Origin of the sequence: Rhodanobacter lycopersici, from assembly GCF_040812335.1 — a bacterium.
GTDB classification, from domain to species: Bacteria; Pseudomonadota; Gammaproteobacteria; order Xanthomonadales; family Rhodanobacteraceae; genus Rhodanobacter_A; species Rhodanobacter_A lycopersici.
The window spans coordinates 515948-572450 of the sequence record NZ_JBFOHK010000003.1; the positions used below are offsets into that span (position 1 = coordinate 515948).

The following is a 56503-nucleotide window of genomic DNA, read 5'->3' on the forward strand; positions in this document are numbered from 1 at the left end:
TTCTCCAGCGACTTGATCACCGCCTGCTGCTGGCCCACCAGCTCGTCGACCAGCAGGCCCACGCGCTGTCCCTCGTCCTCGACCACCACCACGATGCCGCGCTCGATCGCGGTGACCGCGTCGGCGCAGCCGAAGGCGCGATGCAGGCGGATGACTGGCAGGTATTCGTCGCGGAAGCGGAACACCTCGCCGCCGCCGGCGGTCCGCCGCACCGCGTCGGCCGGCAGGCGCAGCGATTCGACGATGGAGATCAGCGGCACGATGTAGCGCTCGGCGCCCACCGTGGTGACCAGGCCGTCGATGATCGCCAGCGTCAGCGGCAGCGCGATGGTGAACACGCTGCCCTGGCCGGGCACGCTCTTCACGCCCACGCTGCCGCCGAGGTCGCGCACGTTGCGGCGAACCACGTCCATGCCCACGCCGCGGCCGGAAAGGTCGGTGGCCTGGGCAGCAGTGGAGAAGCCGGGCTGGAAGATCAGTTCGGCCACCTCGTCGTCGCCGAGCTGCTGGCCGGGGCCGACCAGGCCGCGCTCGACCGCCTTGGCCAGGATCCGCTCGCGGTTGAGCCCGGCGCCGTCGTCGCTGATCCGCACCACGATGTTGCCGCCTTCGTGATGCGCGTCCAGGGCGAGCGTACCGGTCTCGGGCTTGCCCGCGGCACGGCGCTGCGCAGGCATTTCCAGGCCATGGTCGATCGCGTTGCGCACCAGGTGCACCAGCGGATCGCCGATCTTCTCCAGCACGGTCTTGTCCAGCTCGGTGTGCTCGCCGTGCAGTTCCAGCCGCACCTGCTTGCCGAGCTTGCGCTCGAGATCGCGCACCAGCCGCGGGAAACGGTTGAACACGCTGCCGATCGGCAGCATGCGGATGCGCATCACGCTGTCCTGCAGTTCGCGCGTGTTGCGCTCGAGCTGCGCCAGCCCCTCGCGCAGCCGTTCCAGCTGCGCAAGGGTGAAGTTGGCGCCGATATCGCTGAGCATGGACTGGGTGATCACCAGCTCGCCCATCATGTCGATCAGCGCATCGACCTTGTCGATGCCCACGCGGATCGAGCCGCCCTCGCTGTTGCCGCCACCGCCGGCAGCGGGCGCAGCCATCGGAGCGGCTGCGGTTGCGGCAGGTGCGGGTGCCGGCACGGCCGGCTCTGCCGGCGCCCCGGCCAGCGCTGCGATGGCCAGTTCGCAATCGCCGTCCAGCCACTCGAACACGGCATCGAGGTCGGCACGCGCCACCGCGCCATGCAGGCGCAGTTCCCAGCCCAGATAGCACTGGCTGGGGTCGAGCACGGCGAAATCCGTGGGCGCCGCCTCGCTCACGAAGGCACGCACCACTTCCAGCCGGCCGAGCTGCTGCAGTTCGCGGAACAGGCGCAGCGGCTCGTTGCCGGTCTGCAGCAGGTGCGGCAACGCGACGAAGCGGATGTCCCAACCGGCGACCGGCGCGTCGCCGGCCTTCGCGGCCGCGGGCGCCGCCACCGCCACGCCTTCGACCAGGCGCGTCAGCTCGGTGCGCAGCGCTTCGCTGGTCGCATCGGCCGCGGGCCGGCCCTTGGCGGTGCGTTCGAGCATGGCGCGCATGCAGTCGACTGAACGCAGCAGCAGGTCGATCAGTCCGGCGTCCACCGCACGGCGCTCGCTGCGCACCTCCTCCAGCAGCGACTCGGCCACGTGGGTGAACGCAGCCACGTCGGCAAAGCCGAACGTCGCCGCACCGCCCTTGATGGAGTGCGCCGCGCGGAAGATGGTGTGCACCAGCTCGTGGTCGGTCGAACCCGAGTCCAGCGCCAGCAGTGCCGCCTCCATCGCGTCGAGGCCTTCCAGGCTTTCCTCGAAGAAGGTCTTGTGGAACTGGGTCAGGTCGACCGCGCTCATGCGTCGTTCCTCAGCCCAGCACGCGCTTGACGGTCGCCAGCAACTGGTCGGGATCGAACGGCTTGACCAGCCAGCCGGTGGCGCCGGCGGCCTTGCCTTCCATCTTCTTCTCGGTGTGCGACTCGGTGGTGAGCATCAGGATCGGCACGCCCTTGTATTCGGGCCTCGCACGCAGCTCGCGCACCATCGTGATGCCGTCCATCACCGGCATGTTGACGTCGGCCAGCACCAGGTCGAACGCGCTCGCGCCGGCCGCATCCAGCGCCAGCTGGCCGTTCTCGGCCTCGGTCACCTCGTGTCCCGCGCCGCGCAGGGTGAACGCCACCATGCCGCGCATCGAAGCCGAGTCGTCTACTGCAAGAATCTTCGCCATGCTGCCACCTCGTTCAGGCCGGCCCGGCGGCCGGCAGTTCCAGAATCCGTGCCAGGCCAAGCAGGCCGGCCGCGTCGTTCAATGCTTCGCTCGTACCGCGCCAGGCCAGCGTGCCGCCGCGCCTGTCCAGCTCGCGGCGCAACAGCACCAGTAGCTGCAGCGCGGCGGTATCCACGCGCTCCACCCCGCTGCCGTCGAGCGTGACGCCGCCGCCCTGCAGCGCCTCCAGCAACTCGGCCTGCAGCGCCGCCTGGGCGGCCATGCGGCAGTCCGCCGGCAACACCACCGGTGCCGGCGCGGCTGCTTGTCGTTCGCCATCCCGCTTCGCCGCCTGCTTGCCGGCCATGCCCAATGCTCCGTTCGCGCCCGGGTGGCGCTGACTGCTGGGCTTATCGGCCGCCGTGGTGCACGCTTTAGCCTCCCGGCACCCGCAGCTGACGCCACCTCAAGTTTCTGCGGGAACGGCCGATGTCCTCCGGAACGAGCCACTCACGCCACCCGCCCACTCACGCGCAGGAACCGACTTGATCATCCAGCCGACCAGCCTTGCCGCCCTCACCTGGGCCGGTGCCGCCGCCGGCAGCGCGGCGCCGAGCTGGCGCATCGGCAGCGTGCTGTCGGCGCGGCCGCTGGGTGTGAGTCCGCAAGGGCTGCAGGTGCTGCAGATCGGCGCGTTGGCGGTGGAAGCGGACGTGGCCGGCGGGCAATTGCCCGCGCAGTTCCAGGTGCGCGTGCTGAGCCTGGGCACGCAGCCGCTGCTGGAAATGCTGTCGCCCCAGGTCGACCCTGCCCTGCAGCGCGCCCTGCGCGAACGCCTGCCGCAGCAGAACGGCTATGCGCCGCTGCTGGCCACGCTCGATGCGGTGGCCCAGTGGCCGATGCTGCGCCAGCTGCCGCCGGATCTGCGCACCGCGCTCGCCCTGCTCGAACAGGCGCTCCGCAGCCCGGCGGACATCACCAGCGGCGAGGGCTTGCGCGTGGCGATCGAGCGCAGCGGCCTGTTCCTCGAATCCCTGCTCGCCAATCCGTACGGCAGCCCGGTGCTGCCGCAGGACGACTGGAAGAGCGCACTGCTGCGCCTGGCCGCCCTGCTCGACCGCCGCACGCAGGCGCCACCGGCACAGAACGGCGACGAGACCGCACCACCCCTGCTGCAACGCGGCCCGCAGGCGCAACCGCGCGCGCTGCCGCTGCCGACCACCGACGACGACGTGGCACCGCTGCTGGACCGCCTGCACGGCGACGTGCGCGCCGCGCTGGCGCGGATCGAGGTGGCCCAGCTGGAGTCCGGCACCGGCCCGTTGCCGGCGTGGATGATCGAGATCCCGCTGCAGGGCGAGGGCGGTCGCGACGTGCTGCAACTGCAGCTGGAATACGTCATCGACGCCGGCGACGGCGGCCGCGGCTGGAACCTCGGCTTCGCGCTCGACCTGCCCGCACTGGGTGCGGTGCAGGGCGAGCTGCAACTGCGCGAACCGCGCCTGTCGGTGCGCCTGTGGGCCGCCCGTGCCGACACCGTGCAGCGGCTGGAACGCCAGTTCACCGCGTTGCGCCAGCGATTGGCCGCCTGCGGTCTGCTGCTCGACCAGCTGAGCTGCCAGCTCGGCCTGCCGCAACCGACCGGCCGCTACAGCGCCGTGCTGCTGCAGGCCACCGCATGAACACGCCACCCTCTCCATCCATGCGCCGGGTCAGCCTGCGCCTGTCCGGCCCCGGCACCGCCGAAACCAGGGCGCTGCCACCCGAATCGCTGGAAAGCCTGCGCGCTCGTGCGCAGGCGCTGGGCCTGCCGTTGCATCCCGATCCGCAGATCGCCGCCCTGCTGGCCGGCCTGCGCCTGCGCGACGACGTGCCGGCGCTGCTCTATGCCGCGGCGGCGTCGGTGCTGGCCGCAGTCTATGACGCGGCAGAGGAGCAGGGCTGAGCCACTATCGAGCGTTTTCGCGTCTGAGTGTGTGCCGAACCTCGGCTGGCCGCGTTCGCTCTGGGCGCAGACGCGAAGCGTCAACGCGGGTATACCGCTGCTTCCAGCGCGATAAGACATATCCGGCCGCTCCCGGCCATTCCCATGCAGTCTCGTTAGCGCGGAAGGCTCTGCGCAGTCGGCCAAGCCACTGATCGTTCGCAGAAGTATGACTTGACGGGGTGCCGCCCGATGCGGAACGATGAGGCGCCCTCCCGGATCGGGGATCCACTACGAGTTTGGGCAATAAGCACTACGTCGATTGGGGGCCATTTTGATTGAGCTCGGGACGACTAGCTTCTACATACAGGTACCGAGTCTTCCATCAAGGGAGCTTGAATCATTTTCCACTTCGCTCTTCGACACGTGGGAAAGAGATGTCGAGATTGCTCTAACTCTCAACGACTACGCGCTTTCATTGCGTATCGAAGAGGGTTCGGTTAAGGGCCTCGGAAAGATTGCGACAGCATTGGGCGCACTCTATATAGGCATCGGGCAATATGGCTCGTTCGTGGACGGCTTAAAGATAATACGCTCGCAAGTACAAACGGCTACTACTGCGCTAACCGACAGCGCGTCGTCGAGATTGCCAAGACCCAGTGAAGCACCAAAGATTCGAAGGTCTGGCGCCACGCTTGCAAAGCTACAAACCCTATTCGATAAGGTACAAAGCGGTGAGCTGAGCGCAGATGATGCAATGCATAAAGCGAGCATCTTGCTAGGTGATGACGGCGCCGGGTCACCAGAGTTCGTGAGTGCACTGCACTCCGCTCTGCAAGATGCACCGCTGTTCCCTCAGCAGATATCCTTGCCGTACACGCTACCAAACGACCAAGAGTTGGAGCTGGACCGACGTCAGCGACTACCAACTCCGCCTCGACCAGCTCCATTACCACCAGTCGATCACTTTCGCGTCGAAATATGGCGCGACTCAAAGAAGTCGCAACGTCATGTAAGTTTGGTCAAAATCTAGTACCGCAATCTTGCGGGTATGGGTTCTAAGCACATGCAATGGCACCCTAACCGCTCGTTTGAGGCGGACGGCTTCGCCGCTGCTCAACTCCAGCGTTATGCGCCAAAGCTCGACTCAGCCGTCTCAAACAGGAAAACAACATGGAGAATTTCGAAAGGGTCGCCAATGAGATCATTGCTTACATTAATAGCAATGACTGCCGCTTGATGGAAGCCATCACGACGCACGGGTCTAGGTTCATTTTGTTTGGCGCATCAGGAAGTGGAAAAACTAGAGCAATAGAATTTGCAAATAAGCAACTGCCTCCAAATCAACAAATAACAGAGTCGAATGACATGCTCTTTTGCAAGAGAGTTTCTGATGCCAAGACAATCTTCGACGATAAAAACCTAAAATATCAAGGTGCACGACACATTGGCTTCAGCATTGTCAAGAGAGAAATGGCCGCAAAAATACATAATGAGCGTATAAAGGTATTTTGGCTAACACGCTAGCATCCCAAGCCACACAACAGTTCATCGCAGCCAACGTAATAGCTTCCACGGTTTAGTGGACACCCTGACCTAACGTTTCAGGAGTACCCATGCCCAAGCCAGATCCAGGAATGGTCACTCGCCGCGGTCCACGACGCAACGGAAAAACACGGCTGCGGCTGTTCAAGCCCATCAACGCCGCCTCTTCTGCCGCCGCTTTTGTTTTGTTGTCCTTGCCCCTGCTTCTGCGCGCAGGAGCGCGCTGAATTTCGGGGCCCCTATGCGGCGGTGAGGCGTGGACGATCAGGCAGCGCAGCGGGCGTTGCCATGGAGGGCAACGCCTTTTCGCGCGGACAGGAGTCCGGCCGAAAAGCCCGGCCACGTCTCACGGACTCGGAGGGCAGGATGCCCGGAGAACGCCGCATCGGGGCGGCCTTCTCTTTGAGTTACTTTTCTCTTGGCCACGCAAGAGAAAAGTAACTCGGGCGCCGGCAGGCGCACGAAACCGCTTTGAAACTTGCGATAACGCGAAGAGCAAAAGCCCCTCTCCCCTACCCCTCTCCCACAAGTGGGAGAGGGGAGGAAGTGCATCGCGAGCGCCGCCCAGGATCGAAGGCAGCGCTAGACACCGAGAGACTCTGCACCGGCTCCTACATGACCGGCGCGCGCATCGCGAGGATCAGCGCCGCCTCATCGCGCGACAGCCCGCAGCACGCCACCAACTGCTCGACATCCGCGCCTTCGCGCGCGAGCTGCTTGGCCAGTTCCCACGAACGTCCGGGCGACGCCGGCCGTTCCACCTGGCCGAGCTGACGTTCGAGGCGCCCCAGCGCGGTCACCAGCATCGAGGTGGGCACGTCGGTGCTGGTGCCGGCGGCGTTCTGCCACAGCGCGTCGACGCGTTGCCGCAGGCGGCCGGACTGCCGCCACAGGTGCAGCAGCAGGACGGTCTGGCCCGTGGCCAGCAGCAGCAACGCGAGCACACCCAGTTCAAGCCACATCGCCGTCGTCTCCGTCCAGGCGGTAGAGCCGGCGCGCGTCGAGCAGGGCCACGAAGCCGTCCTGCCACGGCAGCACGCCGCTGACCGGATCGCCGGCGCGGCGGGCCCGTCCCGGCGGTGGCGGCGCGATCTCCAGCCCGTCGCTGCACAGCAGTTCGCCGACCGCGTCGACCTTGAGGCCGAGTGGCTGGCCGGCGTGCGCCAGCATCACGATGCGCACCGCGAGCGGATCGGCCGCGGGCTGTGCCGGCAGTCCGAGTCGCCGACGGCCATCCATCACCGGCACGATGCGCCCGCGCAGGTGGCGCACGCCGAGCAGGTCGGCGGCGGCGCCGGGCACCGGCGTCAGTTCGTCGTCGCGGATCACCTCGCTGACATCGGCCAGCCGCGCGGCGTACAACTGCTCGCCGATGCGGAACGACAGCCAGTGGCGATCCTCCGGCATGTTGCCGGCGGGCGTGGCGTTCATGCGCAGTCTCCCGGGTCGACGCGCGGGGTCATGGCATGGCCCTGGTCTGGCTTGCGGCGGCGGGCGTGGCGCTCGCCCGGGCCTCGGCAACTGGCGTCCGCGCGTCCTCCGCACCGGCAGCAGCCGCGGCGGGCGCGCTCTTCGCCGCCTTGGACGGCGCCGGCCGCAAGGACTCGACCACCTGCACGGTGGGCAGCATGCCCGGCACCGGCGCCTCGGCGATACCGGGCTGCCGGTCAAGCTCGCCGATGTCGCTGTGCGCGCGCGCGGGTGCCGAACCGTCGCCCATCACCACCACCAGCACGCGGCGGTTCTCGTTGCGGCCGGCCGCGGTGTCGTTGTCGGCCACCGGATGCATCTCGCCCCAGCCGACGATGCCGAGCCGGTCCGGCGCGATGCCGCTGCCGACGAACAGGCGCGCCACGCTGCCCGCGCGCGCCGCCGAGAGTTCCCAGTTCGAGGGATACAGCGCGGTGCTGATCGGCACGTCGTCGGTGAAGCCCTCGACCCGCAGCGGATTGGCGAAACCCGCCAGTACCGTGGCCAGGTTGTGCAGCACGCCCTGCGCCGGCGTGGACAGCTGCGCCACGCCGCTGGGGAACAGGATGTCGGTGCGGATCTCGATCTCCAGCCAGTGGCCGTTGTTGCGCACGGTTACCTGCTTGCGGTCGATCAGCACCTGCAGCGCCTTGCGCACCTGGGCCTCGATGCGCTTGAGGTTGGCCTGCGGTGCGGCCTGTTGCGCGATGTCGCGGCCGTCGCCGCCCTGCATCGCCACCGGGTGCGGCGGGATCGGCACGGCGATCGGCACCACCGAGGAGCCGGCCTGCCCGGCCGGCGCGGCGATCGACGGATTGATGTTGTGCGGGCGCACCCGGGTGGGCGGCAGCGGCGCGATCGCGTGGCTGGAGCCGTTGAATGCCTCGATCAGCGATTCCGACATCACCCGGAACTTGCCCTCGTTGACCACCGAGACGGCGTACATCACCACGAAGAAGGCCAGCAGCAGGGTCATCAGATCGGCATAGGGAATCGCCCACGCCTCGTGGTTCGTGTGCTCCTCGTGCTTGCGCCGCCTCATGCCACGTAGCCCTGCAGGCGCGCCTCGATCTGGCGCGGGTTGTCGCCCTGGGCGATCGACACCAGGCCCTCGATCAGGATCTCGCGCATCCGGGTCTGCTTGTTGATCAGGCTCTTCAGGCGCGCCGCCATCGGCAGCATGAACAGGTTGGCCAGCGCCACGCCATAGATGGTCGCCACGAAGGCGGCCGCGATGCCGTGGCCGAGCTTGGACGGATCGGCCAGGTTCTGCATCACCGCCATCAGGCCCATCACCGCGCCGATGATGCCCAGCGTGGGCGAGTAGATGCCGGCCATCTCGAACACCTTGGCGCCGGCCAGGTCGATCGCCTCGCGGGTTTCCAGGTCCACCTCCAGCACGCCGCGGATCGCCTCCGGCTCGCCGCCGTCGACCAGCAGCTGCAGGCCCTTGCTGACGAACGGATCGGGTTCGGCCTCGATCTGCGGCTCCAGCCCGAGCAGGCCCTGCCGGCGCGAGATCTCGCTCCAGCCCACGATGCGGCTGATCAGGTCGGACGGCCGGTGCTGCGGCGGCCGGTAGACCATCGACAGCATCCGCAGCGCATGCTTGAGCACCTTGCCGTGGTTCTGCACCAGCAGCGCGGCCAGCGTGCCGAGGAACACGATCACGAACGCCGCGGGATTCCACAGCGCGTCGACGGTGGAGCCCTTGAGGATGGTGCCGACGATGATGACCAGGAAGGCCAGGATCGTGCCGATGATGCTGATCAGATCCATGACGTTAGAGCCTGTTTACGATCCCCAAGCGCCCCGCGCCGGGAACTGTTTGCGCGCAGGCCAAGGAAGAACGAAGGCACGCGGGGAGAGTCCATGGATGGACTCGGCCTTGAGGAGCGAGGAGTGGACGTCCGTCCACGACTGAGTGATGACGCAGGCATGCGGGCAAACAGGCCCGGCCCTGCGGGTTGCCATCGAGTGGCCGCCATGCGGCAGCGCGCGGCTTGGCCTGCCAGCCAGGCAGGCCGGCGCCACGCCCTACCACCTGACGGCCACTCGATGACAACGCGGGGTGCTTGGGGATCATAAACAGGCTCTTAGCCGGTCTGTGCCAGGGGAATGGGGGATTGCCCGGTACCGTCGGCCAGGGCGGCCAGGTCCAGCACCAGCGCCAGCCGTCCGTCGCCGGTGACGGTGGCGCCGGCGACGCCCGGCACGCCGTCGAACAGGTGGCCGAGCGGCTTGACGATGACGTCCTCGCGGCCGAGCACCTCGTGCACCAGGCAGCCCAGCCGCTGGTGGCCGATGTGCAGCACCGCCACGTGGCGTACCGCCTCGGCCGCCACGCCGGTCCAGCCGACCATGTCGACCAGCGGCAGCGCGCGGCCGCGATGGCGCGCGACCAGGCGGCCGTCGAGCAGGCAGTCCTGGCCTGCGGCCAGTTCGAACACTTCTTCCACGTTGCCCAGCGGCAGCGCGAGCAGGCGGCTGCCCACGCGCACCATCAGCACGCGCAGCACGGCCAGGGTGAGCGGCACCGCCAGTTCCAGTTCGCTGCCATGGCCGAGGTGCGAATGCACCTGCAAGGTGCCGCCGAGTTCGGCCACGCGGGTCTTCACCACGTCCATGCCGACGCCGCGGCCGGAGACATCCGATACCGTGGCGGCAGTGCTGAAGCCGGGACGGAAGATCAGCTCGTAGCACTCGGCCTCGCTGAGCCGCGCGGCCTGTGCCGCATCGATCACGCCCTTCTCCACCGCCTTGCGGCGCAGGATCTCCGGGTCCATGCCGCGGCCGTCGTCGCGCACCGCGATCACGATGCGCTCGCCGCGCTGGCTGGCCGACAGGCACACCCGGCCCTTGCGCGGCTTGCCCGCGCGCTCGCGCGCGTCGGGCAGCTCCACGCCGTGGTCGAGCGCATTGCGCAGCAGGTGGATCAGCGGGTCGGCCAGCGCCTCGACCAGGCTGCGGTCGAGATCGGTGCCCTCGCCTTCCAGCACCAGCTCCACTTCCTTGCCGAGCTGGCGCGCGAGGTCGCGCACGATGCGCGGGAAGCGCTGGAACAGACGGCCCACCGGCTGCATGCGCATGCCCATCACCGCGCCCTGCAGCTCGTCGGTGATACGGTCCAGCTCGCCGGCCGCCTCCGCCAGCGCCTCGCCGCCGTGGCGCGCGGCGAGGCTGAGCAGGCGGTTGCGCGCCAGCACCAGTTCGCCGGCGTGGTTGACCAGCAGGTCCAGCCGCGTGGTGTCCACGCGCACGGTGTTCTCGGCGGCCGGCGCCGCGTGGCGTGCGGCCGGGGCGGGAGCGGCGGCGGGAGCTGGAGCAGGCATGGGCGGCGCGACCGCGATGCCTGGCTGGCCGCCCTTGCCGTGCAAGGTATCCAGCAACGCCTCGAATTCGTCGTCGCCGATCGTTTCCGGCGTGGCCGGTGCCGCCGGCAGCGCGGCCGGTTCGATCGTGCCCGGCGCGGCGCTGCCGTACAGGCTGTCCAGCAACGCTTCGAACTCGCTGTCATCGATGGTGCTGCCGGCCGGCTCGGGCAATGACTCCGGTGCGGGGGGCGGCGCGGGCGCCACGACGACAGCCGCGGCGCCACGCGGCAGCAGCGCCTGCAGCAGCGCCGGCGGCGGCATCGCCAGCGGCGTGCCGGCGCCAAGCGCGGCCATCATGTCGCTGAGCAGGTCCAGTGTCTGCAGCAGCGCATCCATGTAACCGGCGTCGAGCAGCACGCCGCCGTTGCGGGCCTCGTTGAGCAGGTCCTCGGCGTGATGGCACAGCAGCACCATCGGCTCCAGCGCGAGGAAGCCGGCGCCGCCCTTGACCGTGTGGAAGGTGCGGAACACGGCATTCAGCAGTTCGCCGTCGCCCGGCGACTGCTCCAGCCCGACCAGCTGCTCGCCGAGGCGCTCGACGAGTTCGCCGGCCTCGACCAGGAAATCCTGGCGCAGCTCGTTGTCGAAATCCGCGTTCACTGCGCCAGAGCCCCTTAAAACCCGAATTCGCTGAGCAGCCGGTCGGCATCCTCCTGGCTGGTCACCTTGGCCACGTCGACCGGCGCCTCGACGCCGGCCAGCGCGCCGGTGAGGCGCACCAGTTCCAGCAGCGAGGATTCGACCGTGCCGATAAAGCTGGCGACCTTCTTGATGCGCTGGCCGGTGAGGTCCTGCCAGGACTGCGCCACCACCATGTCGGCCAGGCCGTCGCGACAGCTGCCGGCGAAGCCGGCGGCTTCGCGCGCCAGCGCGGCGGCGGGATCGCTGCCGTCGGCGCGCTGCAGGATCGCGTCGGCGTGCTGCGCCAGCGATGCGGCCTGCGGGCGCAGGCGCTCGGCGAAGTCGATGCTGCGGTTGGCGGCGTTCGCGCTCATCTCCAGCACGTCCTGCAGGTGCTGGCGCGCGTCGGCCACGATGCCGGGCACGCCTTCCTGCGCCAGCTCGCCGCCGAGGCGGCGCACGGCGTCGTGCAGTTCGCGGGCCAGCTGGCCCAGCGCGCGGAACAGGTGCTGCTCGCGCTGGCGCACCATCGTGTCCAGCGCCTGCTCGAAGGCGGGGCCTTCCGGGCTGTTCAGCAGATCGCGCAACTCGGGCGGCAGGCTGTCGTCGACGGCGAGGGGAAGTACGGCATTCATGCGCTGGCTCCGGCTGCGGCGATCCGTTCGAAGATCTTGGTGAGCTTTTCCTTGAGGGTGACCGCGGTGAACGGCTTGACGATGTAGCCGTTCACGCCGGCCTGGGCGGCGGCGATGATCTGGTCGCGGTTGTTCTCGGCCGTCACCATCAGCACCGGCATGCCCTTCAGCGCAGCCTCGGCGCGGATCGCGCGCAGCAGGTCGATGCCGGTCATGTTCGGCATGTTCCAGTCGGTCACCACCAGGTCGAACGGCTGGCTGCGCAGCATGGTCAGCGCGCTCTCGCCGTCGTCGGCCTCCTGGATCAGGGTGTTGGTGAAACCCAGTTCGACCAGCAGGTTCCTGACGATGCGCCGCATGGTGGAGAAATCGTCCACCACCAGGATTTTCATGTTCTTGTCCAAACGTCTGCTCCGCGTGCAGTGGGCCGCCGCGCGGCCCCGGGGATGGTGGGGTGGGCTCCGCTCAGTCGCGCCAGTCGGCCAGCCGCGCGCGCAGCCGGATCACGGCCTGGCCGTGGATCTGGCACACCCGCGACTCGCTCACGCCGAGCACGGCACCGATTTCCTTGAGGTTCAATTCCTGCTCGTAGTACAGCGACATCACCAGTTGCTCGCGTTCGGGCAGCCCGCCGATCGCCTCGACCAGCGCTTCGCGCATGCCGTTGTGCTCGATGCCTTCGTCCGGTCCCAGACTGTTCTCGTCGGCCACGTCGAGCACGCCGGTTTCCTCGCCGTCGTCCGAGGCGGTGAGGCTGAGCAGGCGCGAACAGGCCGCGTCGGTGAGCACCTGGTGGTATTCCTCCGCGCTGATGCCGAGCCGGCGCATCACCTCGGCATCGTCCGCCTCGGCCCCGGTCTCGGCCTCGATCTGGCGGATCGTCTCGGCCACCTCGCGGGTCTTGCGATGCACCGAACGCGGTGTCCAGTCGGCCTTGCGCAGCTCGTCCAGCATCGCGCCACGGATGCGGATGCCCGCAAACGTCTCGAAGCTGGCGCCCTTGTCGTGGGCAAAATGGCGTGCCGCCTCCAGCAAACCGATCATTCCCGCCTGGATCAGGTCGCCCACGTCGACGCTGGCCGGCAGCCGCCCCATCAGGTGATAGGCGATCCGCCGGACCAGCGGCGCGTGCCGACGTACCAGTTCGTCGGCACTCTCGCGGGAGAGTTGCAGATATTCCGAAGCCGCGCTCATCCCGGCACACCCCCGGCCGGAGCCGTCCGGCCACCGAAGAAGGAGATGCGATCGAGACCCGCGCGTCCGGGCTCGTTCCACTTATCGACCGCACCGGCCAGTTTCTTGAATGCCCGACCCGACGGGCTGGACGGCCACAGCTCGACCACCGCGGCCTGGCGCCGGATCGCCTGGCGCAGGCGCTCGTCGTGCGGCACCCAGCCGCAGAATTCGATCGCCACGTCGAGGAAGCGGTCGCTGACCCGCGCCAGCTTCTGGTGCAGCTGCCGCGCGTCGCCCTCGTTGCGCGCCATGTTGGCGACCATGCGCAGGCGGCGCACGCCGAAGTCGCGGCTGAGCACCTTGGCCAGCCCGTAGGCGTCGGTCAGCGAAGCCGGCTCGTCGCACACCACCAGGATCACCTCGTCGGCCGCGGCGGCGAACATGGTCACGCTGTCGGACAGGCCCGCGGCGGTATCCACCAGCAGGTATTCGGGCGGCCGCGCCAGTTCGTCGAAGGCGCGGATGATCGCCGCCAGCTCGCCGTTGTGCAGCTGCGCCAGCCGGCGTGCGCCGGAGCCGGCCGGCACCACCTGCAGGCCGCACGGCGCGGGCAGCAGCAGATCCTCCAGCGTGCATTCGCCGTCGAGCATGTGGCCGATGTGGCGCGACGGGGCGAGGCCGAGCATCACGTCGACGTTCGCCAGCCCGGTATCGGCATCCAGCAGCATGACCTCGTGGCCGGCGCCGGCCAGCGCCACGCCGAGGTTCACCGCCACCGTGCTCTTGCCCACGCCACCCTTGCCGCCGGCCACCGCGATCGTCTGGCAGTGCCGCCGCGAGGCCGGCACCGCGGCCAGCAGGCCATCGGCCTGGTGGCCGGCGGCCGCTCCCGCCGCGGGCAGGCCGACCAGTGCGGTCAGCATCTGCTTCAGCCCTGCGGCCTGGTTCATCGCAAGCACTCCGTTCATGCCTGGGCCGCCGCGAAGCCGAAGCGCTCGGCCATCAGGTTGTCGTCGGGAGCCTCGGCCTTGAGCGACTGCGCGGCGCGGCACACCAGCACGCGCGCATCCGCCGTGGCGATGTCCTCGGGCACGCGCTGGCCGTCGGTGACGTAGTCCAGCGGCAGCCTGTGGCGGATCAGCACCGACAGCGCGCCGCCCAGCTTCGGCGCCTCGTCCAGCTTGGTCAGGATGCAGGCATGCGGCTTCAGCGCGCTGTAGGCGCGCACCGCATCTTCCAGCGCCGAGGGCTGCGCATTGGCCGCCAGCACCAGGCACGAATGCAGCTCGCCGGCGTCGGCGAGGATCTCCAGCTGTTGCGCCAGCCGCGGATCGCCGCCGGCCATGCCCGCGGTGTCGATCAGCACGGTGTGGCGACCCTGCAGCATCTCCAGCACCTTGCGCAGGCTGCGCGCGTCGTAGGCCGGATAGACCTGCACGCCGAGCAGGCGCCCGTAGTGTTCCAGCTGCGCGGCGGCGCCGATGCGGTAGTGGTCGGTGCTGACCAGGGCCACCCGCTCGGCGCCGTGGCGCATCACCGCTTTCGCAGCGAGTTTCGCAATGGTCGTGGTCTTGCCCACGCCGGTGGGGCCGACCAGCGCGATGACGCCGCGGCCGTCGTCGCTGAGGTGGCGGCCGCTCACCGCGAGGCTGCGGCTGAGCATGCCCAGTGGCAGGTAGCGCGCCTGTTCGGCGTTGATTTTTTCCGGCAACTCGGCCACCAGGGTGCGCGCGACGTCGGCCTCGATGCCGAGCCGGGTCATCTCGCGCAGGATCCGCGCACGCAGCGGCTGGCGCCGCTCCATGTCGTTCCAGGCCAGGCTGGACAACTGCAGTTCCAGCATCGCGCGGAGGTCGCTCAGTTCGCTGCGCAGCTGGGCGGTGTCATGCGCGGCACGCTCCATCAGCGGGTGTGCCACCGGCGGTTCCGCGGCGACGGCAGCGACAGGCGGCGCGATGGGGTGCAGGCGACGCGGGGCCACGGGCGCGGGCGGCGCCACCGGCGGCGGCAGCTTCGCTGCCACGATCGGGGCAGGCTCCGCCTTGGCCGTCTTCACCTCCACCTTCGGCAGGACGGGCGCGCCATGCCTGGCCGCTTCGCGTACCAGCGCCTCGTCGTAGTCGATCGCGGCGATCACCTCGATGCCATCGTCCATCCGGCGCGTGGACAGGATCACCGCTTCCGGCCCCTGCTCTTCGCGCACTTCGCGCATCGCCTGGCGCATGTCGGGCGCCACGAAACGTTTGATCTTCATGGGTGCTTGCTCCGCTGACGGAATGTGCGATCCGTGACCGTGGATCCGAACAGGCCGGCAACGCCGCAAACCCGCGTGCGCACCGCCTCGACCGAATCACCGATTCCGACTGCCGAATTCCCGCTATTCATCGTCCCAACGCCTGGACCAGACGCACCCGACGGTTGTCGGGCACCTCGTTGTAGGCCAGCACGTGCAGGTTTTGTGCCACGTGCCGGGTGAAGCGCGCGAGCCATGGCCGCAGCTGCGGCGGGACCAGCAGCACGGCCGGTTCGCCGCTCATGTCCTGGCGGCGCGCGGCATCCGCCACGCTCTGCTGCAGGCGGTCGGCGAGGCCCGGTTCCACCGCGGCGCCCGCCACGCCGCCGCTGGACATCGAGCCGAGCAGGATCTGCTCCAGCTCCGGCGCCAGCGTGATGACGGGGATCTCGGTGCCCAGCCCGGTGATCTCCTGCACGATCTGCCGGCCCAGCGCCACGCGCACGGCGGCGGTGAGAACGCCGGGATCCTGACTCTGCCCCGCGTGCTCCGCCAAGGATTCGACGATGCCGCGCATGTTGCGGATCGGCACCCGTTCGGCCAGCAGGTTCTGCAGCACCTTCACCACCACGCCCAGCGTCAGGCGCTTCGGCACCAGGTCCTCGACCAGCTTGGGCGCGCCCTGCGCCAGGCGGTCCAGCAGCTGCTGCACGTCCTGGTGGCTGAGCAGTTCGTGCGCGTGGCCCTGCAGGATGTGCGACAGGTGGGTGGCGATCACCGTGGCCGGGTCGACCACGGTGTAGCCGTAACCCTGCGCCAGCTCGCGCTGGCCCAGCTCGATCCACACCGCCTCCAGGCCGAAGGCCGGGTCCTGGGTGGCGATGCCCGCCACGGTGCCGTGCACCTGGCCGGGGTTGATCGCGAGCAGGCGCTCGGCGTGCACCTCGGCCTCGCCCATCGGCACGCCCATCAGCATGATGCGGTAGGTGGTGGGGCCGAGGTCGAGGTTGTCGCGGATGTGCACCGCGGGTATCAGGAAGCCCAGTTCCTGCGACAGCTTGCGGCGCACCGACTTGATCCGCCCCATCAGCTCGCCGCCCTGGTGCGTATCCACCAGCGGGATCAGCCGGTAACCCACTTCCAGGCCCAGCGGATCGACCGTGGTGACGTCCTCCCAGCCCAGTTCCACGCGCTCGGCGGGCGCCGCCGGAGCCGGCGCCGCCGCGGTGTCGGCGGCCAGTTGCTGCCGCGTCTCGCGCTGGCGCTTGAACAGCAGCCACGCCGCGCCGCCGCACACGCCGCCCAGCAGCAGGAAGGCGAGGTTCGGCATGCCGGGGATCAGGCCCATCACGCCCAGCACCGCGGCCGCCACCGCCAGCGCCCGCGGCTGGCCGAACACCTGGCCGGCCAGTTGCCGCCCCATGTCCTGCGCCTTGGAGACGCGGGTGACGATGATCGCGGTGGCCACCGACAGCATCAGCGCCGGTACCTGCGCCACCAGGCCGTCGCCGATGGTGAGCAGGGTGTAGGTCTGCGCCGCCTCTCCCGCGGAGAGGCCGTGCTGCATCACGCCGACGAAGAAGCCGCCGACGATGTTGATGATCAGGATCAGGATGCCGGCGGTGGCGTCGCCGCGCACGAATTTCGAGGCGCCGTCCATCGAGCCGTAGAAGTCCGCCTCCTCGCGCACTTCCTGGCGCCGTTCCCGGGCTTGTTCCTGGTTGATCAGGCCGGCGTTGAGATCGGCGTCGATCGCCATCTGCTTGCCGGGCATCGAATCCAGGGTGAAGCGCGCGGTCACTTCCGACACGCGGGTGGCGCCCTTGGTGACCACCACGAAGTTGATGATGGTGATGATCGCGAACACCACCAGGCCCACCGCGAAGTTGCCGCCGATCACGAACTCGCCGAAGGCCTCGATCACCTTGCCCGCGGCGCCGGGGCCGTCGTGGCCATGCAGCAGCACCACGCGGGTGGAGGCGATGTTGAGCGCGAGGCGCAGCAGCGTGGCCATCAGCACCACGGTGGGGAACGCGGCGAACTCCAGCGGCCGCATCACGTAGACCACCGCCAGCAGGATCACCAGCGACAGCGCGATGTTGAAGCTGAAGAGGATGTCGAGCAGGAACGGCGGCAGCGGCAACATCATCATCGCCAGCATCACCAGCATCATCACCGGTGCGCCAAGGCCCCGTCGCGCCACTTGCCTGAAACTGCCCAGTACCTGCGTACCCGTCATGGATTTGACTCGTGCCTGTTAGCGATAAGGCCCCATGAGATCCGGATCGATCTCGGGGTTCGGTGCGGCCGGCGGCGCCTCGCCCTGCGTCGCAGCCTGCTTGAGCTGGTAGACGTAGACGAGCACCTGGGCCACCGCCACATACAGCGCGGCGGGGATTTCCCGGCCAAGCTCGGTAGTCGCATACAAGGCGCGTGCCAGCGGCGGCGCCTCGACCAGCGGGATGCGATGGCTGCCCGCCACCAGGCGGATCTGCTGGGCCAGCATGTCCACGCCCTTGGCGATCACCCGCGGCGCGCCCATGCGGCCGTCGTCGTAGCGCAGCGCCACCGCGAAGTGGGTGGGATTGACCACCACCACGTCGGCCTTGGGCAGTTCTTCCATCATGCGGCGGCGCGCCTGCGCCATCTGCACCTGGCGGATGCGCCCCCTGACCTCGGGGCTGCCCTCGCTCTCCTTCGTCTCGTCCTTGATCTCCTGCCGGCTCATGCGCAACCGCTTGTCGTGGTCGTACTTCTGATACAGCGCGTCGATGCCGCCGAGCAGCGCCAGGATGCTGCCGAACCACAACGCCGACTGGCCCAGCAGGCCCAGCGCCTGCGCGATGCCCGCCGTCACCGCGCCACGCCCGGTGGCCTGCAGCTGGCCCTGCCAGTGGCGCAGCAGCAGCGCCAGCACCGCGCCGATGAACAGCAGCTTCAGCAGCGCCTTGCCCAGCTCCACCAGGCCGCGCAGCGCGAAGATGCGCCCCAGGCCCTTGATCGGATCCAGCCGTTCGAACTTCGGTTCCAGCGCCTGGCCGCTGAAGTTGAGCCCGCCCAGCAGCAGCGGTGCGGCGAACGCGGCCACCAGCGTGGCCAACGCCACCGGCGCGAACAGCGCCAGCGCCTCGTGCACGGCCGCGTGCAGCACGCGCCCCGGCAGCGCATCGGAGAACAGCGCATCGCGCGAGTAGCCCAGGCCCAGCGCGAAGATGCGCCGCGCATGCCCGAACGAAGCACTCCCGCCGGCCAGCAGCGTCGCCACGCCGGCCAGCACCACCGCCGCGCCGCTGAGATCGCGCGATCGCGGGACCTCGCCCTTCTCACGCGATTCCTTCAGCCGTTTTTCTGTCGGCTGTTCGGTTTTTTCCTGGTCGCTGTCGTCGGCCATCTCAGCGCCTGCTCATCGCCCCGGAAGCCCGGACCTGTAGGAGCGCACCCTGTGCGCGAATGCTCTCGGCTTCGATCGAACACCAGAGCCATCGCGCACAGGGTGCGCTCCTACAGGGTGTGCCTGGGGAAGTGCATCGGCCATGCCTTCAGCCCCCCAGCAGGTGGCGCATCAAGTCCCAGGCATCGCCCTGCAAGGCATCGAACGCACCGGGCAGGCTGCGCAGCGAAAGCCACAGGGCGATGAAGCCCAGCGACACGGTGATCGGAAAACCCACCGCGAACAGGTTCATCGACGGCGCCGCACGGCTGATCGCGGCGAAGCCGATGTTCACCACCAGCAGCGAGGTCATCGCCGGCAAGGCCACGCGCACCGCGCCGCCGAACAGCTGCACACCGAAGGCGAGCACCGCATGCAGCCCGTTGGCATCGATCGCGAGACTGCCCGGCGGCAGGCTGCGGAAACTGTCGGCGAGCAGCGCGATCAGGCGCAGATGGCCGTCCATCGCCAGGAACAGCAAGGTCACCAGCACCAGGTAGAACTGGCCCAGCACGTTGGAGTTGCCGCCAGCCTGCGGATCGACCACCTCGGCAAAACCCAGGCTCATGCTCTGCCCGACCAGGCCGCCACCGAACTGCACCGCGTCGAACACCAGATTCAGCACGAAGCCCACCGCCGCGCCGACCACGATCTGGCTCGCCAGCTCCAGCATGCCGCCGACACCGAGGACATCCACCGACGCGGGCGCCAGCGGCGCCAGCACCATGGTGAGCACCAGCACCACGCCCAGGCGCACCTGCATCGGCAGCACCGAGGCACTGAACACCGGCGCCACCAGGCACAGGCCGCTCACACGCGCCAGCGCCCACAGGAAACGGCCCAGCCACAGCGAGAGCCAGGCCAGGTCCAGCGTCATCACCGGATCACCCCCGGCAGGCTCTCGATCAGTTGCGCGGTGTAGTGCACCAGCAGGCGCAACATCCACGGCCCCGCGATCAGCGCCACCAGCGACATCGCGATCAGCTTGGGGATGAAGCTCAGCGTCATCTCGTTGATCTGCGTGGCCGCCTGCACCACGCCGATCAACAAACCCACCGCCAGCGCGGTGAGCAGCAGCGGCGCGGCCACCAGCATCGCCACGTAGAGCGCGTGCTGGCCGATCTCCATGATGGATTCGGGGGTCATGGGCACATCTCATTTTTGCGCCGGACGCGGCATTCGGGTTTCGCTCGCGCAAGATTCAAAGCGGTTTCGAGCGCCTGTCGGCGCCCGAGTTACTTCTCCTTTGCTTGTCCAAAGGAGAAGTAACCAAGAGGAAACGACACCCCGATGGCGCGCCCTCCGGGCCTCCTGCCCTGCGGGTGCGCGGGCGGGTGGTGGGGTTTTTCGACGGGACTCCTGTCCCGGCGAAAAACTGGCCCGCATCCCTGCGGGCCATCCTGCGGACTTTCCACCACCCGCCCGCCGCGCCATAGGGGCCCCGGGTAGAGCAGCGCGCTCCCAGCGCGCAGAAACGACAGCAAGAGCGCGCAGCGAAGCGCTGCGGCTTCTGGCGCGCACGATGCGCGCCTGCTCTTCCGGGGCCCCTGGGCGGCGGTGAGGCGGGGACGAAAAGGCCGCGCAGCGGGCGAGCCCATGGATGGGCTCGCCTTTTCGCGCGGGCAGGAGCCCGCTCGAAAAGCCGGGCCCCGTCTCACGGACTTGCCGGGCAGGACGCCCGGCAAGCGCCAACCGGGGTGGCCTTTCTCTTTGGTTACTTTCTCTTTGACCACGCAAAGAGAAAGTAACTCGGGCGCCGCAGGCGCACGAAAGCTCTTCGCGAACAAACCTGCCAGCAACAAACCCTCCCGCGAGCACCCGCCCCTCACCCCAACCCTCTCCCCGGAGGGGAGAGGGAGTAGCCACCAGCATGGCGCTCATGTGTAGAAGCTCCCGGCCAGGGTCCCCAGCAGCAGCGTCCACCCATCCACCAGCACGAACAGCATGATCTTGAACGGCAACGAGATGATCGACGGCGACACCATCATCATGCCCATCGACATCAGCACACTGGCCACCACCAGGTCGATGATCAGGAACGGGATGAACAGCAGGAAGCCCATCTGGAACGCGGTCTTCAGTTCCGAGGTGAGGAAGGCCGGCATCGCCACCTTGAACGGCACGTCGTCCTTGCTCGCGTAGGGCTGCTCGCCGGCAAGCTTGGTGAACAGCGTGAGGTCCGCCTCGCGGGTCTGGTCGAGCATGAAGCGCTTGAACGGCGCACTGGCCGCGGGCAGCGCCTGCTCGGCGCTCAATTGGCCGTCCATGTACGGCTTCACGCCGTCGGCGTAGGCGCGGTTGAGCACCGGCGACATCACGAACAGGGTGAGGAACAGCGCCAGCCCCAGCAGCACCTGGTTGGGCGGCGTGGACTGCGTGCCCAGCGCCTGACGCAGGAAACTCAACACGATGATGATACGGGTGAACGAGGTCATCATCAGCAGGATCGCCGGCAGCAGGGTCAGCACCGTGAGCAGCGCCAGCATCTGCAGCGACAGCGTCCAGTTCCGCACGCCGCCCGGTGCATCGCGCACGGTCAGCACGGGGATGCCCGCGTTGCCCAGGCCCGCCGGGCTGGCCGGCATCGACAGCGCCGGCGTGGATGCGGCGTTGCGCGCGACCTGCGGCGCACCCCACGCCAGCAGCGGCAGCAGCAGCAGGGCGAGCGCGAGCCAGCAGCGCGCGGCAAGGAAATGACGGGACTTCACGGCCTGCCCTTCCAGCGCGACAGCAGCTGCGCGAACGAGGGAACCTCGAGCGCCGGCGGTTCGGTCGCGGCCGGCGCCTCGCCCTCGTAGACGTGCAGGGTGCGCATGCCGCCCGGACCCACGCCCACCAGCAGGCGCTTGCCGTCGGCGTCGAGCAGCAGCACGCGGTCGCGCGCGCCCACCGCCATCGCCTCCACGCAGCGGATACGGCGTCCGCCCGGCCGGCTGCGTGCCTGCATGCGCCGCGACATCCATCCCGCCACGAAAATCAGCACCACCACCGCGACGAGGCTGAGCAGTACCCGCAGCAGCTCGCCGCCCACGTCGATGTCGGCTGTGGGCATGGCGACAGGCGCCAGCGCAGCGAGCCGGTTTCCCATTGACTCGCCGCATCCGCGGCTCGCCCTGCGCGCCAACGGCTTTGCCGTTGTTCGCTTCGGCATCCTGCCTGCGCGAGCCGATTTCCCTGTCCCGGGCATGTCGAAGGGCCGGTCCGACACTGTCGTCACCGCAACTTGCGCACGCGCTCGGCGGGGCTGATCACGTCGGTCAGGCGGATGCCGAACTTCTCGTTGATCACCACCACCTCGCCATGCGCGACCAGGGTGCCGTTGACGAACACGTCCAGCGGTTCGCCGGCGGCGCGATCCAGTTCCACCACCGAGCCCTGGTTGAGCTGCAGCAGGTTGCGGATGCTGATGCGGGTGCGCCCGACCTCCATCGCCAAGGTCACCGGCACGTCCAGGATCATGTCGAGGTTGACCTCGGCGGCTCCCGCGTTGCCGCCACGCAGCGAATCGAACTGGACGCGTTCGCCGACGTCGTCGGCAACGGCTTCGGTGGACTGGTTCATGCGGTTTCTTCCCGGCTGGACAGGTCGCCGGCGGTGCGCACTTCGCGCCGCCCGACCTGGGTGTGGAAACGGATGGCATTGCGGCCGTTGGCCTGGCCGTAGCGGCCGCGGAACAGCGGCACGTCCTCGGCGTAGACGGTGGCCAGCTCGGGCAGCTGGACCGGGAGCACGTCGCCGGGGCGCAGGTGCAGGAACTCGCCCAGGGTGAGCTCGATGTCGAGCAGCTGCGAACTGAGCGGCACCTCGGCGTCGAGCACCTCGTCGCGCAACAGCTCGGCCCAGCGGTCGTCGCGGTCGACACGGTCGCTCTGCACGCCGGCGTCGAGCAGGGTGCGGATCGGCTCGACCATCGCGTACGGCAGGGTGAGGTGGATCTCGCCGCCACCGCCGTCGAGCTCGACGTGGAAGCGCGACACCACCACCGTCTCGGTCGGGCTGACGATGTTGGCGAACTGCGGGTTGATCTCCGAGCCCTGGTACTCGAACTGCAGGCCCAGCACCGGCGCCCACGCCTCGACCATCGCCGTGAACAGCTCGCCCAGCATGATCTGGATCACGCGGTTCTCGGTGGCGGTGAAATCGCGGCCCTCGATGCGCGCGTGGTAGCGGCCGTCGCCGCCGAAGAAGTTGTCGATCACGGTGAACACCAGGCGCGGCTCGAACACCGCCAGCGCAGTGCCGCGCAGCGGCTTGATCTTCACCAGGTTCAGGTTGGTGGGCACGACCAGGCCGTGCACGTACTCGGCGAACTTCAGCATCCTCACGCCCAGCACCGAGACCTCGCAGGTCTTGCGCAGCACGCTGAACACGCCGGTGCGGAAGAACCGCGCGAAGCGGTCGTTGACCATTTCCAGCGTGGGCAGGCGGCCGCGCACGATGCGGTCCTGCTGGGTGAAGTCGTAGGAGACCACCGCGTCCGGCGGCAGCGGCTGGTCGCCGCCGGTCTCCACCGCGCCGTCGGTCACGCCGTCGAGCAGCGCGTCGATCTCGTCCTGGGAAAGCAGGTCGCTCATCGCCGCCGCCTCGTCACTGCATCACGAAACTGGTGAAGTACAGCGCGTCGATGCCGGGCCGGCCCAGCCGCGCGTCGACGATCTTGCGCACCGACTGCAGCGCCTGCTCCTGCAGCTTCTGGCGACCCGCGGTCTGGCTGATGACCGAGTACTCCTGGTTGCTGAACAGCGACACCAGGGCATCGCGGATGACCGGGTCGGCGGATTTCGCCACCTCGATCGCATGCGGGTCGTGCGACATCAGGGTCACCGCCACCTGCAGGTAGCGCAGCGAATCCCCGTCGCGGAAATTCACCACGAAGGGCGGATCCATCGGCAGGTACAGCTCGGCCCTGGACACCGCGGCCTGCTGGTCGGCTTCCGCGTGCGCAGACTTCTGCATGTGCCAGAAATAACCACCGCCGGCCAGCGCCAGCAGCACCGCAACGCCGATCAGCAGCGGGCCGCGTTGCTTGCCTGCCGGCGGTGCCGCTGCAGTCTGTTCCTCGTTGGCCATGAAATCCTCGATCCGCTGGTTGAGAGTTGCGCGCCACAACGCGCCTACCCGGCCAAAGCAATCCATGTGCCATGCCCGGAAAGCCTTGTGGCAAGCCGGTTTGAAGCTGTCCGCGAAGAGGCTTGCCGGGCCGATGGCGCTTTCTTGACGCGCGCCGGAAGGCCGCCGCGACGCAATCGCGACACGCGTCATGAAAGCGGAGGCGACACGACGCGGACGCCGCCTCGCGACGGCGGCGGCATGCGTGCACCGGGTTCCCGGAGCCTGCTCGCGATCTTCAATCCCGCCCCTCCCGCTGGCGGGAGAAGGACGGCCCTATCGCAGGCGACCGGAACCGCTTTGTCCCTTGCGGGAATGCAGAGTCCCCCGCCCCTCTCCCATGAACGGAAGAGGAGAGGCGGGAGATCGTGAACAGGCTCTCAGGCGAATGCGTCGAGCAGGCCGATCCGGCTCGCCGCGACCGGCGTGCCGGTGCCGTTCGCCTCGCCGATCTCGTCCACTGCCGCGGCGGCATGCCCCTCGCCGCGCGCCTGCCCGCCGCCGCTCTGCTGCTGCCCCACCTCGGCATGGCCCAGCGAGAGGCCGTGCTGGGCCAGCATGTGGTCGAGCTGCGGCAGGCTCTGCTGCACCGCCGTGACGGCGGCCGGATGCTGCGCGCTGAACACCACGTCCACGCGGCCGTGGCTCACGCTGAGTTGCACGTCGAGCGAACCCAGGTCTTCCGGATGCAGGCGGATCTTCGCCTGCTGGATGTCCTGCTGGCCCAGCCACACCACCTGCTGGCCGAGTTCGTCGGCGAAGCCGCTGCTGCCCGGCGACGACGACAGCTGCAGCTGGGGGAGTGCCGGCGCCTGTGCCGTGGGCGGCGATGCGGGCGCGGCGGCCAACGCCAGCGATTCCAGGCCGTGATCCTTGCGCGTGTCGGTGCCGGCCGATGCGAACAGCCGCTCCATGCTGGCCGGCATGCTGGCCAGGTTCGCGGTCGGCGCGGCGGCGGCGACCGCGGCGGCAAGCGTCTTGTCGTCCATGCCGAGGCCTTGCGACACCGCGGCGGCCTTGCCCTGGCCCGACGCCGAGCCATCCGCGGAAACCGTGGCGTCGTCCGCGCCGGACGACGCGCCCCCCATCCCATCCATCACCCGGCCCAGCAGGGCGAGCATGGCACCGGCCAGCGTCGCGGCGGCATCCTCGCCGGGCTTCGCCGTGCCCGCCGTCTTCGACGTGGCAGGAGGGGTGGCCGCGGCATCGCCCGCCCCGGTGGCGCCCGACGCGGCCTGGGCCGTGGCCAGAGCAGCGTCGAGCAGCGCGGCATCCGCCTGTCCGCGCGATGCCGCAGCCGATGGGGACGGCGTGCCCGTGGCCGATGCCGCAGGCGTCGTGGCAGGCATCGACATGTTCGACTCCGACGCGGACTTCGCCGCGGCATCCGTGGTGGATGATTCGCCTTGCGCATCCGGCGCCGACGGGGACGACCGGTCCGCCGATCGCGTCGCATCGGCAGGCGGCATGCTCCTGGCCGCCTGCAGGTGCTGGTCGAACGGGCTCGGCGTCGCATCGCTGCGTGGCGTGCCGGCGGCGGGTGCGCTGCGCATGCTCGGCGCGGCGGGCAGCGGGGAAAGTGCAGCGGGCGGTGTCATGGTGGATGGGCTCCTTTGCCGGCGGGCGGCATGGCGGGCGCTTCAGCGCAGCCGCCGATGCTGCATGCGTTCGTCGATCTCGGCCTGCTCGCGCCTGTCCTCGGCGCGGCGCTCGTGTTCCTGGTGCTGTGCGATCACGCTGCCCAGCGCGCTTTCGCGCGCATGCGCCTGCTTCCAGTGGTCGCGCATCTGGTCGAGGCGGTGGCGCTGGCGGCCCACCTCGGCGACCTGCTGGACAATCGCCTGGTCGATGCGCGCGATGAAATGCTGGCGGTTGAGCAGCGCGCTGACGCTGACCGCTCCCTCGCCCGCGCCGGCGTATTCGCGCCGGTAACGTTCCAGCTCCCCGAGCTGGTGTTCGGCCTTGGCCAGGGCCTGTTGCTGCGTGGCAAGTTTCGCCAGCGCGTCCTCGGCCTTCTGGTGGGCCTGGTCCGCGGCCGGCTGCAATCGTTCGGAGCGCGGCGTCATGCGGCCACCCGTTCGGCGAGCACGGCGAGCCGCTTGACGGCATCGTCGAGCGCCGTCGGCTCATCGACCTCCTGCTGCAGGAAGTCGCGCAATTGCGGCCACATCTCGATGGCCAGGTCCACCTGCGGATCGGAGCCCTTCTGGTAGGCGCCCACCGCGATCAGGTCGCGCTGCTGGCGGTACGCCGAATAGACGCGACGGAAACGCTGCGCCGCCTGCAGGTGGCCGCGCGACGCCACCTGCGGCATCACGCGGCTGATCGATGCCTCGATGTCGATGGCCGGGTAGTGGCCGGCCTCGGCAAGGTCGCGCGAGAGCACGATGTGGCCGTCGAGGATCGCGCGCGCGGCGTCGGCGATCGGGTCGTGGCGGTAATCGTCGCCCTCGGTGAGCACGGTGTAGAACGCGGTGATGGAGCCCTTGCCTTCGGCATCGTTGCCCGCGCGCTCGACCAGCGCCGGCATCATCGCGAACACGGACGGCGGATAGCCCTTGGTGGCCGGCGGCTCGCCGATGGCCAGCGCGATCTCGCGCTGGGCCTGCGCGTAGCGGGTCAGCGAATCCATCAACAGCAGCACGCGCTGGCCGCGGTCGCGGAACCACTCGGCGATGGCGGTGGCGTACTGCGCGCCGCGCAGCCGCTTCAGCGGCGGCGCGTCGGCGGGCGCGGCCACGATCACCGCACGGCGGCGCCCTTCCTCGCCCAGGGTGTGTTCGACGAATTCCTTCACCTCGCGGCCGCGTTCGCCGATCAGGCCCACCACCACCACGTCGGCATTGGTGTAGCGGGTCATCATGCCGAGCAGGGTGGACTTGCCCACGCCGGAGCCGGCGAACAGGCCCAGGCGCTGGCCGCGGCCCACGGTGAGCAGCGCGTTGATCGCGCGCACGCCCACGTCCAGCGGCGCGTCGATGGGTTTGCGCGCCATCGGGTTGATGGGTTCGCGCTTGAGCGCGGCGTGTTCGTCGATGTCGAGCGGGCCGTGGCCGTCCAGCGGCAGACCGTCGGCGCCCACCACGCGGCCCAGCAGGTGCATGCCCACCGGCAAGCCGCCGCTGCGCGCGAAGGGGCGCACGCGGGCATTCGGCAACACGCCGCGCATGTCGTCCACCGGCATCAGCAGCAGGCGTTCGTCGGCGAAGCCGACCACTTCGGTTTCCAGCTTGTCGCCATCGGCGGTATCGACCAGGCATCGCGCGCCCAGCGCGGCCTCGCAGCCCTCGGCTTCCAGGGTCAGGCCGACCACGCGGCGCAGGCTACCTTCCACGGCCAGCGTGTGTGCGGCGGCCGCACGCGCGGCCTGCCGCGCAAACTGGCGCCGCCAGCGCTCGCGGCGCGCGCCCGGATCGAAGGCCGCGTTGTCGGCGTCGGCGTTCATGCCTCGCCTCCGTCCGATGCGGTCGCCTCGCCGAGCACGGCGTCGATCACCGCCGCCAGGCGGGTTTCCACCCGGGCGTCGAGCCGCGAGCGTTCGCTTTCCAGCCAGCAGTCGCCGCGCGCCAGGGCGGGATCGGCCAGCAGCTGCCAATGGCGCTCGACCGCACCCAGTTCCTGCAGCAGGGCCAGATCCTGCGGATGCAGGTGCACGCGCAATTCGCGGGTCGCCGCCGGCAGCGCATTGGCCGCCTCGCGCACGGCGCGCGCGACGAGTTCGGGCGACAGTTGCAACTCGCGCATGACCACCCGGCCGGCCGCCACCATCGCCAGCCGCGCCAGTTCCTGGGCGACCTGTTCGTCGAACACCTGCAGGGGTCGCGCCGCCGCCTCGCACACGGCATCGAGCTGCGCCATGCGCTGAAGAAGCTCCTGCTGTGCCGCGGCCCGCCCTTCGGCCAGGCCGGCGGCGCGGCCTTCATCGCGTGCCTGCTGCTCGATCGCCTCCAAGTCGCACACGGCGGGCTGCGGCGGCGGCGTGGCGGCCGGCTGTGCCGCCGGCGCGAGGCCGACGTCCGGCAGCTCCCAGCGCTGGAAGTCCATCGCGACGTCCTGGATCGCGGCCGCCATCAGACGTAGTCATCCCCGCCGCTGCCCAGGCTTAGCTGGCCGGCGTCGGCCAGCTTCCTGGCCGCGGCCAGCACTTCCTTCTGCGCCGCGTCGACCTCGGAGAGGCGCACCGGCCCCTTCACCTCCAGGTCGTCGCGCATCATGTCGGCGGCGCGCTTGGACATGTTCGCGAAGATCTTCTCGCGCACCGCAGGCTCGGCGCCCTTCAGCGCGGTGATCAGGATCCCCGACGGCACCTCGCGCAGCAGGGTCTGCATGCCGCGGTCGTCGATCTCGGCCAGGTCCTCGAACACGAACATCAGGTCCTCGATGCGGCCGCCCAGCGCCTCGTCCTGGCTGCGGATCGCCGTCATCAGCTCGGCCTCGCGGCTGCTGTCCATCGCGTTGAGGATGTTGGCGGCCGCCTTCAGGCCGCCCACGCTGGCGGATTTGAGCTTCTTGGTGTTGCCGTTGAACTGGCGCTCCATGATCTCGTCCAGTTCGTTCAGCGCATGCGGCTGCACGCCGTCGAGGGTGGCGATGCGCATCACCGCGTCGGAACGCACGCGCTGCGGCAGGTAGCCGATCACCTCGGCCGCCTGGTCCGGCTCCAGGTGCGCCAGCACCAGCGCGATGATCTGCGGGTGTTCCTGGTTGATCATCTCGGCGATCGCGCGGCTCTCCATCCACTTCAGCGATTCCAGCCCCTTGCTGCTGCGACCGAGCAGGATGCGGTCGATCAGGCCGCCGGCCTTGGTCTCGCCCAGCGCGTTGGTGAGGATCTTGCGGATGTATTCCTCGGTGCCCACGCCCAGCGCGGTCTGCCGGCCCATGTCCTCGTCGAGCTTGTCCAGCACCCCGGTGACCTGCTCGCGCGACACGCTGGACAGTGCGGCCATCGCGGTGCCGACTGCCTGCACGTCGCGTGCGCTCAGGTGCTTGAGCACCTCGGCCGCATCCTGCTCGCCCAGCGTCAGCAGCAGGATCGCCGCGCGCTGCGCGCCGGTGACGGTCGCGTCGGAACGGTTAGTTGCCATCTTCGTTCACCCAGTTCCTGACCACTTGCGCCACCTGCTTGGAGTTTTCACCCACCATGCGGCGGGCCTGGCCGATGCGCTGTTCGTAGGCCAGCGTCGGTGCCACGTCGATGCGCGCCGGCTGGTCGCTCTCGCGGGGCTCGTCGTCGCCCACCCGCACGGACACGGACGGCAGTGTCGCCGGCAGCATCTCCCTGGTCGGCGGGCTGCGCAGCAGGCCCTTGAGCAGCGGACGCAGCAGGCCGAACGCCACCAGCAGCGCGATCAGCACGCCGAGGCCCTGCTTGATCAGGTCGAGCGCGCCGGGCCGTTCCCACAACGGCGTCGCCGGCTCGGCATCCGGCACGGCATTGCGGTGGAAGGCCTGGTTGATCACGCTGACGCTGTCGCCGCGCCCGGCGTCGAAGCCCACAGCGTTCTTCACCAGGTCGGTGAGGTGCTGCAGCTCCTGCGGGGTGAACGGCACGCTCTTGGGGTCGCCCTTGATACCGTCGCCGGCAGCGCCCACCAGCATGTTGTCCACCACCACCGCCACGGTGAGGCGGGCCAGCCGGCCGGCCGGGTCGCTGACGTGGCTGATCGTGCGGTCCAGCTCGTAGTTGCGGGTGGCGCTGCTGGAGCTGTCGCCGCCGCGGCTGCTCGTGGTCGACGATGCCGTGCCGCCCGGTGCGGCTGCGCCGGCGTTCGGCTTGGCAGCGGTGGGCTGCGCCACCGTGCGCGGCGGCTGGTTGCTGAGCGCGCCGGGCACGCCGCCGCCGGTACTGCCGTCGCTGTGCTGTTCGCTGCTGACCTGTTCGCTGCGCAGCGCCGGGTGGTCGTGGTCGTAGATCTCGCTGGCCTTCTCGGTCTGGCTGAAATCCAGGTCCGCATTGACCTGCGCACGCACGCGGCCGGGGCCGACCAGCGGCGTCAGCAGCTCCTCGATGCGCTGGGCATAGGTGTTCTCGATGCGCGTGGCCAGGCGCAGGCGGTCGTCGCCCACGGCATCGGGCGAGTCCGCATTGCTGCTGGTCAGCAGCCGGCCCTGCTGGTCGACCACCGAAACCTGGTTGGGATCGAGCCCCGGCACGCTGGACGCCACCAGGTGCACGATCGCCGCCACCTGCCCCGCGTCGAGCTGGCGGCCCTGGTACAGCGTCAGCAGCACCGAGGCGCTGGCGCCGTGGTTGTCGCGGATGAAGGCCGAAGGCTTGGGCAGCGCCAGGTGCACGCGCGCGGCGCGCACCGACTGCAGCGACGCGATGGTGGAGCCGAGGTCGTTCTCCAGCATCTGCTGGTAGCGCGTGCGTTCGGCGAGATCGCTCATGCCGAACGGCGAGTCGTTGGCCGACTGCGTGTCGATCGCGGCACTGCCCTGCGGCAGGCCCTTCGCCGCCAGCCGCAGCCGCAGCGCGGCCAGGTCGGCGGCGGGCACCAGGATCGAGGTGCCGTCGCCGCCCAGTTTGTACGTCGTGTTGGAGGCCTGCAGTTCCTGGGTGATCGCGGCGGCGTCCTTCTGGTCCAGCCCCGCGTACAGCAGGCCGTAGTTCGGGCCGCGCGACCACAGCACCACCGCCACGCCCAGCGCCACCGCCGCGGCCACCGCCACCAGCAAGGCGAGCTGGCGCGCCGCCGGGTTGCGGGCGATCTGCTTGAGGGAGTCCAGGCGCGCGCCGCTGTTGTCGGTCGTCGCGATGGCGTTGTCGGCCATGCTGCTGCTCGTCGGTCAGGGCTGTTCGGTGATCGTGGTGCCGGCCTCAGACCGACATGTTCATGACGGCGTTGTAGGCATCGACCAGCTTGCTCTGCACCGCCACCGCCGTGCGCAGCGAGAGATCCGCCTTCTGCACCGCGATCATGGTGCGGCCGAGATCGGCGCCCGGATCGCCGCGCTCGAAGCTCGCGGCCATCTGCCCCGCCTCCATCTGGCTGTTGCCCACCGCGGCGATGGACTGCTGCAGCAGCGAGGAGAAATTCGCCGGGCCGCCGCTCGATGGCGCCTGCACCGCGGTTTCCGGCATGCGCACCTGCGCCGTCATCTGGCGCATCTGGGCAAGCAGGTTGTTGACGTCGATCGTGCTCATGCCGCGTGATCCAGGCCGGTGGAGGGGAGACGGAATCCCGTCGCGTGACGGGTTTGCAGGAGGTGGATGCACGAGCCGTGCCACGCATCTCGCACGATGCGCGGCACGTCGTGCGTCACGCCGCGAGGCCGTTCGCCTGCAGGCCGTACTTGCGCAATTTCTCCACCAGCGTGGTGCGCTGCATGTGCAGCAGGCGCGCGGCATGCGCCACCACGCCGCCGGTGGCGTCGAGCGCCTGGCGGATCAACCCCACTTCGATGTCGGCCAGGTGATCCTTCAGGTCGATGCCGTTCTCGGGCAGCAGGCGCTGGGCTTCGTCCACCGGCTGCATGGCAACCACGCCCACCGGCACGCGGCCGTCCTCCATCAGCGCCAGCAGGGCCGAGCCATGCGCTTCCTCGCTGACCTGCTCGTGGCGATATTTCTGCGGCAACTCGCTGGCGCGCACCTCGCCGTGCGGGCACAGGATCGCCATGCGCTCGACCAGGTTGGCCAGCTCGCGCACGTTGCCCGGCCACGCGTGTTCGCGCAGCGTCTGCATCGCGCCGGCACTGAAGCGTGCCACGCCGAGGCCGCGGCGGGCCAGGCGCTGGTTGAACTCCTCGATCAACAGCGGCAGGTCGCCCAGCCGCTCGCGCAGTGCCGGCAGCTCCAGCGGGAACACGGAGAGGCGATAGAACAGGTCTTCGCGGAAACGACCCTCGGCGATCGCCTGTTCCAGGTTGCGGTGGGTGGCGGCGATGATGCGCACGTCGCAGCGCTGGGTCTTGCTGCCGCCCACGCGCTCGTACACGCGCTCCTGCAGCACGCGCAGCAGCTTCACCTGCATCGGCAGGCTCATGTCGCCGATCTCGTCGAGGAACAGCGTGCCGCCCTCGGCCAGCTCGAAGCGCCCCTTGCGCGCGCTGATCGCGCCGGTGAAGGAACCCTTCTCGTGGCCGAACAGCTCGCTTTCCAGCAGCTCGGCCGGGATCGCACCACAGTTGATCGCCACGAACGGCTTGTCGCGGCGGGCGGAATGCTCGTGGATGGCGCGCGCCACCATCTCCTTGCCGGTACCCGACTCGCCCAGCACCAGCACCGTGGAATCGAACGGCGCCACCTGGCGGATCAGCGCGTTGACGCGCACCATCGGTGCCGAGTTGCCCACGAAGCGCAGCGCGTTGGCCGACCCGCCAAGCATGCGCGCGGAGAGACTGCGCAGCGCTTCGGCCACCTGTTCGTAGCGCAGCGGAAACTCCAGGGCGGCCACACGGGAGGCAGACGGCGAGATCGTCTCCAGCAGGTGCGTGGCCAGGCGCGCATCGGCGGCCACCAGCACCGGCACGTGATGCGCCGCGTCGCCGAGCAGGGCCAGCTGGCGCCCGGCCTCGGCCTCATCCTCGACGCCACCGATGTAGACGGCGCGCCAGTCGTGGCTGGACGCGTCGACGGATTGGCAGTCGGTAGCGCGTTGCGGCCGATAGCCCAGGAAGTGAAGCGCCGACAACACGGCATCCGCGCGCGCCGCACTGGACTCGATGACCAGGAAATCGAATTTCTGCACAGCCCCTTCTCCTAACTGCCCTTGTCGCAACCCCTCGGCTTCCAGCGGGGAGTGCTGTTCATCAGTGCCGACTTTCCGTCGCCGGCTTGATGAACGAAGAGCAACAAGGAGGCCAACTTTGACGGTCGCTGCGACAGCAAAATGCCGCATTCGGGTAAGGCCACGGCGACGCCAATGCGGCGGCATTCGCAAGAGTTTCCTGCAAGTGCATGAAGCGAAAGATCTTTGCAAAGTGTCAGCGACGTGACGAAGGCATCCGTAAGCGCGTGACGGGTGTCGAAAAAATCTCTGCGGAGATTGCGTAAATGTGATCGATATCACATGCGAAATGATAACTGCGCCCAACCCTCATCCGAGTTGCTGGCGCGCCTCTGCCACTTTGCGTCGGTGATGGCGAAACACGAGGCGCTCAATCGCGTCACCTGTCGCGTCACCCGGCATCACGAATTCCATGAAGCCGCGACCATCGTCGAACATGCGCACCACGTGCCCCGCCAGTTCGAGCGGAAGACTGCGGCAGGCATCGAAGCGCAGGCGCAACAACAGGCCCTCGCCCGACAGCACCAATGCAGCCGGCAGCAGGGCGCCCACGGCGTTGAACCGCAGCGCCTGGCGCGGCGGCAGCGTGGCGGCGGGCGCCAGCAGCTGATTCACGATCTCCACCAATGCCGTGAGCTTGGCATCCATGCGCAGCATTTCCTGCATCAGCGGATTGTCGTCGTCTCCGGGATCCAGCCGACGTTCTTCCAGCGCATCCAGCGTGGCCAGGGTGTTCGCGTTGCGTTCGGCCAGCCGCTGCAACTGTTCCGGCGGTGGCGGCCAGGCCAGCGGTTCGCAGTCGGCATGCAGATTTTCCTCGCTGCTCAGGCGTTGCTCGAATTCTTCCCAGCTGCTGGCGGTCATGGCGGCCCCGTGTCGGTATGGACCGGAACCGGCCCGTTCTGTTGCCGCTGCAAAATGCTCGCCAGATACCCGCGAATCAAGCTTTCCGGCGTCCCGGCGTCAGCGGCCCAGGCCGACGTAGGTGTTCAAGGCGCGATGTGCATAGCCGTGCCGGCTCAGCGTGTCGGCGACCTCGTCGCGCGCACGCGCGGCCAGATCCAGCATTTCTTCGTTGCGCGCCAGCAGCTGCTCCAGCAGTTCGCGGCTGCGCTCGTCGCGCGGGTGGCCGGCGCGCAGCAGCGGTGCGCGCTCCACTTCCATCCTGGGCAGGCTGTCCCACTGGCCTTCGCGCGCGGCGGCCAGCATGGCATTGCTGACTTCCAGCGCCCGTTCCAGCGCGGCGTGTCCGTGGCTCATGCGGCGCTTCCGGCGCGGCTGGCGAGGTAGCTGTCGCGGATGCCGTTCCAGCCCCGACGTACCGGGCCGAGCAGATCCATGCATTCGGCCAGCGCCGGCTCATCGTTGTTCAATTGCGCAAACAGCAGGCGGCGGGTGATGTAGTCGTAGAGCGAATCCAGCCGCCGGGCCACTTCGCCGCCGGCCTTGTGATCCAGGCTGACGCGCAGCTCGCCCACGATCGCCACCGCCTTGGTGACGGCCACGCCCTTGGCGGGCACGTCGCCGCGACGCAGATGGCCCTGCGCCTGCGCGATGCGCTCGATCGCACCATCCAGCAGCATGGCGATCAACTGGTGCGGATCGGCGCTCTCCACGCGGCCCGCGAGGCCGGTCTGCTGGTACAACGCGCTGGCCTGGCGCAAGTAGGCGTTCGTCACGGGCCGACCTCCGTCAATTGCTCGAAGAGTTGTTGTTCAGCATCGCGTTCAGCGACGTGGTGATGGAGCTGCTGGTGTTCTTCAGCGTGGACATCAGCGTGTCCAGTGCGGTGTATTGCTGGCGCAACTGGGTGGCATAGGCGGTCATGCGCGCGGTGAGCGCCGTCTGCTCCTGGCTCAGGTTGGTGAGCTGGGACTGGATGCTGCTGACACGCGTCGAAATGATGCCGCCGCTGCCGGTGAAACTGTTCAGCGCGTTGCCGAGCGTGGTCGCATAGCCGTTGGCACTGGCGAAAAGACCCTGCACCGCGCTCGGGTTGCTCTGCAGCTGACTGTTCAACTGATTGCTGTCGACGCTGAGCGTGCCGTCGGCATTGCGCGAGATGCCCAGCGCAGCCAGCGAGCCGATGCTGTTGCCCGCCACGCCGCCGCTCAGGATGCTGTTGATCTGGCGCTGCACCGACATCAGCGTGGAATCGCCCAGCAACACACCCGCCTGCTGGGAGGTCGGGTCGTAGCTGTTCAACGAGCTCACGGTGGAGGCGTAGCTGTTGTAGGCAGTGACGAAATTGTTCACCGCCGTGGTCACCGCGCTGGGGTCCTGCGCCACCGTCAGGGTGGTGGAACCCGTCGCCGCGAGGCTGAGCGTGACGCCGGGCAGCGCACTGCTCACCGTGTTGCTGGCGCTGGTCACGGCAACGCCGTCGATGCTCAGGCTGGCGTCGGCAGCCTCGTTGCTGCCCGGCGTGTTCAGTGTGTTGGCCAGGCTGGTCAGGCCGCTGCTGCTGCTGGCATCGGCGGTGACGGTGAAGGCATTGGCCACGCCGGTCTGGGTGGAGGTCAGCAGCAACTGCGCGCCGTTGGCGCCGTTGACCACGGTCGCCTGCACGCCGGGATTGCTGCTGGATCCGTTGATCGCCGAGGCGATGTCGTTGATCGAGGCGGTCGAGCTCACGTCGATGTTCATCGAGCTGCCGCCGACGGCCACCGTCAAAGTTCCGGCGCCTACCGCGCTGCCGGAGGCATAGGCCCCGCTGACGCGCTTCTGCGCCGTGGCCAGACTGTTCACCACGATGTCGTAGGTGCCCGGCTGTGCGCTGGACTGGGTGGTGGCAGTGCCCACGGCAGTGTTGCTTAGCGTGGACGTATACGTTCTGTAGGTGGTGATGCTGCCCAGCGTGGTGAGCGCGTCCTGCATGGCGCTGAGCGCGCTGCTGAGCGCGGTCAACCCGGCCTCCTGCGCCTGCAGCTGCGTGGTCTGGTTGCTGATCTGCTGCCTCGGTCCGGCGGCCTTCGCATTCACCAGCGCATCGATGATGGAGTTCACGTCCAGCCCGGAGCCTACCCCCAGCGAACTGAGGATGGCGCTGCTGCCCGCGCCGCTGTAGCTGTAGCTGCCGGAGCTTGAACTGGTACCGCTGCTGTAGCCGCTGGCGCCGCTGTAGCCGCTGCCGCTGGTACTGCTGCTGGCACCGGTACCGCTGGTGTAACTGCCCGCTGCCGTGGTTGAGCCGACGCTGGAAATGGAGGTCATGGACGTGTTCCTTAATAACGATCCGATCCCGCCCGGCGGGAGCACACGGATTCCGTGCCAAGGTTCACTGGCAAAAATCACGCCAACTGCATGGGTTTCACCTGGGAGCCTCGTGGCAATGGCGACCCGGACCCGGATCGCCATTGCGCGGTGGAGCCGCCCGCCTTGCGCAGCGCGGGCGGTTCCCTGGTCGCCGTTACTGCAGGAGCTTCAGCGCCATCTGCGGGTTGGAGTTGGCCTGCGCCAGCACCGAGATGCCCGCCTGCTGCAGCACACTGGCCTGGCTCAGTGCCGCCGTTTCGGCCGCGAAGTCCGCGTCCTGGATGGTGGACTGCGAGGACTGCAGGTTGGTGGTCTGCGCCGACAGCGTGGAGATGGTGGACTGGAAGCGGTTCTGCACCGCACCCAGCTGGGTGGCGAAGTCGCTGACCGTGGACAGGGCCGAGTCGACCTGGGTGATCAGGGCGTTGGCGTCGGAAACGGTCAACACGTCGCCGTTGGCCAGCATGCCGCTCGACCCGCTGGATGCGGCAGCGATGGCGGTGCCTGCGGTGTAGGCACCCGAAGCAACGCCGGCCACGCCACCCGAGCTGGCATTCGTGATCAGGGTGCTGCCGCTGCCAGCAGCGGAGCTTGCGTCGAACGTGCCGCCCGAAACGCTGATGCTGGAATTGGTCACGCTGGAGAAGATGTTGATGCCGCCGTTGCCATCCACCGACGCATTCACGGCGCCGCTGGTCTGGGAGTTGATGGCATCGGCCAGCGACTGCGCGCTGTTGGCCGTACCCGACAACGTGACGCTGCCGGTGGTGCCGTTGGTGCCGGTGAAGCCGATGGTGACGGAACTCAGGTCCATGCCGGTGGCGACACCGCCGGAGGTCTGGAACGCACCGCTCAGGTTGCCCGAATCGAAGGCCGCGACGCCGCCCATGGCAGCAGCCTGCACGTTGGTCTGCAGGTTCACGCTGATGGTCTGGCCCACGTTGGCGCCCACCTGGAAGGTGGTGTTGCCCAGCGCGCCGTTCAGGATGTTGGCGTTGTTGAACGTGGTCTGGTTGGCGATGCGGCTGATTTCCGACAGACGCTGCTGCACTTCCTGGTTCATCGAAGCGCGGTCGGTGGCGGAGTAGGTGCCGTTGGCGGCCTGCACGGCCAGATCGCGGATGGCGTTGAGGTTGGCGGTGACCTGGTCCAGCGCGCTGCCGGCGGTCTGCGCCAGGTTGATGGCGTCCGAGGCGTTGGAGCTGGCCTGCTGCAGGCCACCGATCTGGGTGGTGTAGCGGTTCGCGATCGCGTAACCCGCCGCATTGTCGGCGGCGCTGTTGATCTTGAGGCCCGAGGACAGGCGCTCGGTGGCCTGGTTCAGCGCGTTCTGCGAGCTGACCAGGTTGTTCTGCGCCTGCAGCGAAGCAATGTTGGTATTGATAACCAGTGACATGGGATGTCTCCTGAAGGGTCGGTCTTGAAGCTGTCGGATACGTTCTCCGGCGGTGCTCCTTAGACCGGAGTGCCAACCGCCTCAGGGGAAGTTTCGGCGCTGGCGCAGGGTTCTTGAGCCCTATTTTCGGTTGGCACGGAACATGCGCAGCCCGACATCCCCTTCCCCTCCAGGGGGATGGCTTCCGATGGCCCCTCGAAAGGGCTGCACGGATTGGCACCATGCTTGCTACCTGACCCTTGGGCAGGCCTTGCGCGACGGAAAACCGGCGGCGCAAAGCTGCGCCAACCCAACCGCATGCCGGCAGGAACGGAACACCCTTCGTCCGGTCGCGCACAGGAATCCGCATCGATGCAGATAGAAGAACGCCTCGCGCAAAACCACGCCAGGTTCCAGGGCATGCTCGATGGCATCGAGGCCGCCATCGGTGCCAACGACCTCGAGCATGCGATCGAGCTGGCGACCAATGCCTCCGCGCTGGCATGGCTGCAAGGCTGCGGCATCTTCGCGTCCCCGCGGCTGGAAGCGCTGCTGGCGCGCATCGGCCAGGCCATTCCCGCCGAAACGCCGCGCAAGCGGGAGACGGGCGGGCAACGCCATGTGGTGTCGGTAGTTTCGCGCGCCTATGACACCGGCGGCCACACCCGGCTGGCCTGCCGGTGGATTGCGCTGGATCAGCATTCCAGGCACACGCTGGTGACCACGCGCCAGGGCAATACGCCCATCCCGGCCATGATCGAGGCTCTGACCGGGAACCGTCAGGCCGCGCTGGCAACGCTTTCCTCGGACTCGGAGGTGGGACTCGTGCGCGCCTTGCGCGACTGCCTGGCCGACGCCGACCTGGTGGTGCTGCACATCCATCCCGACGACCCGCTGCCTGTGGTGGCCCTGGCCGGCATGGATTCGCCACCGACGGTGCTGTTCGAGGATCACGCAAGCCACGCATTCTGGAATGGCGCCAGCACCAGCAACCTTATCGTCTCGCTGACTGAAAGCGCCACGCGCATCGCCACGATGCGCCGGGGCGTGCCCCCGTCGCAGATCGGCTGGGTCCCCATCCCGCTCGATTTCGCCACGCTCGACCAGCCCCCCGGGATCGACGTCCGCGAGCGCTACCGCATCCCGCCGGACGCGCCGCTGCTGATGTCCTGCGGTGCAGCCTACAAGTTCATGCCCATCGACGGCGTCTCGTTGGCCGACCTGCTGCTCCCGCTGCTGGATGAACGGCCCGATGTGCATGTCCTGCTGGTCGGGCCCTCGTCCGATCCCGCAGGCACGCATCTCGCCGCAAGCTGCCCGGAGCGCGTCCATCTGGCAGGCAACATTGCCGAGCCGGATGTGCTGCGCGCCGCCTACGCCTCCTGCGACATCTACCTCGATGTCGCCCCCTTCCCGTCGAACACGGCGATGTGCGAAGCGGCGGCCCTGGGCAAGCCCGTGCTGAAGTTCGCCCCGCAAGCGTGGACCGATTGCGGATTCACCGTCGACATGGATGCGATCCCTGCGCCGCTCTATGTCTCGCGCGATGTCGACGATTACCGGCAAAAGCTGCGCCTGCTGATCGATTCGCCCACGCTGCGGGCCCAGCGCGGCCGGCTCGTGGGCGACATGCTGCGCCTGTGCCACAACGACTCCCTGTTCCAGGGCCAGATCGAGGCGCTGTACAAGCAGGCCGCGCAACTGCCCCTCATCGAGCTGGACGAGAGCGCCACATCGCACCGCGTGGAATTGTTCGACGTGCTGCTCGGCAAGCTGGCCGACAACATGGCGGAAGCTTCGCAGTCGACGGCCCCGAATGCCTCCCTCGAATTCCGCCCGCTCTCCCCCGACGAGTACTACCGCCGGTGGCTGGGCACGCAGCAATTGTCCAGCCACCGCGTCACGGCGGCGCGCGCACGCATCAGCACTGCGTGCAGCTTCCACGTACTGGTCACCGACACGGGCAGCACCGAGCAACTGGAACGCACGCTGCAATCGCTGGAAAGGCAGTCCCTGCCCGCACGGGCTGTCACGGTGCTGGGCGAGCCTGCCGCCGTCCTGCCGGGCCATGTCGCGACAAGCCCGCTGGGTGAAGGCTGGGTTGCCGCATGCAATGAGATCGCCGCCGCCAGCACCGCCGAATGGCTGCTGCCGCTGGAAGCGGGCGACGTGCTTGCCGACGACGCCCTGCTGCTGCTGGCCGACACGGCCACTGCACACCCCGGGCTTTCCTGCTGCTACGCCGACGAGGACACCTGGCTGCCCGAAGGCCCGGCGGCCCCGATCCTCAAGCCGGACGTGAACCTGGATCTGTTGCGCAGCTACCCCTACACGGGACGCATGCTGGCCATGCGTCGCGAGCACCTGCTCGCCGCCGGTGGCCTGCAACAGCAGGCCGGCGCGATGGCCGCCTACGACCACGTGTTCCGCTGCATCGAGCAATTCGGGCTGGGCAGTATCGGCCACGTTGCCGAACCCATCCTGCACTCGGCGGTTCCGTTCGGCACGTGGCTGGCCGCGCCCGACACCGGCCTGCTGGGCAGGCAGGCGCTGGCCGGCCATCTCGAACGCCTTGGCATTGCGCACGAAATCCACCCCGGCGTGCTTGCCGGTTCCCACCGCATCACCTACCAGCACCAGCGCCAGCCGCCCGTCTCCATCATCATCCCCACGCGCGACCAGTTGCCGATGCTCAACGGCCTGATCGACAGCCTGCTCGCCAAGACCAGCTACAAGAACTACGAACTGCTGATCGTGGACAACGACAGCCGCGAGCCGGCGGCCTGCGCCTACCTCGACGGCATCGAGCGGCTGGGCAATCCGCAGTTGCGCGTGCTGCGCTGGCCGCATCCGTTCAACTACTCCGCGATCAACAATTTCGCCGCCGCGCAGGCGCGCGGCGAATACCTCATCCTGCTCAACAACGACACCGCCGTGCTGCAGGCGGACTGGATCGAGACGCTGCTCAACCATGCGCAGCGGCCGGAAGTAGGCATCGTCGGCGCCAAGCTGCACTACCCGGATGGACGCATCCAGCACGCCGGCGTGATCCTCGGCCTGCGCGGCCCTGCCGACCACCTCTACATCGGCGATGCGATGGATGCCTCCGGCTACATGCATCGACTGCAGGTGGATCAGAACTACACCATCGTCACGGCTGCCTGCCTGATGATCCGCAAGTCGGTGTACGAGGAAGTCGGCGGGCTCGACGAGCAGGACTTCAAGGTTTCCTACAACGATGTCGATCTCTGCCTGAAGGTACACAAGGCCGGCTACCTCACGGTGTGGACGCCGTACGCGCGCCTGATGCACGAAGGCAGCGTCAGCCAGACCAAGGTGGACAAGACCGCCAGCGAAGCCAAGACGGCACGTTTCAAGGGCGAGCAAGAGGCGATGTACCGCAAGTGGCTGCCATTGCTGGCGCGCGATCCCGCCTACAACCGCAACCTGGGCCTGAACGGCAACGGCTTCGACCTCGCCGAGGTGCGCGCCAGGGCGTGGCAACCCTTCGAGCATCCCGCGCTGCCCAACCTGTTCTGCATCGCCGCGGACGAAACCGGCTGCGGCCACTACCGCGTCATGCAGCCCTTCCACGCCATGCGGCGCGACGGCCTGGCCGAAGGCATGATCGGCAACATGCACCTGGCCCCGGTGCTGATGGAGCGCTTCGCGCCCGCGTCGCTGGTGCTGCAGCGCCAGTACACCGACGGCCAGATCAAGGTGCTGCGCAGCTATCGCGAATTCAGCCGCGCGTTCAAGGTTTACGAGCTGGACGACTACCTGCCCAACGTGCCGATCAAAAGCGCGCACCGCGGCGACATGCCCAGGGACATCATGAAGTCCCTGCGCAAGTCGGTGGCGCTCACCGACCGCTTCGTGGTATCCACCGCACCGCTGGCCGAGGCATTCGCCGACCTGCACAGCGACATCCGCGTGGTGCAGAACCGCCTGCCGGTGGACTGGTGGGGCGACGTGCGCGGCGAGCGCCGCAAGGGCGCCAAGCCCCGCGTGGGCTGGGGTGGCGGCGGCAGCCATCGCGGAGATCTGGAGCTCATCGCCGACGTGGTGCGCGACCTGGCCGACGAAGTGGAATGGGTTTTCCTCGGCATGTGCCCCGAAAAACTGCGCCCGCACGTACACGAGTTCCACCAAGGCGTACCGATCGCCCTATACCCGGCCAAGCTGGCCTCGCTCAATCTCGACCTTGCACTGGCGCCGCTGGAAGACAACCTGTTCAACGCCTGCAAGAGCAACCTGCGCCTGCTCGAATACGGCGCCTGCGGCTTCCCGGTGATCTGCAGCGACATCGTCTGCTACCGCGACGACCTGCCGGTGACGCGCGTGCGCAACCGCTACAAGGAATGGGTAGACGCGATTCGCATGCACACCACCGATCTCGACGCCACGGCGCGCATGGGCGATGCGCTGCGCGAGGTGGTCCATCGCGACTGGATGCTCTCCGGCGACAACCTGGTCGCCTGGCGCGATGCCTGGCTGCCGAACTAGCGCGACCGGGGTGCGCCGACCCGTCCAGCCTCATGCCGATACGACTCCCAGGACAGGCACCATGAAGTATTTCCTGCATCCCAACGGGCTTTGCGAATCCGCCCATGTGGGCGAGGGCACCCGCATCTGGGCCTTCGCCCACATCCTTCCGGGCGCAAGGATCGGCGGTGACTGCAACATCTGCGACGGCGTGTTCATCGAGAACGACGTGACCGTCGGAAACAAGGTGACCATCAAGTGCGGCGTCCAGCTCTGGGACGGCACAACCCTGGAAGACGAGGTGTTCGTCGGTCCCAACGCCACCTTTACCAACGACCATTTCCCGCGCAGCAAGACCCATCCGGCGACGTTTCCGCGAACCGTCGTCGAGCGCGGCGCGTCGATCGGCGCCAATGCCACCATCCTTCCCGGCTTGCGCATCGGCCGCAACGCCATGGTGGGCGCGGGCGCGGTAGTGACCCGCTCGGTGCCCCCCCATGCGATCGTCGTCGGCAACCCCGCGCGGATCGTCGGATATGCCGGAGCCGAAACCTCGCCGGCACAAAAGACCGCGGCAAGCGTGCCGGCGCAGGACCCCGGTTCATCGCGCGTGAACGGGGTGCGCATGCACATGTTCAACGCAGTCGCCGATTTGCGCGGCAGCCTCTCGGCCGGAGAGTTCGAGCGCGAGATCCCCTTTGTCGTGAAGCGCTACTTCATCGTCTACGACGTCCCCACGGCGGACGTGCGGGGCGAACATGCCCACCTTCAATGCCACCAGTTCCTGATCGCCGCTCGCGGCAGCGTGCACGTCGTCGCCGACGACGGCAGGAACCGTGAGGAATTTGTCCTCGATCGGCCGAACCTCGGCCTGTACCTGCCCCCGATGACCTGGGGCATCCAGTACAAGTACTCCGCCGACGCGCTGCTTCTCGTGTTCGCTTCGCACCTTTACGACCCCGATGACTACATCAGGGAATACGGCACGTTCCTCGATTTCGCGAAGCATGGTGGCGAGTCCGTCCGTTCCGTCGGCAACCGCTGACGACGAGCCGACCCGCCACGAGCCGGCCATGCGCGGCATTTCCCGCCCGCGGCGCCGTGAGGCCTACCAGGCGTTGCAGGCCTCGATCACCCTGGCCACTTCGACTTCATCAAGCTCGGGAAAGCAGGGCAGGCTCAGGACGCTGCCGCACAGCGCCTCGGTCACCGGCAACGCCGGCATGCCCCCCATGCGGGCCATGACCGTTTGCTGCGTGTCGGCAATCGGATAATGCACCTCGCTCGCGACATTCAGGCGCGCAAGATGCGCCTGCAAGCCCACCCTGTCCGCGCTGCGCACCACGTACAGGTGCCCCGTGTATTCCTCGCCGGCAACCGCGGGAACCTGGATGCGCGGGTGGACGATGCCTCGCGAATAAGCCTCGGCGATCTCGCGGCGCCGCGCATTCCAGCCGTCGAGCAACGGCAGCATCACGCACAGGAATGCCGCCTGGAGTTCATCCAGCCGGCTGTTGCGCCCACCTGCCAGTTCGTTCCGATACTTCGCCGACCAGCCATACTGGCGCAACCGGCGCACGCGCCCTGCCAGCGCTGGATCGTTCGTGGCCACGGCACCGCCGTCACCCAGCGCACCCAGGTTCTTGGTGGGGTAAAAGCTGAAACAGGCCACGTCGCCGTAGCTGCCTGCACGACGACCATCCTTGCCCCTGGCGCCATGCGCCTGGGCACAATCCTCGACCACGGGCACGCCGTAGGCACGCGCCACCTCGCACAGGCGCGGCATGTCCGCGAGCCGGCCGTACAGGTGCGTCACGATGACCGCGGCAGGCCTGGTGCCGGTTTGCCGCAGCAAGCGCTCAAGGCATGCCGGATCCATGGTGGCGGAGGATGCTTCCACATCCACGTAGCACGGCGTCGCACCACAAGCCAGGGCCGCGGTAGCACCGTACATGCCGGCGTTGGCGACCATGGCCACCGCATGCCCACGCGCCACTCCGAGCGCACGCAGCGCCAGTTCGAGTGCGTCGGTGCCATTGGCCACCCCGACGACCTCTTCGACACCGCAATAACTGGCAAACGCAGACTCGAACGCACTCGTCCGCGGCCCGAGCACAAAGCAGCCGCTCGCGATCACCTGTCCGGCCACGTCGTTCAACTGCTGCCGCAGCGGCCCCACATGGCGGGTCAGGTCATTGACCGGCACCATCGTCCCGGGCGCCGATGCACCAGGCTCATGGACTGCCGCCGTGGCGGAAAGCTCGCCCATCACTGCAGGTAGTTGAACAGGCTCATCCCCTGTACCTTCGCGAACACCTGCTGCGAAGCCTGCAGCGCCGTGGTCTGCAGCTCCAGCTGGCTGATGGCGCTGGCCATGTCGGTGTCCTGCACGCCGGAAAGGACGGTCTGGTAGGTCAGCGTGAGACCGCTGTAGGCGCTTTGCTGCTGGCTCAGGCGGTTCAGGCGGCCGCCCACGTCGGTCTGGGTGGCGGAAACCTGGTTCTGCGCCTGGTCGAGCGACGCCATCTGCAGGCTCAGGGTATTGCTGAGCTGCGTGTTCGTGTTGCTGGAGCTGGTGTCGTTCAGTGCGTTGATCATGTTGGTCAACGTGGCGAACACGTTCTGCGTCTGGCCGGATTGCACGCTCACCGAGTCGCCGGCATTGGGCGTGCCGCTCAGGGCGATGCTCATGCCGTTGAAGCTGATGCTGTCACCGTCCTTGTAGGCACCGGTGGCCACCGTGTTGCCGCCGGAGTCGGTGGCCGTCCAGTTGCCGGCGCCGTCGAAGCTGATGGTGTAGTCCACCGGGCCGGAGGCGGTGGCCGCGTTCCAGGCACTGGTGTCGGTGACGCTGCTGGCGCCCACCAGCAGGGTGCCGGTGTTGCCGGCCGCGGCACTGGCGGCGAACGAGCCGTTGCCCTGCGGGATGTTCATGAACAGGGCGGCGCCATTGTCGCTGCTGGGGATGTTCAGGCCGTTGCCGATGGTCGCCATCTGGTTGGTGCCGTTGCCGTTGTAGGTCACCGAACCATCGCTGTTGAGCACGAACGGCGTCGTCGTGGTGCTGGTGCCCGCGAACAGCGCATTGCCGTTGGCGTCGGAGGTGTTGGCCAGTTGCACCAGCTGCGCGCGGATCTGCACGAGCTGGGTGGCCATATCCTGGCGATCGGATGCCGACAGCGTGCCGTTGATGCCCTGGATCGCCATCGAACGCGCCTGGTTGAGCAGCGAGTTGAAGGAGTCGAGCGTGCTGCTCTCGGTGGAGAGCCGCGCGTTGGCGTTGTTGATGTTGGAGGTGTACTGCGCATTGTTGGCCAGCACGTGGTTGAGCGACACCACCTCCGTGGCGCCGGCAGGATCGTCGGAAGCCAGGTTGATGCGCTGGCCGCTGCTCACCTGGTTCTGCGTGTTGGCGACCGCCGCCTGCTGGCTGAGCATGGAGCCCAGCGCCTGCTGGTACATCCAGCTGGTGGAAACACGGATCATGGGCAAACTCCCATTAGGCCTGGATGGCGGTGATGAGGCTGGAGAACAGGGTCTGCGAGGTGGAGATCACCTGCGCGGAGGCCTGGTAGGCCTGCTGGTACTTGATGAGGTTGGCCGCCTCCTGGTCCAGGTTGACGCCCGCCAGGCTTTGCTGCGCGCTGGTCGCCTGGTTGTAGAGGCCGGTCTGGGTAGTGAGGTTGCTGGACGCCATGCTGCCGGCCAGACCGATCTGGTTGGTCAGGTTGGCGTAGGCGGCCACCGTGGTGGTCTTGCCGCCATCGAGCACGCCGACGTCGCCGAGTCCGGCAAGGGTCAGCGCATTGGAGTTGTCGTTCAGGCCGCTGCTGTTCTTGGCCACGGTGAAGCTGTCGCCACTGGCCGGTGTGCCGCTGAGGCTCATGCTCCAGCCATCGAACTGGATCGGCGAACCGCTGGCGTAGGTGCCGCTGGTGGTATTGCCCTCGCCGTCGGTGACGGTGTAGCTGCCACCCGCGCCAAACGTCACCGTGGCACCCGCGAACAGGTTGGCATTGGCGCTGTCGGTCACGTTCACCGAACCTACCGTGGCGCCGCCGGTGTTGGCGCTGGCGGGCGTACCGGCCAGCGCCGCCGCCGCTGCGATGGCATTCGGGTCGCTGGTGGCCAGCGCGATGCCGCTGGCCGCGTTCTGGGCGGGCAGGATCTGGAAGCTGTCGCCGGCCTGCGCGCCGCTGGATACCGTGAAGGTGAGGCCATTGGCCGACAGCGTGCCATCGGCGTTGGCGGTCATCGCCACCGAGGTGCCGCTGGTGGTGGCGAGCGACCAGCCGTTGACCGAGGGCGCGGTGCTGCTGCCGGTGTAGGTGAGCACGTAGTTGTCGTTGGTGAGCCCGGCGATGTCGCTCACGCTGGCGCCCACCGTGGCGCTGCCCTGGTTTCCCGCCGCGGCCGCGACGACCGGGCCCGGCACGCTGAACAGCGCACCGCCCTGGTTGCCGTTCAGGTCCAGGCCCTGGGACTGCTGCGCGTTGACGCTTTGCGCCACGGCCAGCGCGGCGCGCCCCAGCTGGTTCTGCGCAGGGTCCAGCGTATTGGTCCGGTACGACAACAGCGCGCCCAGCGTGCCGCCGGAGAGGCTCGATGTGATGTCGGTGCCGCTGGCGTTGAGCACGTCGGTGGTGCTGGTGTCGTAGGGGCTGCTGCCCACCTGGAAACCGTAGGAATAGCTGCCGCTCACCATCACCTGGCCGGAGGTGCTGTAGATGCTCAGCGTGCCGTCGGGCTGCGCGGCGACGGAAATGCCGGTATCGCCCGCCAGCTGGTTGACCAGAGCGTCGCGCTGGTCGAGCAGGGAATTGGGCTGGGTGTTGCCGGCCTGGCTGATGCTGGTGTTGAGCGCGGCGATCTGCTTGACCAGCGAGTTGATGTCGCCGACGGTGCTGGAGATCTGCGAGTTGACCTGCTGGCGCTGCTGGTCGAGCTGCTGGCCGAAGGTGTTGAAGGCGGCGGTGAGCGTGGACGCGTCGCCCAGCAACGCCTGCCGCGAGGAAAGGTCGCTCGGCGCATTGGCCACGGCGTTGAAGCCGCCGTAGAAACTGTCCAGGGCACTCTGCAGGTTGCCGCTGTTCTGCAACAGGCCGTTCAACGCGGTGGCCAGGTTGCTGGTGGTGGTGGCGCCCTGCATCGCACTGTTGCTGCTCCACAGCGCCTGGGTGAGGTACTGGCTGTAGGCGCGCTGCACCCCGATCACGTCCACGCCGGTGCCCATGGTGTAGCGGCCATTGTTCTGGCCCACCATGTCCACTTGCTGGACGCTTTGCTCGCTGTAGCCCGCGGTGCTGGCGTTGGCAATGTTGTTGCCGGTGACCTGCAAGGCAAGCTGGGCGGCATTGAGGCCGGTGACACCGATGTTCAACAAGCTGGACATGACCGAAAACTCCGCAATTCGACTACTGGTTCGGCAGGCCGGCCGAATTCTTCAGGGCCGCCAGCGCCTCGTGCATCTGCGGGCTGTTGGCGATGGCGCTGACCTTCTCGGCGTAGTCGGGGTCGGTGGCATAGCCGCCACGCGCCAGCGCATTGGCAAAGCCCCGCACATCGTCGCCATGCCCGCGCGCCGCGGCGTAGCGCGGGCTGGAGGCGATCAGATTGGCGTAATCCTGGAACGACTGCGCCGGCGAGCTGTAGGCGCGGAACTGCGAGTGCCGGCGCACCGCCACGCCATCTTCGTACTCCAGCGAGGACACGCTGACCTTCTGGCCATCCCAGTCGCTGCCGGCCTTCATGCCGAACAGGTTGAAGCTGGTGGAGCCGGTGGAACTGCGTGGCATGTGCCTGCCCCATTGGGTTTCCAGCGCAGCCTGGGCCAGCACGCTGCGCACCGACACGCCCAGCTTTTGCGCCGCGGCCTCGGCATAGGGTGCCAGCGCGTGTACGAACTCCCGCGCGTCCTGCGGCAGCCATTTCATCGCGCTGCGGCCCAGCTTGCGCCCTGCTTCCACCACATTGGCGAGGCGGCGCTGGAACTGGTCGGCCGTGGCCGGCAGTTTGGCGGGATCGCCGATATCGTCGGAGTCGTCCGCCGGATCGCTCGTCGAACCGTCCGTATCGCCGACGGCATCCGGGCCACCCGAAGCCGGCGCGGCCTGGCCGCCCAGCTGGCGAACCAGCATCTGCGCGATGCCAAGTCCCTTGCCGCTCTGGGACAGGCTCACGGAAAGCTGCTGGTCGAACATGTCGCGATAGGCCTTGCCGGCCTCGCTGTCGCCCAGCGCGTCGCCGAAACTGTCGCTGGCCTCGCGCATGGACTTCAGCATCATCTGGGTGAACAGGGCCTCGAACTGCTTGGCCACCGCAGGCAGCACCGCCTTGCTGTCGCTCTGCGCCTGCGCGCGCAGCTGGTTGAACCCGGACAGGTCGGTCCAGGTGCTCAGCGAGGTGTTGGCGGGCAGCGCGGCGTTACTCATGGCAGTGGCTTGCTAGATGACCACCAGATCCGCATGCAGCGCACCAGCCTGCTTCAGCGCCTGCAGGATGGAGATCAGGTCGCTGGGCGAGGCGCCCACCTGGTTCACCGCGCGCACGATGGTGTCCAGGCTCACGCCCGGGCCGAACTTGAACATGTGCCCGCCATCCTCGCTGACCTGCACGTTGCTGGAGGGGACCACCACGGTCTGGCCCTTGCTGAAGGCTCCCGGCTGGCTGACCTGCGGCTGCTCGCTGATGGTGACCTGGATGGAACCATGCGCCACCGCGGCCGCAGAGACGCGCACGTCCGAACCGATCACCACGGTGCCGGTGCGCGAGTTCACCACCACCCGCGCGGGCGGGTCGCCCGGGGTCACGTCCAGTTCCTGGATGGAGCCCAGCCACGCCACCTTCTGGGTGGGATCCTGCGGCACGCGCACGTCCACCGTGCCGCCATCCACCGCGTGCGCGATGCCCGCGCCGTAGGTGCGGTTGATCGTGCTCACGATGCGCGAGACCGTGGTGAAGTCCGGCGTGTTGAGGTTCAGCCGCAGGTCGTCCGTACCAGCGAACGCGGAAGGCACGCTGCGCTCCACCGTGGCACCATTCGGGATGCGCCCGCTGGCGGAGATGTTCTTCTCCACGCTGCTGCCGCTCTTGCCCCTCGCGGTAATGCCGCCCACCACCACGCTGCCCTGGGCCATCGCGTAGACGTTGCCGTCGGCGCCACGCAGCGGCGACATCAGCAATTCGCCACCGCGGATGCTCTTGGCGTTGCCGATCGAGGCCACGGTGATGTCGATGGTCTGGCCAGGCTTGGCGAACGGCGGCAACTCGGCGGTGATGGTCACCGCGGCGGCGTTCTTCAGCTGCGGCGCGGTCACGCCTGCCGGGATGTTGACGCCGAACTGCTGCAGCATGTTCTCCACGCTCTGGGTGGTGAACGGCGTCTGCGTGGTCTGGTCGCCGGAGCCGTCCAGGCCCACCACCAGGCCATAACCGATCAACTGGTTGGCGCGCACGCCGCCCACCGAGACGAGGTCGCGGATCTTGTCGGCGTGGGCGGGGGGGGCGAGCAGTGCGAAGAGTGCAATGGCAAATCCGATCGCCGCGGATTTTTCTCCCTCTCCCCTTTGGGGAGAGGGCCGGGGTGAGGGGCGGGACTGGCGGAAGAGGTTGGAGAAACGGGCAAAAAGCGAAGCCAAAGCAGCACCGCGCGAGCGTGTCCCCTCTCCCCAACCCTCTCCCCGCAGGGGAGAGGGGGCGAACGCGGTGTGCGGGTTCGCACGCCCGTGCTGCGCGGCAGTCTTCAGCGTCATGGGCCCATGAAGTTTCATTTAGAAGGGCATCCACTTGGAGTTGAAGAAGCGCGACAGCCAGCCCTGCGTATTGGCATCGGCCAGGGTGCCGCGGCCGGTGTAGGAGATCCTGGCGTCGGCGACGCGGGTGGAAGGCACGGAATTGTCCTGGCCAATGTCCTGCGGACGCACGATGCCGGCGATGCGGATCAGCTCCTGGCCCTGGTTGATGGTGAGCCACTTCTCGCCGCGCACCATCAGGGTGCCGTTGGCCAGGCGCTTCACCACCGTGACGGTGATGTTGCCGGTGAGCTGGTTGCTCTGGCTGCTGGAACCGCTGCCGTCGAAACTGCGGTCGCCGTCGGTACCGATGCTGGCCGCCTGGCCGCCCACCTTGAGCGTGTGGCCGAAGATGGTGGGCGCGCCGATGCTGGTCTTGTCGGTCTTGCTGGTGCTGGTGCTGGCCTTCTTCACGGCCTGGGTGTTCTCCACCAGCACGATGGTCAGGATGTCGCCGGTGCGATGCGCGCGCGAGTCGGAGAACAACTCCATGCCCTGCTCGTCGTGATAGATCGAGCCATCGGCCACCGGGGCCGATTGCGCCGGTTCCGGCGGCGTGGCGGCCCACATCGCGTCGTCGCGCTTCTGCTGCTGCATGACGGCGCAGCCCGACAGCAGGAGCAACGCGAATGCGAGGGCGGAATACGGGAAAAGGGCCTCGATGCGCACGACGACCGGCCTCACATCTTGGTGGTGAGCGTCTGCAGCATGTCGTCTGCGGCGCTGATGGATTTGGAGTTCATCTCGTAGGTGCGCTGGGTCTGGATCATGTCCACCATCGCCTCCACCACGTTGACGTTGGAGGATTCCAGCGAGCCCTGCAGCAGCGTGCCCATGCCGTTCACGCCGGCCTGTCCGGTCTGCGGCGTGCCGCTGGAAGCCGTTTCCTGGTACAGGTTCTGGCCCGCGGACTGCAGGCCCGCGGGGTTGATGAAATCGGCCATCTGCAGCACGCCCACCTGCTGCGGCGCGGCCTGTCCCGCCAGGGTGACGCTGACCGTGCCATCGGTGCCGATGGTGATGCTCTGCGCACTTTGCGGGATGGTGATGGCCGGCTCGATCGGATAGCCGTCGGCGGTCACGATCTGGCCGTTGGCATCGGTGTGCAGGGAACCATCGCGGGTGTAGTTGGTGGTGCCGTCGGGCATGGTCACCTGCAGGAAACCGCGGCCCTGGATCGCCACGTCCAGCGCGTTGCCGGTCTGGGAGATCGCACCCTGGGTGAACATCTTTTCGTTGGCCACCACGCGCACGCCGGTGCCCATCAGCAGGCCCGAGGGCGACTGCGTCTGCTGGGTGGTCTGCGCACCGGGCTGGCCCAGGTTCTGGTACATCAGGTCCTGGAACTCCGGGCGCGAAGCCTTGAAGCCGGTGGTGCTGGCGTTGGCCAGATTGTTGGAGATGGCATCCAGATTCGTCTGTTGCGCATCGAGGCCGGTCTTGGCGATCCAGAGTGAGGAGAACATGGGATGGCTCCGCTGAGAGTGGTTTGCTTCAGTTCGACTGCAGCAGCTTGATGCTTTCGTCGGCGTCGTCTTCGGCGGTCTTGATCGACCGCACCTGCATCTCGTACTGGCGCGACAGCGAAATCATCCGCACCAGTTCTTCCGATGGATTGACGTTGCTGCCTTCCAGGGTGCCGGACACCAGCTGCACGCCGGGGTCGGCATCGGCGCTGCTGCCGTCGTTCATGTGCAGCAGGCCGTCCGCCCCCTTGGAAAGCTGCGCGGAATCGGGGTTGACCAGCTTGATCTGGTCGACCTGGCTGAGCGAGTCCGCCCCTTGCCCCAGCGGCACGGCGGAAATGGTGCCGTCGCTGCCGATCACGATCTGCGAACTGTCGGGAATGGTGATGGGCCCGCCGCTGCCGATCACCGGGTTGCCCGCGGCGTCGGTGAGCGTGCCGTCGGCGGCAAGCTGCAGGCTGCCGGCGCGCGTGTACGCCTCGCTGCCGTCCGGCGCCTGCACCGCGATCCAGCCCGGTCCGCGCACCGCCACGTCCAGCGGGCGGCCGGTCTGCTGCAAGCTGCCCTGCGTGTCGTCCAGCCCGATGCCCTGCGCCACCGCGTTGATGCGCGTGGGGCTGCCCTGCCCCAGCACCGGCAGGCTCTGGAACGCGTCGAGCTCGCTCTTGAAGCCGGTGGTGCTGGCGTTGGCCAGGTTGTGGCTCACCACGTCCTGGGCCTGCATGATCTGCGCGGCCCCGGTCATGGCTATGTAGACGGAACGATCCATGGCGACCTGCCTCGACGGGCTTACCGCGAGACGGCGTTGAACAGCGTGGTGGCCAGCGTGTTGTCGGTGGACAACACCTGCGCATTGGCCTGGTAGTCGCGCTGTGCCTGGATCATGTCCACCAGCTGCGAGGTGGTGTCGCTGGTGTTGGATTCCTCCAGCGCGCCGGACTGGATGGTGCCGTACTGGCCACTGCCGGCCGCGCCCATCACCGCCGTGCCCGAGGCCGTGCTGGCCGTCCAGCTGGCACTGCCGAGCTGGGTCAGGCCCTGCAGGTTCTGGAAGTTGGCCATCGCCAGCTGGCCGAGCTCGCTGCTTTGGCCATTGGAGTAATTGGCGGTGACGACGCCCTTACTGTCGACGTTGATCGAGGACAGTGCGCCGGCGGTGTAACCGTTCTGGCTGATGGTGCCGGCGGCATAGGCGGAGCCGTACTGCGTGGTCTGGCTGAAATTGACCGACAAGGCCTGCGCATTGGCGCCGTTGCCGTAGTTCAACGAGTTGAAGGTGACAATGCCGTTGGCCGGCGTGGTCAGCATGCCGGACGAGTTGAAGGTCAACGCCTGCGTGCCAGCGGATTGGCCGTCCACGTACAGGTTCGCATCCCAGGTGTTGGTGCCGGTTTTCACGTAATAGGCGGTGGCCTGGTGCGACGAGCCGAGGCTGTCGTACACGGTGAACGTGGTCGAGTTGTTGAAGGTGGCCGGATTGGTGGGATCGAAGGCCAGTGTCGGCGCGGTGGCGTCCGCCGGCAGGTTGGAAGTAATCGTTGCCGAGGTGGTGGGCGTGGCCGCGCTCTGCGCGGTGACCAGGTTCAGGTTGGTCAGCGTGCTCGTATCGACGCTGCTGCTGGCGGCGCTGTACGGGTAGACCTGCACCTTGTAGCCGTCCTGGGTGACCACGTTGCCGCTCGCATCCTGCTGAAACGCGCCGTCGCGCGTGTAGGCATAGCCGTTGCCGGTGTTCACCACGAAGAAACCGTTGCCGCTGATCGCCATGTCCAGGCTGTTGCCGGTGGTCTCGATGTCGCCCTGGGCGAACTGCTGCGCCACGTCGGTCATGCGCGTGCCGCTGCCCACCGCAGTGGCGCTGAGGTTGACGCCGCTCACCGCGTAGATGTCCGCGAACTCCGCACGCGAGCCCTTGAAGCCGGTGGTATTGGCGTTGGCGATGTTGTTGGCGATGACATTGAGATCGGACTGCGCGCCATTGAGGCCGCTGAGTGCTTGATTGAGTGCCATGACTTCGTTGCCTCGTTGAAAGGGTTGTTGTCGGCGATCAGTTGATCTGCGCGATCGAACTGAGCGGCACGCCGCCCACGCCATTTACCTGCACATACGTACCCACGCTGCTGCCGCCGTAACCCACGCCGCTGACCACGCCGCTGGCATAGGTGGAAAGCGCGTTGCCGCCCTGGTCGGCCGCCGTGATGCTGTAGGTTCCGGCCGGCACCGGGTTGCCGTTGTCGTCCGTGCCATCCCAGCTGAAGTTGGCCAGACCGGGCTGCTGGGCGCCCAGGTCGATCGTGCGCACCTCCTTGCCGCTGCCGTCCTTGATCACGAGCTGCACGTCGGAAGACGCACTGGTCACGCCGACTGCCCCGCCTGTGGCGCTGCCGGCATAGCTGAGGCTGTCGGACGGCACCAGTACATTGCGTCCCACCAGGCCGACCGAACCGAGCACCTGCGAGGTCTGCATGGCGCTGGTGACCTGGCTGGAGAGATTGTTGACGGTGGTGTCGAGATCCTGCGTAGAAGCCAGCTGGCTGAACTGCGCCAACTGCGACACGAACTGCGTGTTGTCCATCGGGTTGGTGGGGTCCTGCGCCTGCAACTGGGCGGTAAGCAGTTGCAGGAAGTCGGCCTGGCTCATCGAGCTGCCGAGAGCGCCGCTGAGGGAACTCGTGCCGCTGCCGGTGCTGCTGGTGCCCGAATAACCGTAACCAGCCGAGTTGGTAGAGGACGTAGCGTTGGTGTTGATCGTGGTCATGGCGGAGAACTCACTGGCCGAGGGTCAGGGTTTTGAGCATCAGTTGCTTGGCGGTGTTCATCACTTCGACGTTGTTCTGGTACGAGCGCGACGCCGAGATCATGTTCACCAGTTCGTCCACCGGGTTGACGTTGCTGCCGTAGACATAGCCATCGGCATTGGCCAGCGGGTTGCCCGGTTCATAGCGCTGGGGAATCGCGTCCTGGCTTTCGGTAATGCCGAGCACCTGCACGCCCTCGCCGGTTTCGGCGCCGGGGCTGCCATTGCCGCCGCCGAGCTGCGCGAGCTGCTGCTTCTGCGCAGTGGCGAACAGTGGCTCGCGCGCGCGGTAGGCGCCTTCGGGCGTGCCTGACACGCTCTCGGCATTGGCCAGGTTGCTGGCCACGGTGTTGAGCCGCAGCGATTGCGCGGCCATGCCGGAACCGGCCACATTGAAGATGGAATAGAGCGACATCAGCTCTGCCCTCCGGTGATGGCGGTGCGCAGCATGTGGATCTGCGCGGTGATGAAGGAAAGACTGGCCTGGTAGTGCACGCTGTTGGCGGCGAAGTCGGCCTGCTCGACTTGGGTATCGACGGTGTTGCCATCCATGCTGGGCTGCGTCGGCAGGCGGTACTCCAGCGCGGCCGAACCAGCCTCGCCGTTCGGTCCGCTGCCGATCTGCCCGTTGCCGATCTGTCCCGGGGTGGGCGCCTGCAGCGGCAGGTCGCCGTCACCACTGCCGCCGGCCGCGGAGAGTGCCTTGCGAAAGTCGATGTCGCGCGCGAGGTAGCCGGGGGTGTCCGCATTGGCCAGGTTGTTGGCCAGCACACCGGCACGGCTCTGCCACAGATCCAGCGCCTGGGTGTGGATGCCGAACAGGTTTTGCGGGATGGGACTCATCGGTTTGCTCCGCGTGCGGTTGCCGCAGGGAGCTGGAGGCAAGTTGCATGCCACCATGTCGAAACCGTTGCCACGACAGGCCTGGCAGGGTTCGTGACCCGGTGCCGCGCAGGTGGCTCCGGGGAGGAGTCGGTTTGTTGACGCCCTGTCGCGGGCGCCCGCCGGGACTCAGCCGGCCATCGGTTCCGCCGGCAACAGCTCCAGCACGGCCTGCGCCAGCAGGTCCGGCTGGAACTTGGCGATGAAGCGGTCGGCCTTGACCTCCTTCACCATCGCCTCGTTGAAGATGCCGCTGAGCGAGCTGTGCAGCACCACTTTGAGCCGGCACAGCTCCGGCGCCTCGCGGATCGCGCGGGTCAGCGCATAGCCATCCAGGCGCGGCATCTCGATGTCGGAAACCACCAGCCTGACACCTTCGGCCGGATCGGCGGCGGCCAGCCCGCGCAGGCGTTCGAGCGCCTCGCGACCGTCCTGCGCCACCACGCACTCGATGTCCATCTGCCTGAACAGCTCGACCAGGCGGCGGCGGGCGATCAGTGAATCGTCCACCACCATCACCCGCCGCGGCACCAGCGCGCGTGCGCCGGCCATGCGCTGCATCTGCATGGACAGTTCGGCTGGCGCCGCGTCGATGCCGGCCAGCACCTGCTCCACGTCCACCACCGCCAGCAACGCGCCGTCCACGCGGGTCACCGCATTGACCTGCGCGCCGAAGCCCAGCGTGGCGGCCGGCGCTTCCAGCCGGTCGCCGTCGCACTGCACCATGCGCTGCAGGTCGGCGACCAGGAAGCCCTGCACCGAGCGGCTGAACTCGGTGACCATCAGGTGCGCCGACTCCACGTCGCGCAGCGGCGGGTAGCCCAGCGCAGCGGCCAAGTCGATCACCGGGATGGTCTGCCCGCGGTAGTCGCAGCTGCCGGCCAGCAAGGCGTGCGCGCCCGGCATGCGCTCCAGCGGCGGGCGGCGCATCACCTCGCGCACCTTGAACACGTTGATGCCGAACAACTGGGCGTTGCCGAGCCGGAACAGCAGCATGGCCACCCGGTTGTGGCCAGCCAGCCGGGTGTGTTGCTCCACCTTTTCCAGCAAGGTGCTACCCATGCGGACTCCTCGTGAATGATCCACCGCCGCAGCGGCCATACGTGCACGCTATCGACCGCACCGGCGTGCGCTTGAGCGCCCTCCCCCCGGGGAAATGGCACGCGGCTTGCTTCCTCAAGCTGCGACGGTTTTGGACGATGCAGTCCCCTGCAACAGCCCTGCCGCACATTCGACAAAGGTGATGTCCGTCCCATGAGCCTGATCTGGAATCAGCATCTCGCCTCCTTGGTGGAAGCCGCCGCTGCCGGCGACGAAGCGCGGGTTGCCGCGCTGCGGCGCCAGCACCCGCGCACCGCGCAGGCATTGGCGCCGCTGCTGGCGCGCGTGGCCAGCCGCCCGCCCGCGGCGGTGGCGCTGCAGGCGGTGGAGCAGCAGAGCCTGGTGCTGGCTGCGGTGCAGCAACTCGCGCGCGAACAGGCGGCGCTCGACCAGGCTGCCGCCGACGGCCGCGGCAGCGTCGATCGCTTGACGGATGGCAGCGCCGGTATCTCGACGGCGCTGCAACAGGTGGACGCCGAACTGGCCCTGGCCAGTCAGGCCGGCCACGCCGGCAGCAGCAGCGTCAGCGAGGTCGACGGCCAGCTGCGCTTGCTGCGCAGCGCACTCGCGGCGATGAACCGCAACCAGAGCAAGCTGGCCGAGCAGGTGGAGCAGATCCGCAAGCTCACTGCCACCGTGCAGGAAATCGCCCACCAGACCAACCTGGTGGCACTGAACGCGGCGATCGAGGCTGCGCGTGCCGGCGAGGCCGGCCGTGGTTTCGCGGTGGTGGCCGACGAGGTCAAGCAGCTGGCGGAAAAGACCGCCCTCACCACCGCCGAGATCGAGAGTGTCACGGGCTCGATCGGCGACTTCTCCACGCAATTGGACGGCGATGTGCAACACAGCCTGCAACAGCTGGAGCGTGCCCAGGCCG

General features: G+C 68.2%; 55 protein-coding genes (2 of these 55 cut by a window edge). 7 read left to right on the forward strand and 48 right to left on the reverse strand.

The features are described from left to right. The 3 genes in view from ABQJ54_RS13580 to ABQJ54_RS13590 are tightly spaced (at most 13 nt apart) and all read right to left on the reverse strand, a layout consistent with a single transcriptional unit that may run on beyond the window. Positions 1-1871, reverse strand: partial view of a chemotaxis protein CheA gene (locus ABQJ54_RS13580; protein ID WP_367854841.1) — the 5' portion only. It extends 118 nt beyond the left edge of the window; the window shows 1871 of its 1989 coding nt (coding positions 1-1871); the start codon lies at positions 1869-1871; its stop codon lies beyond the left edge, outside the window. A gap of 10 nt (positions 1872-1881) precedes the next feature. Beyond that, positions 1882-2244, reverse strand: a complete 363-nt coding sequence (locus tag ABQJ54_RS13585) for a response regulator (protein ID WP_367854842.1) — start codon at positions 2242-2244, stop codon at positions 1882-1884. Between the two features lie 13 nt (positions 2245-2257). Then, entirely contained in the window at positions 2258-2590 is a 333-nt protein-coding gene (locus tag ABQJ54_RS13590; protein ID WP_367854843.1) for an STAS domain-containing protein, read from the reverse strand. Positions 2591-2768: 178 nt separating this feature from the next. On the opposite strand from ABQJ54_RS13590, the gene fliK reads away from it, so the two are divergent. From fliK to ABQJ54_RS13610, 4 genes are all read left to right on the forward strand, one after another. Beyond that, a complete protein-coding gene (gene fliK, locus ABQJ54_RS13595; protein ID WP_367854844.1) occupies positions 2769-3905 on the forward strand; it encodes a flagellar hook-length control protein FliK in 1137 nt (378 codons plus the stop codon). Next, positions 3902-4168: a flagellar biosynthesis protein gene (locus tag ABQJ54_RS13600; protein ID WP_367854845.1), complete on the forward strand. Its 267-nt coding sequence runs from the start codon at positions 3902-3904 to the stop codon at positions 4166-4168. Before fliK ends, ABQJ54_RS13600 begins: the two co-directional genes overlap by 4 nt. A 1152-nt stretch (positions 4169-5320) precedes the next feature. Further along, positions 5321-5674 carry a hypothetical protein gene (locus tag ABQJ54_RS13605; protein ID WP_367854846.1) on the forward strand — a complete coding sequence of 118 codons (354 nt, stop codon included), beginning with the start codon at positions 5321-5323 and terminating at the stop codon, positions 5672-5674. An 89-nt stretch (positions 5675-5763) separates the two neighbouring features. Then, on the forward strand, positions 5764-5919 hold the full coding sequence (locus ABQJ54_RS13610; RefSeq protein WP_367854847.1) for a hypothetical protein: 156 nt from the start codon (positions 5764-5766) through the stop codon (positions 5917-5919). Between the two features lie 384 nt (positions 5920-6303). Here ABQJ54_RS13610 and ABQJ54_RS13615 read toward each other — a convergent pair whose 3' ends face one another. From ABQJ54_RS13615 to ABQJ54_RS13770, 32 genes are all read right to left on the reverse strand, one after another. Then, positions 6304-6654: a DUF2802 domain-containing protein gene (locus ABQJ54_RS13615; RefSeq protein ID WP_367854848.1), complete on the reverse strand. Its 351-nt coding sequence runs from the start codon at positions 6652-6654 to the stop codon at positions 6304-6306. Then, positions 6644-7123, reverse strand: a complete 480-nt coding sequence (locus ABQJ54_RS13620) for a chemotaxis protein CheW (RefSeq protein ID WP_367854849.1) — start codon at positions 7121-7123, stop codon at positions 6644-6646. Before ABQJ54_RS13620 ends, ABQJ54_RS13615 begins: the two co-directional genes overlap by 11 nt. A gap of 28 nt (positions 7124-7151) precedes the next feature. After that, positions 7152-8204, reverse strand: coding sequence for a flagellar motor protein MotD (gene motD, locus ABQJ54_RS13625; protein WP_367854850.1), 1053 nt, complete (start codon positions 8202-8204; stop codon positions 7152-7154). Then, positions 8201-8941: a flagellar motor protein gene (locus tag ABQJ54_RS13630; protein WP_367854851.1), complete on the reverse strand. Its 741-nt coding sequence runs from the start codon at positions 8939-8941 to the stop codon at positions 8201-8203. The genes motD and ABQJ54_RS13630 overlap by 4 nt, the downstream gene beginning before the upstream one ends. A gap of 317 nt (positions 8942-9258) precedes the next feature. Next, positions 9259-11136: a chemotaxis protein CheA gene (locus ABQJ54_RS13635; RefSeq protein ID WP_367854852.1), complete on the reverse strand. Its 1878-nt coding sequence runs from the start codon at positions 11134-11136 to the stop codon at positions 9259-9261. Positions 11137-11150: 14 nt separating this feature from the next. Beyond that, on the reverse strand, positions 11151-11792 hold the full coding sequence (locus ABQJ54_RS13640) for a protein phosphatase CheZ (protein ID WP_367854853.1): 642 nt from the start codon (positions 11790-11792) through the stop codon (positions 11151-11153). After that, positions 11789-12196 carry a chemotaxis response regulator CheY gene (gene cheY / locus ABQJ54_RS13645; RefSeq protein ID WP_367854854.1) on the reverse strand — a complete coding sequence of 136 codons (408 nt, stop codon included), beginning with the start codon at positions 12194-12196 and terminating at the stop codon, positions 11789-11791. The genes ABQJ54_RS13640 and cheY overlap by 4 nt, the downstream gene beginning before the upstream one ends. Positions 12197-12257: 61 nt before the next feature. Continuing rightward, a complete protein-coding gene (locus ABQJ54_RS13650) occupies positions 12258-12986 on the reverse strand; it encodes an RNA polymerase sigma factor FliA (RefSeq protein ID WP_367854855.1) in 729 nt (242 codons plus the stop codon). Further along, the gene (locus ABQJ54_RS13655) at positions 12983-13918 is read right to left on the reverse strand and encodes a MinD/ParA family ATP-binding protein (protein WP_367854856.1); all 936 of its coding nucleotides are present in this window, start codon (positions 13916-13918) and stop codon (positions 12983-12985) included. Before ABQJ54_RS13655 ends, ABQJ54_RS13650 begins: the two co-directional genes overlap by 4 nt. Before the next feature lie 14 nt (positions 13919-13932). Beyond that, complete coding sequence (gene flhF, locus ABQJ54_RS13660; RefSeq protein WP_367854857.1) at positions 13933-15222, reverse strand: flagellar biosynthesis GTPase FlhF; 1290 nt, start codon at positions 15220-15222, stop codon at positions 13933-13935. A gap of 127 nt (positions 15223-15349) precedes the next feature. Continuing rightward, on the reverse strand, positions 15350-17440 hold the full coding sequence (gene flhA / locus ABQJ54_RS13665) for a flagellar biosynthesis protein FlhA (protein ID WP_367854858.1): 2091 nt from the start codon (positions 17438-17440) through the stop codon (positions 15350-15352). An 18-nt stretch (positions 17441-17458) separates the two neighbouring features. After that, positions 17459-18592, reverse strand: coding sequence for a flagellar biosynthesis protein FlhB (flhB, locus tag ABQJ54_RS13670; protein WP_367854859.1), 1134 nt, complete (start codon positions 18590-18592; stop codon positions 17459-17461). 148 nt (positions 18593-18740) lie between these two features. Next, entirely contained in the window at positions 18741-19508 is a 768-nt protein-coding gene (gene fliR / locus ABQJ54_RS13675; protein ID WP_367854860.1) for a flagellar biosynthetic protein FliR, read from the reverse strand. Next, the gene (fliQ, locus tag ABQJ54_RS13680; RefSeq protein ID WP_367854861.1) at positions 19508-19777 is read right to left on the reverse strand and encodes a flagellar biosynthesis protein FliQ; all 270 of its coding nucleotides are present in this window, start codon (positions 19775-19777) and stop codon (positions 19508-19510) included. Before fliQ ends, fliR begins: the two co-directional genes overlap by 1 nt. A 731-nt stretch (positions 19778-20508) precedes the next feature. Next, positions 20509-21339: a flagellar type III secretion system pore protein FliP gene (fliP, locus tag ABQJ54_RS13685; RefSeq protein WP_437343357.1), complete on the reverse strand. Its 831-nt coding sequence runs from the start codon at positions 21337-21339 to the stop codon at positions 20509-20511. Beyond that, positions 21336-21683, reverse strand: a complete 348-nt coding sequence (fliO, locus tag ABQJ54_RS13690; RefSeq protein WP_367854862.1) for a flagellar biosynthetic protein FliO — start codon at positions 21681-21683, stop codon at positions 21336-21338. Before fliO ends, fliP begins: the two co-directional genes overlap by 4 nt. Before the next feature lie 161 nt (positions 21684-21844). Beyond that, complete coding sequence (fliN, locus tag ABQJ54_RS13695) at positions 21845-22192, reverse strand: flagellar motor switch protein FliN (RefSeq protein WP_367854863.1); 348 nt, start codon at positions 22190-22192, stop codon at positions 21845-21847. Next, complete coding sequence (gene fliM / locus ABQJ54_RS13700) at positions 22189-23205, reverse strand: flagellar motor switch protein FliM (protein WP_367854864.1); 1017 nt, start codon at positions 23203-23205, stop codon at positions 22189-22191. Before fliM ends, fliN begins: the two co-directional genes overlap by 4 nt. 13 nt (positions 23206-23218) lie before the next feature. After that, positions 23219-23767: a flagellar basal body-associated FliL family protein gene (locus ABQJ54_RS13705; RefSeq protein ID WP_367854865.1), complete on the reverse strand. Its 549-nt coding sequence runs from the start codon at positions 23765-23767 to the stop codon at positions 23219-23221. Positions 23768-24120: 353 nt separating this feature from the next. Continuing rightward, a complete protein-coding gene (locus ABQJ54_RS13710; RefSeq protein WP_367854866.1) occupies positions 24121-25338 on the reverse strand; it encodes a flagellar hook-length control protein FliK in 1218 nt (405 codons plus the stop codon). Between the two features lie 42 nt (positions 25339-25380). After that, positions 25381-25806 carry a flagellar export protein FliJ gene (gene fliJ / locus ABQJ54_RS13715; RefSeq protein ID WP_367854867.1) on the reverse strand — a complete coding sequence of 142 codons (426 nt, stop codon included), beginning with the start codon at positions 25804-25806 and terminating at the stop codon, positions 25381-25383. Then, entirely contained in the window at positions 25803-27185 is a 1383-nt protein-coding gene (gene fliI / locus ABQJ54_RS13720; protein WP_367854868.1) for a flagellar protein export ATPase FliI, read from the reverse strand. The genes fliJ and fliI overlap by 4 nt, the downstream gene beginning before the upstream one ends. After that, a complete protein-coding gene (locus ABQJ54_RS13725; RefSeq protein WP_367854869.1) occupies positions 27182-27811 on the reverse strand; it encodes a FliH/SctL family protein in 630 nt (209 codons plus the stop codon). The genes fliI and ABQJ54_RS13725 overlap by 4 nt, the downstream gene beginning before the upstream one ends. Then, a complete protein-coding gene (fliG, locus tag ABQJ54_RS13730) occupies positions 27811-28827 on the reverse strand; it encodes a flagellar motor switch protein FliG (RefSeq protein WP_367854870.1) in 1017 nt (338 codons plus the stop codon). The genes ABQJ54_RS13725 and fliG overlap by 1 nt, the downstream gene beginning before the upstream one ends. Then, positions 28817-30517, reverse strand: coding sequence for a flagellar basal-body MS-ring/collar protein FliF (fliF, locus tag ABQJ54_RS13735; RefSeq protein ID WP_367854871.1), 1701 nt, complete (start codon positions 30515-30517; stop codon positions 28817-28819). Before fliF ends, fliG begins: the two co-directional genes overlap by 11 nt. A 46-nt stretch (positions 30518-30563) precedes the next feature. After that, positions 30564-30890: a flagellar hook-basal body complex protein FliE gene (gene fliE, locus ABQJ54_RS13740; protein WP_367854872.1), complete on the reverse strand. Its 327-nt coding sequence runs from the start codon at positions 30888-30890 to the stop codon at positions 30564-30566. 115 nt (positions 30891-31005) lie between these two features. After that, positions 31006-32436, reverse strand: coding sequence for a sigma-54 dependent transcriptional regulator (locus ABQJ54_RS13745; RefSeq protein WP_367854873.1), 1431 nt, complete (start codon positions 32434-32436; stop codon positions 31006-31008). A gap of 348 nt (positions 32437-32784) precedes the next feature. Further along, on the reverse strand, positions 32785-33339 hold the full coding sequence (locus ABQJ54_RS13750; protein WP_367854874.1) for a PilZ domain-containing protein: 555 nt from the start codon (positions 33337-33339) through the stop codon (positions 32785-32787). 99 nt (positions 33340-33438) lie between these two features. Then, on the reverse strand, positions 33439-33735 hold the full coding sequence (locus ABQJ54_RS13755) for a flagellar protein FliT (protein WP_367854875.1): 297 nt from the start codon (positions 33733-33735) through the stop codon (positions 33439-33441). After that, the gene (fliS, locus tag ABQJ54_RS13760; protein WP_367854876.1) at positions 33732-34154 is read right to left on the reverse strand and encodes a flagellar export chaperone FliS; all 423 of its coding nucleotides are present in this window, start codon (positions 34152-34154) and stop codon (positions 33732-33734) included. The genes ABQJ54_RS13755 and fliS overlap by 4 nt, the downstream gene beginning before the upstream one ends. Positions 34155-34167: 13 nt before the next feature. Beyond that, entirely contained in the window at positions 34168-35688 is a 1521-nt protein-coding gene (gene fliD, locus ABQJ54_RS13765; protein WP_367854877.1) for a flagellar filament capping protein FliD, read from the reverse strand. A 196-nt stretch (positions 35689-35884) separates the two neighbouring features. Then, positions 35885-37126, reverse strand: coding sequence for a flagellin N-terminal helical domain-containing protein (locus ABQJ54_RS13770; protein WP_367854878.1), 1242 nt, complete (start codon positions 37124-37126; stop codon positions 35885-35887). A 351-nt stretch (positions 37127-37477) separates the two neighbouring features. Between ABQJ54_RS13770 and ABQJ54_RS13775 the strand changes: the two genes are divergently transcribed. Beyond that, positions 37478-41611, forward strand: a complete 4134-nt coding sequence (locus ABQJ54_RS13775) for a glycosyltransferase (RefSeq protein WP_367854879.1) — start codon at positions 37478-37480, stop codon at positions 41609-41611. 61 nt (positions 41612-41672) lie between these two features. Beyond that, positions 41673-42635: a WxcM-like domain-containing protein gene (locus tag ABQJ54_RS13780; protein ID WP_367854880.1), complete on the forward strand. Its 963-nt coding sequence runs from the start codon at positions 41673-41675 to the stop codon at positions 42633-42635. A gap of 63 nt (positions 42636-42698) precedes the next feature. On the opposite strand, the gene ABQJ54_RS13785 is transcribed toward ABQJ54_RS13780, so the two are convergent. The 13 genes from ABQJ54_RS13785 to ABQJ54_RS13845 all read right to left on the reverse strand — a co-directional run bounded on the left by ABQJ54_RS13785 (position 42699) and on the right by ABQJ54_RS13845 (position 55587). Then, positions 42699-43799 (reverse strand): DegT/DnrJ/EryC1/StrS family aminotransferase, encoded by a 1101-nt coding sequence (locus ABQJ54_RS13785; RefSeq protein WP_367854881.1) that lies wholly within the window; start codon positions 43797-43799, stop codon positions 42699-42701. A gap of 59 nt (positions 43800-43858) precedes the next feature. Then, entirely contained in the window at positions 43859-45076 is a 1218-nt protein-coding gene (gene flgL, locus ABQJ54_RS13790; RefSeq protein WP_367854882.1) for a flagellar hook-associated protein FlgL, read from the reverse strand. Positions 45077-45089: 13 nt separating this feature from the next. Further along, positions 45090-46982 (reverse strand): flagellar hook-associated protein FlgK, encoded by a 1893-nt coding sequence (flgK, locus tag ABQJ54_RS13795; protein ID WP_367854883.1) that lies wholly within the window; start codon positions 46980-46982, stop codon positions 45090-45092. Between the two features lie 22 nt (positions 46983-47004). Continuing rightward, positions 47005-48021, reverse strand: a complete 1017-nt coding sequence (gene flgJ / locus ABQJ54_RS13800; RefSeq protein WP_367854884.1) for a flagellar assembly peptidoglycan hydrolase FlgJ — start codon at positions 48019-48021, stop codon at positions 47005-47007. 12 nt (positions 48022-48033) lie between these two features. Further along, positions 48034-49341, reverse strand: a complete 1308-nt coding sequence (locus ABQJ54_RS13805) for a flagellar basal body P-ring protein FlgI (RefSeq protein WP_367854885.1) — start codon at positions 49339-49341, stop codon at positions 48034-48036. An 18-nt stretch (positions 49342-49359) separates the two neighbouring features. Continuing rightward, a complete protein-coding gene (flgH, locus tag ABQJ54_RS13810) occupies positions 49360-50043 on the reverse strand; it encodes a flagellar basal body L-ring protein FlgH (protein WP_367854913.1) in 684 nt (227 codons plus the stop codon). 17 nt (positions 50044-50060) lie between these two features. Then, a complete protein-coding gene (flgG, locus tag ABQJ54_RS13815; RefSeq protein ID WP_367854886.1) occupies positions 50061-50846 on the reverse strand; it encodes a flagellar basal-body rod protein FlgG in 786 nt (261 codons plus the stop codon). Between the two features lie 28 nt (positions 50847-50874). Beyond that, a complete protein-coding gene (flgF, locus tag ABQJ54_RS13820) occupies positions 50875-51615 on the reverse strand; it encodes a flagellar basal-body rod protein FlgF (RefSeq protein ID WP_367854887.1) in 741 nt (246 codons plus the stop codon). Positions 51616-51635: 20 nt separating this feature from the next. After that, the gene (gene flgE, locus ABQJ54_RS13825; RefSeq protein WP_367854888.1) at positions 51636-52856 is read right to left on the reverse strand and encodes a flagellar hook protein FlgE; all 1221 of its coding nucleotides are present in this window, start codon (positions 52854-52856) and stop codon (positions 51636-51638) included. 37 nt (positions 52857-52893) lie between these two features. Continuing rightward, positions 52894-53604: a flagellar hook assembly protein FlgD gene (locus tag ABQJ54_RS13830; RefSeq protein WP_367854889.1), complete on the reverse strand. Its 711-nt coding sequence runs from the start codon at positions 53602-53604 to the stop codon at positions 52894-52896. 10 nt (positions 53605-53614) lie between these two features. Continuing rightward, positions 53615-54058 (reverse strand): flagellar basal body rod protein FlgC, encoded by a 444-nt coding sequence (gene flgC, locus ABQJ54_RS13835; protein ID WP_367854890.1) that lies wholly within the window; start codon positions 54056-54058, stop codon positions 53615-53617. Continuing rightward, positions 54058-54486, reverse strand: a complete 429-nt coding sequence (flgB, locus tag ABQJ54_RS13840) for a flagellar basal body rod protein FlgB (protein ID WP_367854891.1) — start codon at positions 54484-54486, stop codon at positions 54058-54060. The genes flgC and flgB overlap by 1 nt, the downstream gene beginning before the upstream one ends. Positions 54487-54654: 168 nt before the next feature. Further along, positions 54655-55587, reverse strand: a complete 933-nt coding sequence (locus tag ABQJ54_RS13845) for a chemotaxis protein (RefSeq protein WP_367854892.1) — start codon at positions 55585-55587, stop codon at positions 54655-54657. A 192-nt stretch (positions 55588-55779) separates the two neighbouring features. Here ABQJ54_RS13845 and ABQJ54_RS13850 point away from each other — a divergent pair, with 192 nt between their 5' ends. Beyond that, positions 55780-56503: the 5' portion of a methyl-accepting chemotaxis protein gene (locus tag ABQJ54_RS13850; protein ID WP_367854893.1), read on the forward strand. The gene runs 581 nt beyond the window's last position; the window shows 724 of its 1305 coding nt (coding positions 1-724); its start codon is at positions 55780-55782; its stop codon lies off the right edge, out of view.

Excerpts from the sequence above, each read along its gene's own strand:
- ABQJ54_RS13585 (WP_367854842.1), bottom strand. The coding sequence starts at position 2,244 with ATGGCGAAGATTCTTGCAGTAGACGACTCGGCTTCGATGCGCGGCATG.
- ABQJ54_RS13590 (WP_367854843.1), bottom strand. The coding sequence starts at position 2,590 with ATGGCCGGCAAGCAGGCGGCGAAGCGGGATGGCGAACGACAAGCAGCC.
- ABQJ54_RS13600 (WP_367854845.1), top strand. The coding sequence starts at position 3,902 with ATGAACACGCCACCCTCTCCATCCATGCGCCGGGTCAGCCTGCGCCTG.
- ABQJ54_RS13605 (WP_367854846.1), top strand. The coding sequence starts at position 5,321 with ATGGAGAATTTCGAAAGGGTCGCCAATGAGATCATTGCTTACATTAAT.
- ABQJ54_RS13610 (WP_367854847.1), top strand. The coding sequence starts at position 5,764 with ATGCCCAAGCCAGATCCAGGAATGGTCACTCGCCGCGGTCCACGACGC.
- ABQJ54_RS13615 (WP_367854848.1), bottom strand. The coding sequence starts at position 6,654 with ATGTGGCTTGAACTGGGTGTGCTCGCGTTGCTGCTGCTGGCCACGGGC.
- ABQJ54_RS13620 (WP_367854849.1), bottom strand. The coding sequence starts at position 7,123 with ATGAACGCCACGCCCGCCGGCAACATGCCGGAGGATCGCCACTGGCTG.
- motD (WP_367854850.1), bottom strand. The coding sequence starts at position 8,204 with ATGAGGCGGCGCAAGCACGAGGAGCACACGAACCACGAGGCGTGGGCG.
- ABQJ54_RS13630 (WP_367854851.1), bottom strand. The coding sequence starts at position 8,941 with ATGGATCTGATCAGCATCATCGGCACGATCCTGGCCTTCCTGGTCATC.
- ABQJ54_RS13640 (WP_367854853.1), bottom strand. The coding sequence starts at position 11,792 with ATGAATGCCGTACTTCCCCTCGCCGTCGACGACAGCCTGCCGCCCGAG.
- ABQJ54_RS13650 (WP_367854855.1), bottom strand. The coding sequence starts at position 12,986 with ATGAGCGCGGCTTCGGAATATCTGCAACTCTCCCGCGAGAGTGCCGAC.
- ABQJ54_RS13655 (WP_367854856.1), bottom strand. The coding sequence starts at position 13,918 with ATGAACCAGGCCGCAGGGCTGAAGCAGATGCTGACCGCACTGGTCGGC.
- flhF (WP_367854857.1), bottom strand. The coding sequence starts at position 15,222 with ATGAAGATCAAACGTTTCGTGGCGCCCGACATGCGCCAGGCGATGCGC.
- flhA (WP_367854858.1), bottom strand. The coding sequence starts at position 17,440 with ATGACGGGTACGCAGGTACTGGGCAGTTTCAGGCAAGTGGCGCGACGG.
- flhB (WP_367854859.1), bottom strand. The coding sequence starts at position 18,592 with ATGGCCGACGACAGCGACCAGGAAAAAACCGAACAGCCGACAGAAAAA.
- fliR (WP_367854860.1), bottom strand. The coding sequence starts at position 19,508 with ATGACGCTGGACCTGGCCTGGCTCTCGCTGTGGCTGGGCCGTTTCCTG.
- fliQ (WP_367854861.1), bottom strand. The coding sequence starts at position 19,777 with ATGACCCCCGAATCCATCATGGAGATCGGCCAGCACGCGCTCTACGTG.
- fliO (WP_367854862.1), bottom strand. The coding sequence starts at position 21,683 with ATGCCCACAGCCGACATCGACGTGGGCGGCGAGCTGCTGCGGGTACTG.
- fliN (WP_367854863.1), bottom strand. The coding sequence starts at position 22,192 with ATGAACCAGTCCACCGAAGCCGTTGCCGACGACGTCGGCGAACGCGTC.
- fliM (WP_367854864.1), bottom strand. The coding sequence starts at position 23,205 with ATGAGCGACCTGCTTTCCCAGGACGAGATCGACGCGCTGCTCGACGGC.
- ABQJ54_RS13705 (WP_367854865.1), bottom strand. The coding sequence starts at position 23,767 with ATGGATTGCTTTGGCCGGGTAGGCGCGTTGTGGCGCGCAACTCTCAAC.
- ABQJ54_RS13710 (WP_367854866.1), bottom strand. The coding sequence starts at position 25,338 with ATGACACCGCCCGCTGCACTTTCCCCGCTGCCCGCCGCGCCGAGCATG.
- fliJ (WP_367854867.1), bottom strand. The coding sequence starts at position 25,806 with ATGACGCCGCGCTCCGAACGATTGCAGCCGGCCGCGGACCAGGCCCAC.
- fliI (WP_367854868.1), bottom strand. The coding sequence starts at position 27,185 with ATGAACGCCGACGCCGACAACGCGGCCTTCGATCCGGGCGCGCGCCGC.
- ABQJ54_RS13725 (WP_367854869.1), bottom strand. The coding sequence starts at position 27,811 with ATGGCGGCCGCGATCCAGGACGTCGCGATGGACTTCCAGCGCTGGGAG.
- fliG (WP_367854870.1), bottom strand. The coding sequence starts at position 28,827 with ATGGCAACTAACCGTTCCGACGCGACCGTCACCGGCGCGCAGCGCGCG.
- fliF (WP_367854871.1), bottom strand. The coding sequence starts at position 30,517 with ATGGCCGACAACGCCATCGCGACGACCGACAACAGCGGCGCGCGCCTG.
- fliE (WP_367854872.1), bottom strand. The coding sequence starts at position 30,890 with ATGAGCACGATCGACGTCAACAACCTGCTTGCCCAGATGCGCCAGATG.
- ABQJ54_RS13750 (WP_367854874.1), bottom strand. The coding sequence starts at position 33,339 with ATGACCGCCAGCAGCTGGGAAGAATTCGAGCAACGCCTGAGCAGCGAG.
- ABQJ54_RS13755 (WP_367854875.1), bottom strand. The coding sequence starts at position 33,735 with ATGAGCCACGGACACGCCGCGCTGGAACGGGCGCTGGAAGTCAGCAAT.
- fliD (WP_367854877.1), bottom strand. The coding sequence starts at position 35,688 with ATGACCTCCATTTCCAGCGTCGGCTCAACCACGGCAGCGGGCAGTTAC.
- ABQJ54_RS13770 (WP_367854878.1), bottom strand. The coding sequence starts at position 37,126 with ATGTCACTGGTTATCAATACCAACATTGCTTCGCTGCAGGCGCAGAAC.
- ABQJ54_RS13775 (WP_367854879.1), top strand. The coding sequence starts at position 37,478 with ATGCAGATAGAAGAACGCCTCGCGCAAAACCACGCCAGGTTCCAGGGC.
- ABQJ54_RS13780 (WP_367854880.1), top strand. The coding sequence starts at position 41,673 with ATGAAGTATTTCCTGCATCCCAACGGGCTTTGCGAATCCGCCCATGTG.
- ABQJ54_RS13785 (WP_367854881.1), bottom strand. The coding sequence starts at position 43,799 with ATGGTGCCGGTCAATGACCTGACCCGCCATGTGGGGCCGCTGCGGCAG.
- flgL (WP_367854882.1), bottom strand. The coding sequence starts at position 45,076 with ATGATCCGTGTTTCCACCAGCTGGATGTACCAGCAGGCGCTGGGCTCC.
- flgK (WP_367854883.1), bottom strand. The coding sequence starts at position 46,982 with ATGTCCAGCTTGTTGAACATCGGTGTCACCGGCCTCAATGCCGCCCAG.
- flgJ (WP_367854884.1), bottom strand. The coding sequence starts at position 48,021 with ATGAGTAACGCCGCGCTGCCCGCCAACACCTCGCTGAGCACCTGGACC.
- ABQJ54_RS13805 (WP_367854885.1), bottom strand. The coding sequence starts at position 49,341 with ATGACGCTGAAGACTGCCGCGCAGCACGGGCGTGCGAACCCGCACACC.
- flgG (WP_367854886.1), bottom strand. The coding sequence starts at position 50,846 with ATGTTCTCCTCACTCTGGATCGCCAAGACCGGCCTCGATGCGCAACAG.
- flgF (WP_367854887.1), bottom strand. The coding sequence starts at position 51,615 with ATGGATCGTTCCGTCTACATAGCCATGACCGGGGCCGCGCAGATCATG.
- flgE (WP_367854888.1), bottom strand. The coding sequence starts at position 52,856 with ATGGCACTCAATCAAGCACTCAGCGGCCTCAATGGCGCGCAGTCCGAT.
- ABQJ54_RS13830 (WP_367854889.1), bottom strand. The coding sequence starts at position 53,604 with ATGACCACGATCAACACCAACGCTACGTCCTCTACCAACTCGGCTGGT.
- flgC (WP_367854890.1), bottom strand. The coding sequence starts at position 54,058 with ATGTCGCTCTATTCCATCTTCAATGTGGCCGGTTCCGGCATGGCCGCG.
- flgB (WP_367854891.1), bottom strand. The coding sequence starts at position 54,486 with ATGAGTCCCATCCCGCAAAACCTGTTCGGCATCCACACCCAGGCGCTG.
- ABQJ54_RS13845 (WP_367854892.1), bottom strand. The coding sequence starts at position 55,587 with ATGGGTAGCACCTTGCTGGAAAAGGTGGAGCAACACACCCGGCTGGCT.